This is a genomic window from Terriglobus sp. TAA 43 (assembly GCF_000800015.1).
Lineage (GTDB): Bacteria > Acidobacteriota > Terriglobia > Terriglobales > Acidobacteriaceae > Terriglobus.
In genome coordinates this window covers 2,824,116-2,881,786 of record NZ_JUGR01000001.1, presented here as the reverse complement: position 1 = coordinate 2,881,786, position 57,671 = coordinate 2,824,116, and the positions used below count along the sequence as shown (strand labels likewise).

General features: G+C 58.6%; 56 protein-coding genes (1 of these 56 only partly in view). 37 read left to right on the top strand and 19 right to left on the bottom strand.

Going from position 1 to position 57,671, the window contains the following annotated elements:
• Positions 1–171, top strand: partial view of a hypothetical protein gene (locus M504_RS12310; protein WP_047491767.1) — the 3' portion only. 177 nt of this gene lie to the left of the window's left edge; 171 of the gene's 348 nt are visible here — the last part of the coding sequence; the start codon falls outside the window, past its left edge; the stop codon is at positions 169–171.
• A gap of 17 nt (positions 172–188) precedes the next feature.
• Here the strand turns inward: M504_RS12310 and M504_RS12305 are convergent, their stop codons facing one another.
• Positions 189–866 (bottom strand): flavin reductase family protein, encoded by a 678-nt coding sequence (locus M504_RS12305; protein ID WP_198137587.1) that lies wholly within the window; start codon positions 864–866, stop codon positions 189–191.
• A 74-nt stretch (positions 867–940) separates the two neighbouring features.
• Here M504_RS12305 and M504_RS12300 point away from each other — a divergent pair, with 74 nt between their 5' ends.
• From M504_RS12300 to M504_RS12290, 3 genes are all read left to right on the top strand, one after another.
• A complete protein-coding gene (locus M504_RS12300) occupies positions 941–1,738 on the top strand; it encodes a TIGR03435 family protein (protein ID WP_198137586.1) in 798 nt (265 codons plus the stop codon).
• Positions 1,739–1,781: 43 nt separating this feature from the next.
• Entirely contained in the window at positions 1,782–3,026 is a 1,245-nt protein-coding gene (gene alr, locus M504_RS12295) for an alanine racemase (RefSeq protein WP_047491764.1), read from the top strand.
• Positions 3,027–3,104: 78 nt separating this feature from the next.
• On the top strand, positions 3,105–4,835 hold the full coding sequence (locus M504_RS12290; protein ID WP_084214423.1) for a coagulation factor 5/8 type domain-containing protein: 1,731 nt from the start codon (positions 3,105–3,107) through the stop codon (positions 4,833–4,835).
• A gap of 6 nt (positions 4,836–4,841) precedes the next feature.
• On the opposite strand, the gene glmM is transcribed toward M504_RS12290, so the two are convergent.
• The 3 genes from glmM to M504_RS12275 all read right to left on the bottom strand — a co-directional run bounded on the left by glmM (position 4,842) and on the right by M504_RS12275 (position 8,581).
• Positions 4,842–6,191 (bottom strand): phosphoglucosamine mutase, encoded by a 1,350-nt coding sequence (glmM, locus tag M504_RS12285; protein ID WP_047491761.1) that lies wholly within the window; start codon positions 6,189–6,191, stop codon positions 4,842–4,844.
• 61 nt (positions 6,192–6,252) lie between these two features.
• Positions 6,253–7,818 (bottom strand): exodeoxyribonuclease VII large subunit, encoded by a 1,566-nt coding sequence (gene xseA, locus M504_RS12280; protein ID WP_047491758.1) that lies wholly within the window; start codon positions 7,816–7,818, stop codon positions 6,253–6,255.
• Between the two features lie 25 nt (positions 7,819–7,843).
• Complete coding sequence (locus M504_RS12275; protein WP_156993722.1) at positions 7,844–8,581, bottom strand: lipopolysaccharide assembly protein LapB; 738 nt, start codon at positions 8,579–8,581, stop codon at positions 7,844–7,846.
• 155 nt (positions 8,582–8,736) lie between these two features.
• Here M504_RS12275 and M504_RS12270 point away from each other — a divergent pair, with 155 nt between their 5' ends.
• Positions 8,737–9,498: a TIGR03435 family protein gene (locus M504_RS12270; RefSeq protein WP_052200670.1), complete on the top strand. Its 762-nt coding sequence runs from the start codon at positions 8,737–8,739 to the stop codon at positions 9,496–9,498.
• Positions 9,499–9,502: 4 nt separating this feature from the next.
• Here the strand turns inward: M504_RS12270 and M504_RS12265 are convergent, their stop codons facing one another.
• Together M504_RS12265 and M504_RS12260 are read right to left on the bottom strand one after the other, a co-directional pair.
• Positions 9,503–10,333, bottom strand: a complete 831-nt coding sequence (locus M504_RS12265) for a hypothetical protein (RefSeq protein WP_047491752.1) — start codon at positions 10,331–10,333, stop codon at positions 9,503–9,505.
• On the bottom strand, positions 10,326–11,681 hold the full coding sequence (locus M504_RS12260; RefSeq protein WP_047491749.1) for a multicopper oxidase family protein: 1,356 nt from the start codon (positions 11,679–11,681) through the stop codon (positions 10,326–10,328). Before M504_RS12260 ends, M504_RS12265 begins: the two co-directional genes overlap by 8 nt.
• Before the next feature lie 236 nt (positions 11,682–11,917).
• Between M504_RS12260 and M504_RS12250 the strand changes: the two genes are divergently transcribed.
• The 5 genes from M504_RS12250 (at position 11,918) to M504_RS12230 (ending at position 16,179) form a co-directional block, all read left to right on the top strand.
• Positions 11,918–12,352, top strand: a complete 435-nt coding sequence (locus M504_RS12250; RefSeq protein ID WP_047491744.1) for a hypothetical protein — start codon at positions 11,918–11,920, stop codon at positions 12,350–12,352.
• A gap of 133 nt (positions 12,353–12,485) precedes the next feature.
• The gene (locus M504_RS12245; RefSeq protein WP_047491740.1) at positions 12,486–13,625 is read left to right on the top strand and encodes a lactonase family protein; all 1,140 of its coding nucleotides are present in this window, start codon (positions 12,486–12,488) and stop codon (positions 13,623–13,625) included.
• Between the two features lie 24 nt (positions 13,626–13,649).
• Complete coding sequence (locus M504_RS12240; RefSeq protein WP_047491737.1) at positions 13,650–13,916, top strand: hypothetical protein; 267 nt, start codon at positions 13,650–13,652, stop codon at positions 13,914–13,916.
• 27 nt (positions 13,917–13,943) lie between these two features.
• Positions 13,944–15,101, top strand: coding sequence for a lactonase family protein (locus M504_RS12235; RefSeq protein ID WP_156993720.1), 1,158 nt, complete (start codon positions 13,944–13,946; stop codon positions 15,099–15,101).
• Between the two features lie 31 nt (positions 15,102–15,132).
• Entirely contained in the window at positions 15,133–16,179 is a 1,047-nt protein-coding gene (locus M504_RS12230; RefSeq protein WP_047491731.1) for a lactonase family protein, read from the top strand.
• A gap of 99 nt (positions 16,180–16,278) precedes the next feature.
• Here the strand turns inward: M504_RS12230 and M504_RS12225 are convergent, their stop codons facing one another.
• Entirely contained in the window at positions 16,279–16,818 is a 540-nt protein-coding gene (locus M504_RS12225; protein ID WP_047491728.1) for an adenine phosphoribosyltransferase, read from the bottom strand.
• Between the two features lie 74 nt (positions 16,819–16,892).
• Between M504_RS12225 and M504_RS12220 the strand changes: the two genes are divergently transcribed.
• On the top strand, positions 16,893–17,102 hold the full coding sequence (locus M504_RS12220) for a DUF2188 domain-containing protein (protein WP_047491725.1): 210 nt from the start codon (positions 16,893–16,895) through the stop codon (positions 17,100–17,102).
• A 51-nt stretch (positions 17,103–17,153) separates the two neighbouring features.
• On the opposite strand, the gene M504_RS12215 is transcribed toward M504_RS12220, so the two are convergent.
• The 3 genes from M504_RS12215 to M504_RS12205 are packed head-to-tail and all read right to left on the bottom strand — an operon-like array spanning position 17,154 to position 18,885.
• Positions 17,154–17,459: an acylphosphatase gene (locus M504_RS12215; RefSeq protein WP_047491723.1), complete on the bottom strand. Its 306-nt coding sequence runs from the start codon at positions 17,457–17,459 to the stop codon at positions 17,154–17,156.
• Between the two features lie 2 nt (positions 17,460–17,461).
• Positions 17,462–18,442, bottom strand: a complete 981-nt coding sequence (locus tag M504_RS12210; protein ID WP_232296267.1) for an alpha/beta fold hydrolase — start codon at positions 18,440–18,442, stop codon at positions 17,462–17,464.
• Positions 18,412–18,885, bottom strand: a complete 474-nt coding sequence (locus tag M504_RS12205; RefSeq protein WP_047491720.1) for a DUF4440 domain-containing protein — start codon at positions 18,883–18,885, stop codon at positions 18,412–18,414. Before M504_RS12205 ends, M504_RS12210 begins: the two co-directional genes overlap by 31 nt.
• A 65-nt stretch (positions 18,886–18,950) precedes the next feature.
• Between M504_RS12205 and M504_RS12200 the strand changes: the two genes are divergently transcribed.
• The 5 genes from M504_RS12200 to trpE all read left to right on the top strand — a co-directional run bounded on the left by M504_RS12200 (position 18,951) and on the right by trpE (position 25,653).
• Complete coding sequence (locus tag M504_RS12200) at positions 18,951–21,137, top strand: molybdopterin-dependent oxidoreductase (RefSeq protein WP_047494701.1); 2,187 nt, start codon at positions 18,951–18,953, stop codon at positions 21,135–21,137.
• Positions 21,130–22,104 (top strand): threonine dehydratase, encoded by a 975-nt coding sequence (locus M504_RS12195; protein ID WP_198137585.1) that lies wholly within the window; start codon positions 21,130–21,132, stop codon positions 22,102–22,104. Before M504_RS12200 ends, M504_RS12195 begins: the two co-directional genes overlap by 8 nt.
• Positions 22,105–22,110: 6 nt before the next feature.
• Positions 22,111–23,070, top strand: a complete 960-nt coding sequence (locus M504_RS12190; RefSeq protein WP_047491716.1) for a VWA domain-containing protein — start codon at positions 22,111–22,113, stop codon at positions 23,068–23,070.
• Between the two features lie 86 nt (positions 23,071–23,156).
• Positions 23,157–24,095: a VWA domain-containing protein gene (locus M504_RS12185; RefSeq protein ID WP_047491713.1), complete on the top strand. Its 939-nt coding sequence runs from the start codon at positions 23,157–23,159 to the stop codon at positions 24,093–24,095.
• 40 nt (positions 24,096–24,135) lie between these two features.
• Complete coding sequence (gene trpE / locus M504_RS12180) at positions 24,136–25,653, top strand: anthranilate synthase component I (RefSeq protein WP_047491711.1); 1,518 nt, start codon at positions 24,136–24,138, stop codon at positions 25,651–25,653.
• On the opposite strand, the gene M504_RS12175 is transcribed toward trpE, so the two are convergent.
• Both M504_RS12175 and M504_RS21330 read right to left on the bottom strand, forming a co-directional pair.
• Positions 25,650–27,572 (bottom strand): glycosyltransferase family 39 protein, encoded by a 1,923-nt coding sequence (locus M504_RS12175; protein ID WP_047491708.1) that lies wholly within the window; start codon positions 27,570–27,572, stop codon positions 25,650–25,652. The genes trpE and M504_RS12175 overlap by 4 nt on opposite strands.
• A gap of 26 nt (positions 27,573–27,598) precedes the next feature.
• A complete protein-coding gene (locus M504_RS21330) occupies positions 27,599–28,960 on the bottom strand; it encodes an RDD family protein (protein WP_052200668.1) in 1,362 nt (453 codons plus the stop codon).
• Between the two features lie 31 nt (positions 28,961–28,991).
• Here M504_RS21330 and M504_RS12165 point away from each other — a divergent pair, with 31 nt between their 5' ends.
• The 8 genes from M504_RS12165 to M504_RS12130 all read left to right on the top strand — a co-directional run bounded on the left by M504_RS12165 (position 28,992) and on the right by M504_RS12130 (position 37,332).
• Positions 28,992–31,670 carry an LPS-assembly protein LptD gene (locus M504_RS12165; RefSeq protein ID WP_232296266.1) on the top strand — a complete coding sequence of 893 codons (2,679 nt, stop codon included), beginning with the start codon at positions 28,992–28,994 and terminating at the stop codon, positions 31,668–31,670.
• A 21-nt stretch (positions 31,671–31,691) separates the two neighbouring features.
• Positions 31,692–32,486, top strand: a complete 795-nt coding sequence (locus tag M504_RS12160) for an SDR family NAD(P)-dependent oxidoreductase (RefSeq protein ID WP_047491706.1) — start codon at positions 31,692–31,694, stop codon at positions 32,484–32,486.
• Between the two features lie 18 nt (positions 32,487–32,504).
• A complete protein-coding gene (locus M504_RS22335) occupies positions 32,505–33,374 on the top strand; it encodes a hypothetical protein (RefSeq protein WP_047491702.1) in 870 nt (289 codons plus the stop codon).
• Positions 33,355–33,981, top strand: a complete 627-nt coding sequence (locus M504_RS21325; protein WP_198137584.1) for a DUF4232 domain-containing protein — start codon at positions 33,355–33,357, stop codon at positions 33,979–33,981. Before M504_RS22335 ends, M504_RS21325 begins: the two co-directional genes overlap by 20 nt.
• A gap of 22 nt (positions 33,982–34,003) precedes the next feature.
• On the top strand, positions 34,004–34,789 hold the full coding sequence (locus M504_RS12145) for a class I SAM-dependent methyltransferase (RefSeq protein WP_047491698.1): 786 nt from the start codon (positions 34,004–34,006) through the stop codon (positions 34,787–34,789).
• Between the two features lie 85 nt (positions 34,790–34,874).
• On the top strand, positions 34,875–35,411 hold the full coding sequence (gene fabZ, locus M504_RS12140; protein WP_047491696.1) for a 3-hydroxyacyl-ACP dehydratase FabZ: 537 nt from the start codon (positions 34,875–34,877) through the stop codon (positions 35,409–35,411).
• A 4-nt stretch (positions 35,412–35,415) separates the two neighbouring features.
• Entirely contained in the window at positions 35,416–36,201 is a 786-nt protein-coding gene (gene lpxA / locus M504_RS12135; RefSeq protein ID WP_047491693.1) for an acyl-ACP--UDP-N-acetylglucosamine O-acyltransferase, read from the top strand.
• A gap of 48 nt (positions 36,202–36,249) precedes the next feature.
• Positions 36,250–37,332: a hypothetical protein gene (locus M504_RS12130; protein WP_156993718.1), complete on the top strand. Its 1,083-nt coding sequence runs from the start codon at positions 36,250–36,252 to the stop codon at positions 37,330–37,332.
• 4 nt (positions 37,333–37,336) lie between these two features.
• On the opposite strand, the gene M504_RS12125 is transcribed toward M504_RS12130, so the two are convergent.
• Entirely contained in the window at positions 37,337–37,966 is a 630-nt protein-coding gene (locus M504_RS12125) for a hypothetical protein (RefSeq protein WP_047491687.1), read from the bottom strand.
• 80 nt (positions 37,967–38,046) lie between these two features.
• On the opposite strand from M504_RS12125, the gene M504_RS12120 reads away from it, so the two are divergent.
• The 3 genes from M504_RS12120 to M504_RS12110 all read left to right on the top strand — a co-directional run bounded on the left by M504_RS12120 (position 38,047) and on the right by M504_RS12110 (position 40,158).
• Positions 38,047–38,904 (top strand): LpxI family protein, encoded by an 858-nt coding sequence (locus M504_RS12120; RefSeq protein ID WP_047491684.1) that lies wholly within the window; start codon positions 38,047–38,049, stop codon positions 38,902–38,904.
• A 109-nt stretch (positions 38,905–39,013) separates the two neighbouring features.
• Positions 39,014–39,574, top strand: a complete 561-nt coding sequence (locus tag M504_RS12115; RefSeq protein ID WP_047494687.1) for a peroxiredoxin — start codon at positions 39,014–39,016, stop codon at positions 39,572–39,574.
• Between the two features lie 110 nt (positions 39,575–39,684).
• Entirely contained in the window at positions 39,685–40,158 is a 474-nt protein-coding gene (locus M504_RS12110; RefSeq protein WP_047491681.1) for a GNAT family N-acetyltransferase, read from the top strand.
• Between the two features lie 159 nt (positions 40,159–40,317).
• On the opposite strand, the gene M504_RS22330 is transcribed toward M504_RS12110, so the two are convergent.
• Positions 40,318–41,331 (bottom strand): hypothetical protein, encoded by a 1,014-nt coding sequence (locus tag M504_RS22330; protein WP_198137583.1) that lies wholly within the window; start codon positions 41,329–41,331, stop codon positions 40,318–40,320.
• Positions 41,332–41,610: 279 nt separating this feature from the next.
• Here M504_RS22330 and hisS point away from each other — a divergent pair, with 279 nt between their 5' ends.
• Positions 41,611–42,948 carry a histidine--tRNA ligase gene (hisS, locus tag M504_RS12100; protein ID WP_047494681.1) on the top strand — a complete coding sequence of 446 codons (1,338 nt, stop codon included), beginning with the start codon at positions 41,611–41,613 and terminating at the stop codon, positions 42,946–42,948.
• Between the two features lie 62 nt (positions 42,949–43,010).
• Here the strand turns inward: hisS and M504_RS21320 are convergent, their stop codons facing one another.
• The 4 genes from M504_RS21320 to M504_RS12080 form a co-directional block, all read right to left on the bottom strand.
• Positions 43,011–43,883 (bottom strand): TIGR03435 family protein, encoded by an 873-nt coding sequence (locus tag M504_RS21320; RefSeq protein WP_052200666.1) that lies wholly within the window; start codon positions 43,881–43,883, stop codon positions 43,011–43,013.
• A 23-nt stretch (positions 43,884–43,906) separates the two neighbouring features.
• Positions 43,907–44,743: a TIGR03435 family protein gene (locus tag M504_RS12090; RefSeq protein ID WP_198137582.1), complete on the bottom strand. Its 837-nt coding sequence runs from the start codon at positions 44,741–44,743 to the stop codon at positions 43,907–43,909.
• Between the two features lie 72 nt (positions 44,744–44,815).
• Positions 44,816–45,376, bottom strand: a complete 561-nt coding sequence (gene efp / locus M504_RS12085; RefSeq protein ID WP_047491677.1) for an elongation factor P — start codon at positions 45,374–45,376, stop codon at positions 44,816–44,818.
• 133 nt (positions 45,377–45,509) lie between these two features.
• Entirely contained in the window at positions 45,510–46,688 is a 1,179-nt protein-coding gene (locus M504_RS12080) for a M20 family metallopeptidase (RefSeq protein WP_047491673.1), read from the bottom strand.
• Between the two features lie 182 nt (positions 46,689–46,870).
• Here M504_RS12080 and lpxC point away from each other — a divergent pair, with 182 nt between their 5' ends.
• The 6 genes from lpxC (at position 46,871) to M504_RS12050 (ending at position 51,936) form a co-directional block, all read left to right on the top strand.
• Positions 46,871–47,773, top strand: coding sequence for a UDP-3-O-acyl-N-acetylglucosamine deacetylase (lpxC, locus tag M504_RS12075; protein WP_369792900.1), 903 nt, complete (start codon positions 46,871–46,873; stop codon positions 47,771–47,773).
• A 6-nt stretch (positions 47,774–47,779) separates the two neighbouring features.
• Positions 47,780–48,256 carry a 2-amino-4-hydroxy-6-hydroxymethyldihydropteridine diphosphokinase gene (gene folK, locus M504_RS12070; protein WP_047491661.1) on the top strand — a complete coding sequence of 159 codons (477 nt, stop codon included), beginning with the start codon at positions 47,780–47,782 and terminating at the stop codon, positions 48,254–48,256.
• Positions 48,257–48,274: 18 nt separating this feature from the next.
• Positions 48,275–48,589: a helix-turn-helix transcriptional regulator gene (locus M504_RS12065; protein WP_052200665.1), complete on the top strand. Its 315-nt coding sequence runs from the start codon at positions 48,275–48,277 to the stop codon at positions 48,587–48,589.
• 129 nt (positions 48,590–48,718) lie between these two features.
• Positions 48,719–49,468 (top strand): SDR family NAD(P)-dependent oxidoreductase, encoded by a 750-nt coding sequence (locus M504_RS12060; RefSeq protein ID WP_047491658.1) that lies wholly within the window; start codon positions 48,719–48,721, stop codon positions 49,466–49,468.
• A 108-nt stretch (positions 49,469–49,576) separates the two neighbouring features.
• Positions 49,577–50,704, top strand: coding sequence for a tRNA guanosine(34) transglycosylase Tgt (gene tgt / locus M504_RS12055; protein ID WP_047494673.1), 1,128 nt, complete (start codon positions 49,577–49,579; stop codon positions 50,702–50,704).
• 200 nt (positions 50,705–50,904) lie between these two features.
• The gene (locus M504_RS12050) at positions 50,905–51,936 is read left to right on the top strand and encodes a LacI family DNA-binding transcriptional regulator (RefSeq protein WP_047491656.1); all 1,032 of its coding nucleotides are present in this window, start codon (positions 50,905–50,907) and stop codon (positions 51,934–51,936) included.
• Positions 51,937–51,988: 52 nt separating this feature from the next.
• Here the strand turns inward: M504_RS12050 and M504_RS12045 are convergent, their stop codons facing one another.
• Entirely contained in the window at positions 51,989–52,717 is a 729-nt protein-coding gene (locus M504_RS12045; protein WP_047491653.1) for an SDR family oxidoreductase, read from the bottom strand.
• Positions 52,718–52,960: 243 nt separating this feature from the next.
• Here M504_RS12045 and M504_RS12040 point away from each other — a divergent pair, with 243 nt between their 5' ends.
• The 3 genes from M504_RS12040 to M504_RS12030 are packed head-to-tail and all read left to right on the top strand — an operon-like array spanning position 52,961 to position 57,608.
• Positions 52,961–55,300, top strand: coding sequence for a PQQ-binding-like beta-propeller repeat protein (locus M504_RS12040; RefSeq protein ID WP_052200664.1), 2,340 nt, complete (start codon positions 52,961–52,963; stop codon positions 55,298–55,300).
• A gap of 5 nt (positions 55,301–55,305) precedes the next feature.
• Positions 55,306–56,349 carry a sugar phosphate isomerase/epimerase gene (locus tag M504_RS12035; protein ID WP_047491649.1) on the top strand — a complete coding sequence of 348 codons (1,044 nt, stop codon included), beginning with the start codon at positions 55,306–55,308 and terminating at the stop codon, positions 56,347–56,349.
• Positions 56,346–57,608 carry an MFS transporter gene (locus M504_RS12030; RefSeq protein ID WP_047491646.1) on the top strand — a complete coding sequence of 421 codons (1,263 nt, stop codon included), beginning with the start codon at positions 56,346–56,348 and terminating at the stop codon, positions 57,606–57,608. Before M504_RS12035 ends, M504_RS12030 begins: the two co-directional genes overlap by 4 nt.
• Positions 57,609–57,671: the final 63 nt, after the last annotated feature.

The window sequence follows — 57,671 nt, the reverse complement described above, 5'->3', positions numbered from 1 at the left end:
TCCGACTTCGTGGGTTCCGTAGATGGCAGCAACGTCACCTGGCAGGCCAAGGGCGATCAGGCATCACTGAAATTCAACGGCAAGCTGAACAGCGACGGCACCATCGCCGGCACTGTCAATGTCATTGAGTACAGCGTCGACGGTGAATTCAAAGCGACCCCTGTGAAGTAAGCAGGCGCTGGCCGAAGCTACTTCTGTGGAAAGTCCTTCCAGGCGATCCGGTGGATCGTGAAGGTGTCGCGGGTGCGCATGTAGTCCCCTGCCCCGCCCATTCGACCGATGAGGTCCAGCTTGGCGTTATCGATGTAGAGCCGTTCCTCGTTCGCAAACACGTCGCGGCGAATGTGCAAGCGTTCGCCGCGCGCGATCAGCACCGTGGACGATCCACCGGTTTCAATCCATTGAAACGTCCGGCACTCAATCGACACCGGCGATGCCGCAATGCGCGGTGGCAGTACAACTTCGCTCGGCGCAATCTCAAGCCCTGCAATCACCAGCTCGTCCAGCCCACGCGGCGCATCCGTTGCGGTAATGTTCATTGCATCTGCCAGTTCTTCCGAAACAAGATTGATGACCAGTTCGCCAGAAGCGCGGATGTTTGCCAGCGTATCCTTCCCTTCGCGGTCAGGCGCAGCCGAAAAGCCCACGCAGAATAACGGCGGATCGGAACTGATCACATTGAAGAAGGAAAACGGCGCTGCATTCGCGCGGCCTTCAGCGTCCAGCGTGGTGATCCACGCAATGGGGCGCGGCGTAACCGTGGAAGCCAGCAGCTTATAGGTGTCAGAAAGCGGAAGCGTGGTCATATCAAAACTGCGGCTGTCGGGCATATCGATTGGATGCAGTCCGCAACGACGCCGAATCATATCCGTTATCAGGCAAAAACATCCCCACGGAACATCAGCGGAGATCACACGTATAACCGGTTATGGAAAATCCTTTGTCTCGTATCTGGCGATGGAACACGCCTGCCACGCTCGCATCCTTGCTGATGCTCTGCAGCATTCCTTCCACAGCATTCGGACAGAAGGCGATGCCCGCGAATGCCGATCCTGACTGGGAAGTGGCATCGGTGAAAGCCACCGATCCTACGGAGACACGCGGCCAGCACATCAACATGGATGGCAGGCGCGTGCTGCTGCTGGGCACCACTGTGCAGCAACTTCTGCTGATTGGCTATGGCATGCAGAAAGTGCAGATTGCCAATATGCCGGCGTGGGCCGAGACGCAGCGCTGGGATGTTGCTGGAGTCCCGGACATGGAAGGCTCACCCAGCCTGACGCAGGTGCAGACCTTGATGCGAAAGATCCTGGCGGAACGCTTTGGATTGCAACTGCACCACGAACAGCGGGAGATACCGGTGTTCGCGTTGACCGTGGCCAAGGGCGGCTCGAAGATGATCGAGAACACGAGCAAACCCGACGGCCCGATGGATCAGAGAAACAGCCAGGCGGCCGGGCTTCGCGTGGAAAATCTCACGAACACGGCCATGTCCGAGCTTGTGCTGATCCTGCAGTTCCACGTGAACCGACCCATCGTTGACCAGACAGGGCTGAAGGGACGCTACGACCTGAAGCTGGAATGGGCGCCAGACGATGCTCCGCCCAGTGACGCTGCAGACGCTCCGCCAGGACTGTTCACGGCAATCCAGTCACAAGTCGGGCTGAAGTTGCAACCTGTGAAAGCACCCGCGGATACGCTGGTGATCGACGCGATATCTAAGCCAAAGCCAGACTGATCTGTACTGTGCAATCGCAGAACGATAGCATCAGAACAGCCGTATGCGATCTGTACTTCCAAGCCACACGCGCCCCATCTGGGCGGAGATTTCCGTTTCACGCCTTGTCGCCAACTACTGCGCCCTGCAGGCCGCTGCGGGGCCGCAGGTGGAGATGCTGGCCGTCATCAAGGCAAATGCCTATGGCCACGGCGCTACGGAATGCGCACCGATTCTCGCTGCTGCCGGAGCGAAGTGGCTTGGTGTTACATCCGTGGAAGAAGGCGTTGCAGTGCGGCAATCATTGGGCATTCTGCCGCAGGGCATGCCGCAACCACGGCTGCTGGTGATGTGCAGCGTTTGGTTTGGTGAAGAAGCCTCCGTGCTCGATTACGCTCTCACGCCGGTTGTATGGGAGACGTACCATCTCGATCTGCTGGAAGCAGAGGCAAAGCGACGTAGACTTCCTGCGCGATCGCTTGCTGTGCACGTAGAGATTGATACCGGTATGTCGCGACAGGGAGTGGCTCCCGGCGCTTTGCTGCAACAATTGCTGTCGCGCTTCACCGCAGATTCACCGCTGCTGTTGGAAGGTGTGATGACGCATCTTGCGTCGACTGAAATCGCCGACGATCCGCAGGACCGTCACCAGATGCGCGACTTCAGGCTTGCGTTGGAACAAGTAGCCGCAGCAGGGCTCGCGCCTGCCTATGTCCATGCGGGCAACACATCCGCTACGGATAGTGGTTACATGCCCGCCGCGATTCCAGCGCTGGCAGGCATGCTGGGCGCACAGGCGATGACGCGCGCGGGCCTTGCACTGTACGGTTACACACTTCCGCTGGAACTATGCATGGAGGGCGGCTTCCCAGAAGCGCATGTCGGCTGTTCACTACAGCCCGTGATGACATGGAAGACGCGCGTGGTGAGCCTGCGCGACATTACCGTGGGAACTACCATTGGCTACAACTCGACGTTCATCGCCAGGAGGCCGATGCGGGTGGCTCTGTTGCCAGTGGGCTACGCAGATGGATTCCGCCGCGGGCTTTCTTCATCGACCGAAGATGCAGGTGGATTCGTACTACTGCATGGCAGGCGCGCTGCAATTCTGGGCCGCGTGTCCATGGACCTGACGGTTGTGGACGTGACACATCTTCCACAGACCAAGATTGGTGATGAAGTTGTTCTGGTTGGCAGCATGGGGTCGGAGTTTGTAGGAGCTAACGAGCAGGCCCGCATCGCAGGCACCAGCGTGTACGAAATTCTGTGCGGCATTAGCGATCGCGTGCCACGCGTCGTGGTGGAATAACGCACGCGCAATTTACACTCAGGCGATCTTGCGCGTGAACAATTGCGCGCTGCCATTTCGTTGGGAGAGTTTCACGCAATGCTTCTGCGCATCCTCGCAACAACTACAGTTTTTCTGTTCACTGGCTCATCGTTTGCGCAGCATACAGCGAAGGCACCTGACCTGGGCCCGAACGTGTTCGTCTACTCTCCCAAAGACAGCGCAGAAACCATGCAGGCAAAGATCGACACAGTCTATGCCGAACAGCAGCACAGCGAGTTCGGCAGCGGCCGTTATGCGTTCATCTTTCTCCCGGGCCAGTATCACCTGGCTGTTCCCGTGGGCTTTTACACACAAGTCATTGGTGCAGGTGCATCGCCCAATGATGTGCGCATCGATGGCAATGTCCACTCCGATGCTGCGTTGAAGAACAACAACGCTACCACCACATTCTGGCGCGGCGTCGAAGGATTTTCAGTCACGCCGACAAACGGAATCATGCAGTGGGCTGTATCGCAGGCGATCTTCTTTCGCCGCATGCACGTGCATGGCGACGTGGTGCTGCACCAGCAACATGGATGGGCCAGCGGCGGATGGATGAGCGATACCGTTGTGGATGGAACCGTGGATTCCGGGTCGCAACAACAATGGCTTTCGCGCAGCACCGAATGGCAACGCTGGACTGGATCGAACTGGAACATGGTCTTCGTTGGCACAAACAACATGCCTGGGGGTGAGTGGCCGAAACCGCCCTACACGAAGGTTGCGAAGACGCCGATCGTGCGTGAAAAGCCATTTCTCTTTGTCGATGCGAAGGGCGTATGGGCTGTGCGCGTACCTGCCTTGCAACACGATTCCGTGGGCGCAACATGGCACAACGGAAACACTCCAGGCCGAACCATCCCGCTGTCGCACTTCTACATTGCACATCCTGAACACGACACCGCAGACACGATAAACACCGCGCTGGCACAGGGCAAACACCTGCTACTGACACCCGGCACATACGACCTCAATAAGCCACTGCGCGTAACTCACGCGAACACTGTCGTACTCGGTCTTGGATTCGCAACGTTGCACCCAACAGCAGGAACAGAAGCGATGATCGTTGCGGATGAAGGCGGCATCACCGTCTCCGGACTGCTGTTCGATGCGGGAGAAAAGAAGTCACCTTCGCTGCTCGAAGTGGGAACACAGCACAGCGTTCGCTCTCATGCGGCGAACCCGATCTCACTGCATGATGTGTTCTTTCGCGTTGGCGGAGCGACCGTTGGGAAAACCAGCGCGAACCTTGTCATCCACAGTAACGACACGATTGTGGATCACACATGGATCTGGCGCGCCGATCATGGAAAGCCCGGTACAGTGGGCTGGAACATCAACGAAAGCGACAACGGCCTTATCGTCAACGGTAATCGCGTGACGATCTACGGACTATTCGTAGAACACCATCAGCGGTACCAGGTGCTGTGGAATGGTGAAGCAGGACGCACCTACTTCTATCAATCCGAAATTCCCTATGACCCGCCGACACAATCTGCATGGACAGACACAAACGGCGCGAAGGGTTGGGCCTCATACAAAGTGGCGGACAACGTGAAACAGCACGAGGCGTGGGGCCTGGGCATTTACAGCGTCTTCCGCCACCCGGACGTGGAACTGGATCGCGCGATTGAAGTACCGAACACACCGCAGGTGCGTTTTCACCACATGATCACGGTCGCTCTCGACAACCTTGGGGCCATCCGCAACGTGATCAACGACACGGGCGGAAGCACGGAGACAAAGCCGCGCAAGACACCGCAGGTGACTGAGTATCCTGCGCCCTAGAGCGCTTTAAACGCCAAGCTCTGCGCGAATCGCATCCGCGATTGCCGAAGCGTGGAGCTTCATGGAAGATTCGTCTTCAGCTTCAATCATCACGCGTGCCAGCGCTTCGGTTCCGCTGTAACGAATCACCACGCGTCCCGTATCGGCGAGCGCGTTTTCTGCTTCACGAATCTTTTCCGCAACGGAAGGAATGCCTTCCAGCGGCTTCTTTTCGCGCACCTTCACGTTGACGATGACCTGCGGGAACGTCTTCAGGTCCTCCGCCAGCTTAGCTAACGAACTTCCACTGCGATGCACGATATCCAGCAGCAACAGCGCTGTCAGCAATCCGTCACCCGTTGTGGATTTGCCCGTGAAGAGAATGTGGCCGCTCTGTTCGCCACCCAGCGACGCACCAGTGCCCTTCATCTGTTCCAGAACATACTTGTCGCCCACGGGTGCGCGCAGCATACGGATGCCGCTGCGCTTCAATGCGGCTTCCAGTCCCATGTTGCTCATCGTTGTGGCAACCACCGTGTTGTCATGCAGCAATCCGCGCGCCTGCAGATCACGCGCAGCAAGCAGCATGACCGCATCGCCATTAATCACGCGACCATTCTCATCCGCAAACATGGCGCGGTCCGCGTCACCGTCAAAAGTGATGCCGATGTCTGCCTTGTCCTCAAGTACGTACTTCGCTACAACTTCAGGCTTGGTTGCGCCACACTCAACATTGATGTTGCGGCCATCGGGGCTGGCGTTGCGGATGCGAACTTCGCCTCCAAGTCCCGCAAACAACTGCGGCGCAACTGCGGATGCGGCGCCATTGGCGCAATCGACCACGAGGCGCTTGCCATCCAGCGATAGTCCCGGTACTGCGGCGAGCAACGAACGCACATACTCCGCACGATCCGCTTCTTCGACGGCCGGGGCCGAGGTGTGAATCGACGAGTGGTTCGAGTTCGCTTCCAACTGGCGGAAGATCTCTTCCTCAATGGCAAGCTCGGTTGCATCCGGCAGCTTGTAGCCGTCCGGGCCGAAGACCTTGATGCCGTTGTCCTGCCAGGGATTGTGCGAAGCAGAAATGACAATGCCCGCTGCGAAGCCGTGTGCACGGGTAAGAAACGCAATCGCAGGCGTGGTGATAACGCCCGCCGATTCAACCACCGCGCCGCCATTGCGGAGACCTTCGGTGATGGCAGCGGCGATCCATTCACTGGACTCGCGTGTGTCCATGCCAAGGATGACCTTCGGCTGCGTGCCGGGGGCGGCAATATGATGCGCCAGTGCGACGCCAACGGCGTGGACGGTGCGAGGGTCGAGGGGGGCTTGTCCTGCAACGGCGCGGATGCCGTCTGTTCCGAAGAGCTTTCTCATTCGTGTCTGATTCCTGCCGTATCCATTCTAGGCGTGGAATTTGAGAAAGTTGATCAAGATATTAAGGATTGCGCGGGTTACCGCTAACAATGGCTCGGACGGAACCGCGCGCCACGCGTGCCGTAATGGTTTCTCCCGCTGCTGCGGTGGATGCGTCTCGCAGGAGCGAGCCGTCTTCGCGATACACCAGAGCGTAGCCGCGTTCCAGAATAGCCGTGGGCGAAAGCGCCTCCAGACGCGCTCCTGCCCGCTCCAACCGCTGTCGAGAATGGACCATGATCCCCGCCGCAGTGCGCTCCAACCGCTGCTGTAGATGCTGCTGTTGCGCCGTCGCCAGCAAGACCCGGCGATGGACATCCTGCCGCTGTAATCGCTCCAAAACCCGGCGAAGCTGTGTGGCACGCATCTGCAAAAGCCGTTGCGAAAGCGCCTCCAGACGGAATCGAGCGCTGTCCACACGCTGATGGCGTCGGTTGATCCCATCGCGCAGACGCGCAAATGCCCCTTCCGCGGATGTGCGCAGAAAACGCTGCCGCGCATGCATCTGCTGGAAACGAACTGCCCGGAACAGCCGCGCTTCCAACGACTGCACACGCTCTTCAATGCGATGTTGCGCGGCGGTAACAATCTCCGCTGCGGCAGAGGGTGTTGGAGCACGCAAATCCGCAACGAAGTCGGCAATGGTGAAGTCCGTCTCGTGACCAATCGCAGAGACAACGGGAATGTCGCTGCTCGCGATGGCCCGCGCCAGGGCCTCGTCGTTAAATCCACTCAAATCTTCCGCGGAACCGCCACCGCGCGCGATGAGGATGACGTCGACACGATGCGCTTCCGGCGCGTCATTGAAGTAACGCAGGCCACGCATCACATCCGGACCACACGTTGGCCCCTGCACCGTTGCGGGAAACACCAAGAGATTTAGCCGCGCATGGCGTCGCCGCACCACCGTGGCAATGTCGCGCAGCACAGCGCCCTGCGTGCTGGTAATCACGCCAACTGTCCGAGGAAACGGTGGCAGCGGACGTTTGCGATCCTCGTCAAACAGCCCCTCGGCGCGCAGTTTTGCTTTCAACTGCTCAAAGGCAAGCTGCAACGCGCCCGCGCCGCGCGGCTCCAGCGAGTTGGCAATCAACTGCAACTGCCCGCGGCTTTCAAAGACGCTGACACGCCCACGGGCCAACACGCTAAGGCCGTCTGTGGGTTTGAATTTCAATAGCGCAGCTTCGCGGCGGAAGAGCACCACTGGCAACTGCGCATCGCCGTCCTTCAGCGTGAAATACAGATGACCCGAGGGCGCGGGGCGGCAGTTGGAGATTTCGCCCTCCACCCACACATCCGCATACTCGCGCTCCACGCGGAAACGCAACGCCGAAACCAGCTCCGCAACGGACCATAGCCTGCGCTCAGAAGGCTTCGATTCTGTTGCTTCGGGGAGTGTCTCCGGTTCGTCGCTTTGGGCGGCTACTTCATCTTCAGGCTCGGCAAACAGCAGTCCAAACTGCCCCAAGCGATCCGCCACCGGGGGCTTTGCCGTAGACGGCGATGGCGGCTCCTTTGGCCTTCCGGCGCTGGAGCGTCGACGAATCAACTCTGCCAGTGTTGCCGATGGTTTTTCGGGAGCCGCCATGCGGTGTTCCTTTTTGCGGTGTAACTTAGCGGGCGGCGGGGCCGTTCAGCTTTTCGCCGGCCACTTCAGCAGCAGCGCTCTTGGGGTCCTTGTCCTTGATCTCTGCGTAAATCTTCTTCGCGTCGGCGGACTTGCCATCGGAGTCATACATCTCCGCAAGCTGCAGCTTGGCGAGACCGGTAGGAACCAGGTTCGATGGCTTGCCGATGATGCGGTTGTACTCCGCCACAGCGTCGCTGGTGCGGCCCGTCTGGTGGTACAGACCAGCCAATGCCAGACCCGCCAGGTTTGAGATATCGCGGTTCCAGCTACCGGCGGACTTCTTCAGCAGCTCCTCGGCGGTGCTGTTCTGGCCCGTCTGCAGAGCGGTCAATCCTTCCAGATACAGTGCATTGCGGCCTGCGTCGGTCATGCCGTAGGTGTCGGCAATGGCCTTGAACTCGGCGTTCGCAGCCTTCGCGCGCTCATCGGTGGAGCCGAAGCTGCGCGTGCTGGCGGGAACCGGGTTCTCCGCAGAACGGATGGGCGCGGCGTAGGTCTGCATGGCAGCGGAAAGTTGATCCGCAGCAACAGCCGAGCGATGGTTGTACATCAGGACGCATGCGACCACAACAACGACGACAACCACCACAGCGATGGCCAAGTTCAGTGCGAGCTTGCGGTTATTGGCAAGGCTGTCCAGAATGCCTGCCTTCTTGGTCACGAACGATGCTTCAGCGTGAACGGGCAGCGGCGAAGTACGGGTACGGTTGGGTGTGTCCAAGAGTCGGAATCCTTTTGCGTGCGCCAGCGGCCTTCTGCGAGGCCCGAACGCGAATCGGTCGGCGCAATCTGCGCCAAGCGTAAGTTTAGCAGTGAGAGATGGCGCTGGCGGGGTGCCCAACGGTATGCTGCCCTGAAAGTGGTGCAGGAGGCGCGATGCGGGGTCCGAAGTTCTTGTTATTGGCCATGCTGACCATGCCGCTCATGGCCCAGGTATCCGCAGTCACTAACGGATTTGAAGTGTCCACCGTGAAGCCAACGCCAGCAGTGAATGACGGACGCACGCACATTAACTATCCGGCAGGAGGAAGTTTCAGCGCCTCCAATGTCACCCTGCGAGGGCTACTTGCATGGGCCTACGACATGCCGGAGAAACGCATACTGAATACGCCGGACTGGATGAGCCGTGAACGTTTTGACCTGCAAGCGAAGACGGACGCTGCAACGGACGCAAAGATGCGCGAAATGAATGGCGATGATGCGCATATCGAGAAGCGCCGACTGGTGCAGATGCTCATCGCAGACCGGTTTGCCCTGAAGCTGCATCGGGAGACGCAGACGCTAAGTGCGCTGGATCTGGTGGTCGACGGTCCGCCTCGCCTCCAGAAAAGCACCTCCAATGGCAAGCGATGGGACGCCGGGAAAACGTACTTCCGTGGAACCGGTCTCACCACGGACATCATCGCTGAGCAACTCGGTCAGGTTGCCGGCAGGGTCGTGGTGAACCGCACCGGCCTGACCGACAGTTATGACATAAAGCTGGAATGGTCGCCGGACGACGGCAGCGCCCCTGCAGACAGTAACGCACCCAGTTTCTTCAGGGCGATCCAGGAACAGCTTGGGCTGAAACTCATTCCGGCAAAGGAGCCGCTGGAGGTACTGGTTCTCGACTCCGTCGAACAGCCCTCGCAGAATTAGCCGCTTATTCCACCTCAGACGGCTTCTTCCAGGAAAACCGGCGCCCAAGAATGAACTTCACAATCAGGTGATCGGTTGCCGCTGTGGCACCGAGTCCTGCGCCGAAATTGATCTCCCATTTCGGCGACACGTTCAGATCCGTGACCAGAAAAATCTGCTGCTGCTGGTTATGGAGATTGTCAAACCGTCCCAGCCTACCGTAATCCGCATAGTATTCCGGCCCAATGCTGACTGCGCGATTTACGTCATAGCTGACCTTCACACCGGGCGCAAAACCCAAGCCCTGACCGACATCTGGTCCGTGCCACGTACGTTCCAGCGCTGGATTCAATGCAAAGTACCAACGCCCAACCGACTTATCGAGAATCGGCCGGATCTCCCATGTCCATGTATCCGGGGAGTAGACCGCGCGTTGATAGCCGACTTCGGTCGACAGGCTGACGCCGATGGGCCAATGCCAGCTATCCGGTACACGGACGCGTGGGCGGATATGATCGCCCACCCACTGGAGGCCATGCCCATCCTGTTCGCTGGTGAAGATGTAAAAGCCTACCTCTGACCAGCCATTCAACCCCTGCGTAATCTCGATGGTTTCGTGCTGTTGATGATTCGTGGGGTAAACGCCCTGCAGCGTGTAACGCTGGCCCTTCGCAGTGAAGTTCGAGTGCAGTTCCAGCATCGTGTTGCCCGGTAGCACTGTGTCCGAGCCATACACCTGGATCTCGTAATTTCCCTGCGCCACGACACTGCGTGAGGCACACAGTCCTGCCGTGGCTATCGCCGTCAGCAACCAGCCGCGCGCCTTCGTCCACCGCTGTGCCGTTTTCTCAGGCATAGCGGAACACCATCATGAAGCCCAGATCCATGTGGTTTTGCTGGTGACAATGCAACAGAGAAAGGCCTGGATTGGACGCGGTAAACTCCACCGCCGTCTCAGCTCCCGACGGTACCAGCACGGTGTCTTTCATGACACCGCGGGTCCGCTTACCACCAGCCAGTTCCTTCAGCTCAAATGTGTGGCGATGCAGATGCATCGGGTGGTCGTCCATGCTCTTGTTCTGAAAACGCAGACGGTAGCGACGGCCCTGCACCAGCACAGGCATGTCGGTATCCGGATACGACTTGCCGTTGATCATCCATCGTTCCTGCGACCCATGCCCTTTGAAACGGCTCTCCAGTACAAGCGGAATCTCCTCTACTTCCGAAGTGATCGCCGCATCTGCGTCGGCGGTGCCGAACTGCGCATAATCCCATGCCAGCGACGCAGGCTGGAGCCACGCAGGCTTCTTCGTGCTTCCGGCATACTCAATGACCGTGCCCATGCCAGCCGCCTGAATGTGTTTGCGGACCTCACCCAGCACCCACACGCCCGGATGATCCATCTCAACCCACGCGGACACGCGCTCTGCAGGCGCAAGGCGAAGCATCGTAGCCGTAGAAGGCGTAGCGACTGGATTGCCATCCAGTGCAATGACATGAAACGTATGTCCAGCCAGCGCTACCCAGTGCACCTCAGTGGGCGAAGAGTTCAGGATGTGGAACAGAACACGCTGCCCCTGCTTCACGCGAATGGGTTCACCATAGCCGAGCATGCGGCCGTTCACTGTGCTGATGTCATACGTGGGATTCATCGAACCGTCGTCGCCGCCGGTCAGATATCCGTTCCAGTCGTGCAGCGCCAGAAAATGTTCGGCGTCATAGTTACCCGGTTCATTTGCCGACTCCACGTACAGAAATCCGTGCTGGCCGCTGTATTGAGCCTTCCGTAGATCATTCCCGGCAAAGGTATGCGTGTGATACCAGCGGAACCCTGCCGGTTGCGGCGTCATCTGGAACTGCACAATGGCACCCGGCGCCACCATGGGCGTTCCCTCTTCCATCGCGCCATCAGTCGCAGGGGGAAGATGCAGGCCGTGCCAATGCACAATCTCCTCCGACTTCGTGCGATTCACTACGCGAATCGTGCTGGCTCGTCCTTCGCGCAGCCGCAGCAACGGGCCAGGAACCTGGCCGTTGTACCCCACGGTGCGCACAACATGCTTCGGCGAAGCCTCCACCGTACAGGCATCAATGGTGACGGTGTAATCCGGTGTTGCCTGTGCACGAGAATCGAGCGCCCCCAGACAGGCAGTCGCACCGGTAGCCATCATGAATTCGCGACGATTCCATGTGCGGGAGTGCATTAAGGGCTCCTTCAGAAGAGGACAGCGATGAGGGAGCTGTTCTGGTATCTCTACGCTAACCCGCACCCCATCGGACACTTCCAGTCCGAGAAGCCCTGTTTTGGCCAATTTCTCTGTTTTAGGCCTCAAGATGAACAAGATGTCATGTATCTGGGCAATCCGGGCTGCGACGCTTGCCCATCGCCGGAGGAATCCTTAGTCTGGAACCAGCACCCGCTACGAGAGGACCCCTGCTGATGTACGAGGATTTCACCGTCGAAGATAAGTGGACCGGAGAAAAGCTGCACTGCGTCTGGAAGGGCACGGTTGTCGCCATTGCCACGCGCCACGCGGACGCCACGGACATTCGCTTTGACGTCAGCGGACGCCCGGTTTGGATTGCCATGCCCAACGTGGCCTGGGTACAGATGAAGCGCGCCACTGGCTTCGTCATCACCGACTACGCTGCCGCACAGGCCGCAGGCAAGTATCTGAAGACCATCATCCAGAATGGCTACGACAACGGCCGCGAGATGTACACCATGACCATCGATGAAGTGCTGGCCAACGTGAAGTCCGTCGTCGATGAAGCTGGATCGACCGGCAACCTGCCTACGCTGCCGGTGATTGATGACAACGTGAAGCCGGAAGAATATGCCGGGCATCTGCCTGCCGACGGCGGCGCTCTGTAAATCGCATTTAAGTTCAGTGAATACGGGAGGAGCGCTTCGGCGCTCCTCCACTGTTTGCTATGAACAACATCTGCAACCACGTAGCGAGTTGCATGAGGGCGTATGCTGGTGGCGCGTCCCCGGAGCCCTCGCGATGAATCGTCGTCACTTTGCCTTTGGCCTGCCTGCTACTGCTTTTGCCCTACGCTCCTTTGCCATCCAACCAGCGCTATCGCTCCACCGCAAAGCAGCGTTCATCGGCACCACCGGCAAAGAGGCGCAAGGCATCTTCCAGACCTCGTTCGATGCGAAGACCGGGACATTCGCCCCGCCGGAGATGGCAGCAAAGCTTCCCGGCAACGACTCCATGACGTTGAATCCGCACCAGCGCAATCGTCTTTACACGACCGCCACAGTGGACGGTATTGCAGCGGTTCAGGGTTTCGAGATTACCGGCAATGCAGAACAGCCGTTGCGCTCCATCAATCAGCAGACGGCCAAGGGCAACATCCCAAACTTTATTTCCATTGACCCCAGCGGACGCGTGGCCATGGTGGCCGACTGGGGTAGCGGCGACGTGAGCACCTACCGTATTGATCACAACGGCGAGCTATCGCCATACGTTGAACACATCGAATACGGCACGGATCACCACGGCCCACAGCCCGCGCAACCGCACAGCCGATGCCACTCCATTCTGACCGCGCCCGGTGGCCGCTTTGTGCTCGTGAACGACTTCGGCTGCGACCGCATTTACGTTTACGCATTCGACGCGGAGACGGCAAAGCTGACACCGCATGACCCACCGTTCTACACAGCAGCGCCAGGCTCTGCACCACGGCATCTTGTATTTCATCCCAACGGTAAGTGGATCTACTGCAACAACGAACTCACGAATACCGTCGATCTGTTGGAGTGGGACGCGAAGCGTGGCACGCTGAAACTGCGCGAAAGCGTGAGCACCCTTCCAGTGGACGCGCCGCCAAAGTGCCGCACGGCAGACATGGCGCTGTCAGCTGACAACCGTTTTCTCTATTGCAGCGTGCGCACGCTGGAGAGCTTCGTCACCTACGCGGTGCAGCCGGACGGAACGCTGCGGCGCATCCAGTTCCTGCCATCGCAAGGCGTGGAGAACCGCTGCATCACGCTGGACGCCACAGGACACTGGCTGATTGCAGCCAACCAGCGCAGCAATGATGTGTCTGTCTTGCCGCGCGATCCCAAGACAGGCCTGTTGAGCGCGCAGGTGAGCAGCATCAAACTGCCGGGTGCCTGCTTCGTCCTTTGGGCTTAGCGCGAATGCGCTACCATCGCACCCATGTTCGTTCGTCGCATTGCGCTGGAAGTCGTCCGTGAGGACGGCACCGCCTCTCCTGTTCCACTTAGGGGATTGGACAGCTTCGCAATGCGCAATTTCACCAACGACGCGATATTTGACGACACGCTGCCCCTCGCCGACGGCCTGATGGAAGCGGGACTGCGTGTACCACTGGACCTGCTGCACGACCGCATGGAGGACTGGCTGCGCCGCAAGGGCTATCTTGGTAGGGACGAAAAACTGCGTGTGAGCGAAGTGTCTGAATAAGGCTTCGCTGAAAAAGGAGTGAAGCGGGTGCAGACACGGCGTGAGTTTCTGGCGGGATCGGCGGCAGTAGGAGCCTCAATGATGGTGCGTGGTGCCGCAGCACAGGCAAAGGGGCAGCGGCTTTTCATTGGAACAGCCAACACCGCGCGTGACGGTTCCGGTATTGGCCCCGGCATCTTCGCTGCACAGTTTGTTGACGGCAAACTGACACAGCCGGAGTTGATCGCAAAGATCGACAGCCCCGGATTCCTCGCCACTGCAAAAGGCATGCTCTTCGCGCAAGCCACCGCACCGAACGCAACAGGCAAGCGCGTCTCCGTGGCGGTGAGCTATCGCATTGGCAACGGCCATTCCATCTCCGAACTCGGCCGCGCGTTTTCGCAGGATGGCGGCGGATGTCACATCGGCGTATCGAAGGATGCGCGTGCGGTCTTCATCTCCAACTACGGCCCCGGCAACGTTTCGTCGTTCCAGGTGGATGCGAACGGCAAGCTGAGCGAGGTCAGCTTCATCCAGTTCCCTGCCAGCGAGCACGGCCCTGACAAGGATCGCCAGACGAGCGCACACGCTCATTCCGGACTCACATCGCCGGATGGCAACTTTGTTTTCGTGAACGATCTGGGCTGCGATCGCATTCACGTCTTCCGCCTCGATCACGCAACCGCAAAACTAGAGCCGCATAAGCCAGATCACTGGGAAGGCACGGCAGGCGCAGGCCCCCGCCATCTTGTGTTCCACCCCAACGGCAAGTGGGTGTACAACATCAACGAAATGGGATCGAGCGTAGACCAGCTTCTATGGAACCCCACTCATGGCGTGCTGACCACCAAGGGCACATGGAGCACGATCCCCAACGGTGCACCCGGCAAGGACCAGTCGCGTTCGTGCGAGATGTGTTTCTCGAAGGACTTCCGCTTCCTGTACGCATCAAACCGCATCCATGAGAGCTTCGCTGTCTTTGCGATTGATTCCACAACGGGCGCACTGAATCTCATCCAGGAGCGGATGAATCCCGGCCACGAGTCGCGCCATATGGCCATTGACGCCAGTGGCAAGTGGTTCCTAAGCGCCAATCAGTTCTCCGGCGACATTTCGGTCTTCCCCATCGACACCGCGACAGGAAAACTGGGCGAGCGCGCCTCGCAGGTGCAGATTGCCGGGCCAAGCTGTCTGATGTTTGCCTGAAAACAACGCATCATAAGAAGCAGGAGAAGCAATGAGTCAGGAACGTGTTTTCATTGGCACCAGCAGCGGTGGCCGCGGCATCTATACAGCCTCCTTCGATTCGGAGCGCGGTCTGCTGACCGAGCCGGGACTGGTTTCCGATGTGCCCAAGCCAAGCTGGCTGCGCTTTGCCGGAAACGGCAGCCTGTTGACCACATCGCAGCCATCGGGTGACGGTGTACCCGGGGAGATGATCGCCTTTGCCGTGGGCGCTGATGGAAAGCTAACGCAGCAGAGCCGCGCCGCCACCGGCGGACAAAACGCCGTGGCTTTTGACGAGCGTGACGGCGTGGTTGTCGCCGCGAACTATCTCAGCGGATCAGCAGCATCCTTCCAGTTCTCGCTCGGCGGATTGCTGACACCGGAAACGCTGGCGACGTTTGACGCCGCGGAACACGGTCCCGATCCAAAGCGCCAGGACCACAGCTACGCGCACGATGCGACGTTCTCGCCCTGCGGCAATTACGTCTTCATCAACGACCTTGGTTGTGACCGCATCCGCATTCTGAAAGTGGATCGTCCCAGCGGCAAGCTCAGCGAATACGGCGCATGGCTGGCCACGCCGTGCGAAGGCCCGCGTCACGTTGCCATTCACCCGAACGGCGTGTGGGTTTACAACATCAACGAAATGGGCTGCACCATTGACCAGCTTGCGTGGGATGCAGCCGCAGGGACGCTGACGACGCTGTCCACTGTGCGCACGCTGCCGCCGGGTGTTTCCAAGGTGGATGTGCGCGCCAGCGAAATCATCTTCGGCAAGGATCTGCGCTTCCTCTATGCCTCCAACCGCGTGCATGAAGACTTTGTGGTGTACGCAATTCACCCGGAAACAGGTGGACTGCTGGAAGTGCAGCGGCTCGCCAACCCCGGTAAGGAATCGCGCCACATTGCGATTGATCCCACGGGCCGCTGGTTCCTGAGCGCCAATCAGGTCACGGACGAAGTGCTTGTGTTCCCCATCGATGAAGCAACAGGATTCCTGCAGCCGACGGTCTCTGGCACGGCGGTCAAATCGCCAAGCTGCATTGTGTTTGGCTGAGAAAACGAATCCTGAACGCAACGAAAAATCCCGAACCACTCCGTTGAGAGTGCTTCGGGATTTTTACGTGAACAAGTGCGAGTTGATCTTCGCTGAACGCTACTCGTTGTAGTGCAGCAGGGAGTAGACATCGATGTCCGGGAACTTCTGGCGGCCCTTCAGGAAGTCCAGTTCCACGGCAAATGCCACGCCGGCAATCTCGCCACCAAGCTGCTTCACAAGCTGCACCGTGGCCTGCATGGTGCCACCGGTTGCCAGCAGGTCGTCCACAATGACCACGCGCTGTCCGGGCTGGATGGCATCCAGATGGATTTCCAGCGAATCCGAACCGTATTCCAGGTCATAGGTCACGCGAGCGGTGGGTGCGGGCAGCTTCTTTGGCTTGCGCACAGGCACAAAGCCAGCATTCAGGCGATACGCCATCGCCGGTCCAAAAATGAAGCCACGGGCCTCAATACCCAGAACCAGGTCGATCTGCTTGTCGATGTAATACGCCGCAAAGGCGTCAATCATCTGCGCAAAGCCAGCTTTGTCCTTCAGTAGCGTGGTGATGTCGTAAAAGAGGATGCCGGGTTTGGGAAAGTCAGGGACCGTGCGGATGAGGTCCTTCAGAGGTTCGCAGTTGATGAGGTGGGACATGCAGTTATTGTAACGAGGGCGGCGGGGATACACATGGAGGTATCCACGCATCTCAGCGAAAAAGGAGTGTGGCCATGTCGACGGAAAAACACTATTTCGTGGAGAAGAATGAGGACGGCCAGTTCGCGGTGCGTGCAAAGGGATCAGAACGCGCCAGTGCCCTTTTCGCCACGCAGGAAGAAGCAATTGCGAAAGTGAAGGAACTGAATCCTTCTGATCATCCGGACGTGGAGCGCGTTCGCCACACAGCAGGCGGCGGTCCGGATAAATGGCGCAAGGCGTAGTCAGTGACCACGCCTTGATTTGTGAGATCTAAAAATTGTCTTGTGGAAGGCCTAAACAGCACCTTCAATGCGGAACTCCCTGAGTGCCGCCGCTTCGCTGTCTTCCAGATTATGGATGCGGATACGATCCACACGCGATCCGCGACTTCCGCGCTTCAGCGCCGTCTCCAGTTCCGCAATTTGCTCCGGTGAACCTGCAGCGACCGCCTCAACATGGCCATGCGGGGAGTTGCGCACCCACCCCCTCAGGCCAATTTCCGCTGCCTCGCGCTGCACAAACCAGCGAAAGCCAACGCCCTGCACGCGGCCCTCTACCTGGTAATGCCGCACGATCAGACCTTCTTCCTGTTCACTCATTCTTACTGCTCCAACAGATGTTGCAGAATTGCATTGGCTACCGCGCCCGACTGCTCACGCTGCGGGAAATGCCCGACGCCCTCCAGCAATATGCGGCGATAGCCATTGGTGAAGTGTCTTCCCGCACCGTCGGTGGTTTCGGGCAGCACGCAGTAATCTTCCATGCCGTGGATCAACAGCGTCGGTACATCGAGCGTCACCGTTGCATCGTATCGCGCCTGCAGCACGGCGTATTGTGGATCGGGCTCAGCATGTCCCCAGCGCACACGGTAGTAGTGCAATACCACGTCGACAAAATCCTTGTTCGTCCAGCATTGCGCAGCGGCGGCCAGCTCCTGTTCTGAGAACCAATCCTCCGGCCCCCATGTCTGCCACTGGCGTTTGCAGAAGGCCAGCGGATCGGCGCGAAACGCAGCCTCGCCCGGCTTGGTGCACAGAAACCACTGGTACCAGTACGCCTCGGATTGCGACAACTTCGGAGCTTTCAGCGAACCCGGTTGAAACGCAACGGACAACGTCACCATGCGATTCAGCCGCCTCGGATGCAGCGCCGCGAGCGTATAGCCAACGCGCGCGCCCCAATCATGACCAACGAAATCGAAAGTCTTCCACTTCAGCGCATCCGCCAGATCAAGGACATCCTGTGCTAATGCGACAGCCTGCCCCGTACGGCGCGGCTTGCGGCCAAGCAATGGCGAACGAAACTCTGTTGGGCCATAGCCGCGCAGATACGGCGTAACGGTCCGATACCCTGCGCCATGGAGTGCAGGTAGCAGCTTGTCAAAGGTTCGCGGCGAATCCGGCCAGCCATGCACCAGCATCAGCGGCCTGCCATTCTTCGGACCACCCTCTTCGTACACAAGCTTCAGGGTGGAGGTCTTCACTTCGTGAACGCGCATATCTTTAGGATGCACCCGTCGCGCTGTTCGCGGCACATCACTCATGCGGAAAATCAGGTGGTGTGATCCAAAATGATCTTCCATCCCTGCGCAGTTTTCTCCAACACCAGAGAGAACGTGCCAGACGCATTACCGCCTTTGTTCTTCACGCGTTCCAGCGAATACCTGCCGGTGGCCATGGCAAAACGATCATCCAGGATGTGTGGTTCAAGGTCGCTGAAAGTCAGATTGCCCATGCTCGCGCGGTCAGGGTAATTCTTCTTGTACGTGGCCTCCACATCTTCAAATCCGTGTGCCACGCCATTGCTGATCACGATCAGTGCGGGTGTCTTCTCGTAGCTGCTGAGGAATGCGTTCATGTCGCCTGCGTTCCATGCACGCTCCTGCGACAGCAACACCTTCACCACATCCAGTTCCGCCTGTGGCAGCACCTTCATCTGTTCGCCTTCGGTGCGCTGCGCCACGGCACACAGCGGCGCGGTCACCACTGCGATTGCAAAAACCACACTGCGGAAGATGCGACGCATTGCCGGAAAGCCTCCTGCGGATTTGGCCATTCTCTTTTACTGCACGAAACTTCTACAATCATCACATGGGCAGCGGGAACCAACTCGCGTCGGCAACACGCACAGTCCATGCGACCTGCTCGCTGGACTGCCCGGACAGTTGCGGCATCATCGCCACGATCGATAATGCAACGGAACGCGTGGTCCGCATCACTGGCGATCCAGAACATCCTGTCACGCGTGGGTTTCTCTGCGGAAAGGTGGCGCGGTATCTTGACCGTGTCTATGCGCCCGACCGCCTTCTGCATCCGATGAAACGCAAAGCGGACGTACCGAAAGGTCCGCTGAGGCATGGCGAAGAGTTTGCAGCATTCGAGCGCATCTCGTGGGACGAGGCGCTGGATACCATTGCACAACGCCTGCAAGCCATCAGCAACGAGCACGGGCCTGAATCGGTGCTGCCCTACAGCTATGCGGGTACCATTGGCCAGCTCGGCTTCGGGTCCATGGATCGCCGCTTCTTTCATCGGCTTGGGGCGTCGCAGCTTGATCGCACCATCTGCGCCAGTGCAGGATCAGCCGCGCTGAATGCGGTATACGGCGTGCGCATTGGGCCGGAACCGCAGAGCTTCGTATACGCAAAACTCATCCTTGCGTGGGGCGCGAACCTGCACGGCAACAGCATCCACCTGTGGCCGTTTGTGGAAGAGGCACGGCGCAATGGCGCTCGTCTTGTTGTGATCGATCCGTATCAGACGAAGACAGCAAAGCTGGCAGATGAACACATCGCACTCACGCCGGGAACAGATACCGCGCTGGCCATGAGCATGATGCATGTGATTCTGCGCGATGGCCTGGAAGACCGCGACTACATTGCCGCATGCACGCACGGTTTTGAGGCGTTGCGTGAACGTGTGATGACTGCGGAATACGCACCGGAAAACGTAGCGAAAATCTGCGGTATCAACGCGGAAACCATCGTCACGCTGGCGCGCCGCTACGCCACGACAAAGCCTGCTGTCATCCGCATGAACTACGGCATCCAGCGCACGGACAACGGTGGCACAGCCGCGCGCGCCGTGGGAATGCTGCCCTTACTGACAGGTGCATGGAGGCATCATGGCGGGGGCGTGATGTTGTCTTCATCGAATGCCTTTGGCTTCAACTCCGCGAAGCTGCAAATGCCGGAACTGATGCATGCGAGTCCCCTGCATCGCGAAGCTCGCATGGTGAACATGAGCCAGCTTGGCCATGCACTGACGGAACTGGATGCGCCACGCGTGCATGCGCTGTTTGTTTACAACTCCAACCCCGGAGCCGTTGCGCCCAATCAGAACGCAGTGCTGCGGGGCATGCGTCGCGATGATCTCTTCACCGTGGTCCATGACTGCTTCCTGACCGACACGACAGACTACGCGGACATCGTTCTGCCATCGCCTTCGTTCCTGGAGCAGGATGACGTACAAGGCGCCTACGGCCATTACGTGGCACAGCTCTCTTTGCGGGCCATGCAGCCACAGGGCGAAGCACGCAGCAATGCGTGGCTGTTTGGCCAACTCGCACAGCGTATGGGATTCGACGAGTCGTGCTTCCACGACACGGAACACGATCTCATCCGGCAGGCGCTGGACACGCAACATCCTTGGCACGAAGGCATCACCATGGAGGCGTTGCAGGCGCACGGAAACATGATGCAATTGAAGCTGCCGCGCAATGAACGCGGCGAGTTTATGCCTTTTACCGACGCATCGTGGTTCAGAACGCCCAGCGGCAGAGGTGAGTTCTACTCCGAATCTTTACGCGAACAGGGGCTTGATCCATTGCCAGCGTACGTCGCAGCACCGGAGCGTAGAGATAGCACGCAACCGCTACGCATGTTGGCACGCAAAGCAGACAATTGGATGAATTCTACCTTTGCGAACATGCCAAAACATCGCGGCATGGAAGGCTCGCGCATCGGTTTGAACATTGTGGAGATGCATCCGGACGATGCCGCAGCACGCGACCTACACGAAGGCGATGAAGTGGAAGTAACAAATGAGCGCGGCTCCATTCATCTGCAGGTTGCTTTCACGGGACGCGTGGTCAAAGGAACAGTTGCCACATCGCTGGGCTGGAACAAGCTGTCGCATGACGGTCACGGAGTCAACGTACTCACCAGCGAACGTGTAACCGATATTGGCGGCGGAGCTACGTTTTACGCCGTTAACGTGCAGGTTTCGCGCGCGGTAAAAGAACCTTCCGCAGAGGAGATGATCGCAACACATGCCTGAGCAAGCACTGATGCCCGATCTTGCCACCATTCGCGAAGCTTCGCGTCATGTATACGACGTGCTCACGCCCACGCCGCAGATTCGCTGGCCGCAGCTTGAGGCCGCCGCGGGTACAGAGCTTTGGGTGAAGCATGAAAATCATTCGCCCGTTGGCGCATTCAAAGTACGCGGTGGGTTGGTGTACATGGAATCGCTACGACGCCGCGAGCCTGCAGTCACCACCGTCATCTCCGCCACGCGAGGCAATCATGGCCAATCCATTGCCATTGCCGCGCGCAAACATGGACTGCGCGCTGTCATAGTGGTTCCGCATGGCAACAGTGTGGAGAAGAATGCAGCCATGCGTTCCCAGGGCGCTGAATTGATCGAACATGGCGATGACTATCAGGCCGCAATGGACCATGCTGTCGCGCTTGCTGCCGAGCACGACTGGCACATGGTTTCCGGTGTGCACCGCGTCCTGATCACCGGCGTTGCAACGCTGCATCTCGAACTGCTGGAGGCGCAACCGCAGATCGCCACACTGTATGTTCCTGTGGGCATGGGTTCCAGCATTTGCGGTGCAATTGCCGTGCGCGATGGACTTGGTTTGGCCACAGAGATCGTCGGCGTCACTTCAACAGAAGCACGCGCAACCGTGCTGAGCGTGGCTGCTGGACAGGTCGTAGAAGCTCCCGTAACCGCAAAGATTGCCGATGGCGTAACCTGCCGCAAACCCAATGCAGAAGCTGTGGAAGCAATGCGCAAAGGCGTGGCGCGCTTTATAGAAGTTCCGGAAGCGAAAGTGGCAGAAGCCATGCGACTCTACTTCGCTGCAACGCATAACGTCGCAGAAGGAGCAGGCGCGCTAGGACTGGCGGCACTGCTGATGGATTCCGCTCGCAAGCCCGGCCCCGCCGCTGTCATCCTGAGCGGCGGCAACGTGGACACGTCTCTTTACTCGCAGGTTCTTAGTCACGCGGTGTAATCGCCCATGCGTTATCTCGCATTCTTCCCGATGCTGTTGCTTACACTTCCTGCACTTGCGCAGGAAGCGTCGGTGGAGACACTGCATGTGACATCGAGCCTGGTGGAAGTCTCCGCTGTAGTCACAGATAAAACCGGCGAACCGCGCACTGGCCTCACCAAGGACGACTTCGTTCTGAAGCAGGACGGCAAAGAACAACCCATCCGTTACTTCTCGCAGGCTTATGAGCTGCCGCTGACCTTTATCCTGATGATCGACACCAGTGGTAGCCAGCGCAGCTTCATTGACGATGAACGGCGCGCTTGCGATGTCTTCTTTGAGACCGCACTGGGTCGGCCTCAGGACCGGGCCGCTCTCGTAGAAGTGAATGCAAAGATCACGGCACGCAGCGAACTGACGAATAGCCCGGCAAAACTTCATCTATCGCTGGCGGCCCTGCATTTTGATGAAAAAGAGAGTACCGCGACCCGCATTAACGATGCCATCTGGACCCTGTCCAAAGACGTGCTGTCAAAGGTACGCGGCCGCAAGGCAATCATCCTCATCAGCGATGGCGGCGCTTTGGGAAACACAGTCTCCCGTGCAGATGCCATCGCTGAAGCGCAACGGGACAACGTGCCGGTTTATGCTGTCGACTACAGTGCGTGGAGCGGAACCGACATGATGCCCCAAGGGGGTATCGGCGGACTTTCCGGCGTGACTCTTGCTGGAAGCGCTGCAGATCCAGGTCTCACGAACCTCAAGGAGTGGTCCGTCGCGACAGGTGGCCATGTCTACGAGGTGACTCGTAGAACTACCTTGAAACACATCTTCGAAAACATTGCGCAAGAACTGCGCACGCAGTACGAAATCGGTTACACATTACCTGCGAACACCAAATCCAAACAGTTCCACAAACTGGAGTTGGAGACGAAGGACAAATCGTTGCGCGTGCAGGCTCGCAGCGGTTTCTTCACGAATCCCTGAACAATAGCGGGCGCTGGCACGTACCATTGCATAGGCGCCATGTCGCGCCCGACCTGAACAGGCTCTGAATCGCAGTGGAATCATCCATGCGCTTTCTCACACTCATCCCGGTGTTGCTCGTTGCACTGCCTGCATTGGCACAGGAAGCGCCAGTCGAGACATTGCATGTCACATCACGCTTGGTGGAAGTGTCTGCGGTTGTTACAGATAAGACGGGCGAACCACGCACCGGCCTTACCAAAGACGACTTCACGCTGAAACAGGACGGCAAAGAGCAAGCGATTCAGTACTTCTCGCAAGGTAATGAACTACCGCTGACCTTCGTCGTGATGATCGACACAAGCGGCAGTCAACGCACTTTCATTGATGACGAACAACGCGCCTGCGATGTCTTCTTTGAAACCGTGCTTGGACGACCACAGGATCGTGCTGCGTTGATCGAGGTGAACGCGAATGTCCTTGCTCACAGCGATCTGACTAACGACCCCGGCAAGCTGCATCTAGCGCTGTATGGGCTGCACTACGACCAGAGGGCGGCTACCGCCACTCGCCTGAATGATGCCATCTACGGCCTTAGCAAAGATTTGCTCGCGAAGATTCGTGGACGCAAAGCCATCATTCTTATCAGCGATGGCGGTGACAATGGCAGTGTCACGAAACGCGCCGATGCCATTGCCGAAGCACAGCGCGACAACGTGCCTATCTACGCTGTCTCCTATAGCGCGTGGAACGACCTTCCGCAGCGTGGCTTTGCCAACTCCCCTGTCCGCCCCGGCGGCGATCCCGGCATGGAAAACCTGGTGGCTTGGTCTTCTGCGACCGGTGGTCATGTGTACCGAGTTAGCGCTGGCACAACGCTCAAACATATCTTTGGGGACATCGCGCAGGAACTGCGCACACAATACGAAATCGGCTACGCCTTACCCTCCGACACGACGCCAAAACAGTTCCACAAGCTGGAACTGAAGACAAAGGACAAATCGCTGCGGGTGCAGTCGCGCAACGGCTTCTTCACGAATCCCTGAACGGCGATGCGGACAGTCCAGTACCATTAGTTCAGCCGCCATGCCACGCACCATTTCCGCCACGCCCGATCTGAAGAGCTTCCTCGCGCTCGTGAAGAAGAAGCACACGCTCATTCCCGTCTACCGCACGGTCACCGCTGATCTGGAGACGCCGGTAAGCGCCTTCCTGCGCATTGCCGCAGAAGAACCGGAAGCGTTCCTGCTGGAGTCAGTCGAAGGCGGCGAACGCATTGGCCGCTACACCTTCATCGGCATCCGTCCGTATCGCAAGCTGGAATCGCGTGGCCGCGCCATCACGGCGATCGACGGCAAGAAGACTCGGCAGTATGAAGGCGACATCTTCCACGAGCTGAAGTCTGCGCTGAGCGAGCACAAACCCGCAAAGCTACCCGGCCTGCCACCGTTCACCGCAGGCGCCGTTGGGTTCTTTGCGTATGACGTGGTGCGACAGATTGAACGTCTTCCAGAGACCGCGAAGGACGAACTCGGCGTCCCCGATGCATGCCTTATGTTCTTCGACGAAGTGCTTGCCTTCGATCATGTGAAGAAGGAAATCTTCCTGATCATCACGGCCGATCTGAAGCGCGAACCGGATGCGGAGAAGGCATATGCGAAGGCGGTTCGCCGTCTGGATCGCCTGGAGAAGCAGCTTGCTGGACCGCTGCCTGTTGCGAGAAAGCACAAGCCGCTGGGTCCGCTGCAACTGACGCCTCGCACCGCCAAGCGCGACTACATGAAGGCAGTGGCAAAGGTGAAGGATTACGTGGCCGCGGGCGACATCTTCCAGTGCGTGCTGTCGCAGCGCTTCGACTGCAAGCCCGGCGTGGATCCGTTTGAGATCTATCGTTCGCTCCGCATCGTGAATCCGTCGCCGTATATGTATTTCCTGCGCTTCCCTATGAAGAAGCCCGGCGCAAAGACAGAGACCCCTGCGCACATTGTGGGTTCATCACCTGAGCTGCTTGTACGCGTCCACAGTGGGCAGATTGAATATCATCCCATTGCAGGAACACGCCCCCGTGGCGATGACGAGGCGAGCGATCGGCGACTGGAAGAAGATCTCCTGAAGGACACGAAAGAAACCGCCGAACACGTCATGCTGGTCGACCTGGGGCGCAATGACCTGGGCCGCGTCAGTGAATTCGGTTCAGTCGAAGTGAAGAAGCTGATGTTCATTGAGCGCTACTCGCACGTGATGCACCTGGTGAGCGCGCTTGAGGGCAAGCTGCGTCCCGATCTTGCGCCGATTGATGCGTTCAGATCCTGCTTCCCGGCAGGTACGCTCAGCGGCGCGCCGAAGATTCGCGCCATGGAGATCATTGAGGAGTTGGAGCCCACGCGCCGGGGCGTCTACGGCGGCAGCATCTTCTATGCGGACTTCAGCGGCAACCTGGATAGCTGCATCGCCATCCGCACCCTCTTCATGCACGGCAAGGACGGCTACATTCAGTCCGGTGGCGGCGTAGTGGCAGACTCCGTTCCGCAGACCGAGTACGAAGAGACGGTGAACAAATCGAAGGCTGTGGTGCGGGCAATTGAACGCGCGCGTTCGCGTTAGTAGACCGTGTCACGGTTGCTGATGATCTGTTTTCCGCCGCCCTCTGCCACGATGTAAGTCCGGCCGGGCAAGGCGGGAAGCTTGCCCGGCTCTGTCCACACAAAGATCCGTTGCACGCCCGTCCAGCGCAGGCGCATGGATGCGTCGGTCTCGAAGATTTCTGGCGCGTCCGTGAAGAACGAGCCGTACCAGAGACTCGATGACCGCCCATTCCAGATGTGGATGTTATCGCGATGCAGATAAAAACCAAGCGTCGATCCTGATTCGTACTCGCCGTTGATCACAATCAGATCATCAGGCCGGAGATCCGGCTGAATTGTCCGCACCAACCGTTCGCTACTGAGTACGGGGGCGAAGGTCTGCAATCCCTTATGAGCGGCCACAAGAAACATGGCTGTGGCAATGCCAAGAACGATATTGGCGTGATGCGGACGATAGTTTTTTCGCAGCCACCATGCGATCAGCGTGCCACCGAAGAGCGCAACCGCTGTGAGTGTCAACGGATCGCGAAACGCGCCCATTGCATTTGCATTCAGGTCGAAAACGTGCCCGAAAGACAATCCATAAAACCCGGGATGCCGCTGCAGCATGGTGGCCAGTTCGAACGTTGGCGGAGGCTCGTTCGCATGCGCCAGAAAGAACACACACGCGAACGACGCAAGAGTTCCGAAGGCCAATAAAACAGTCGCGATGCGCTGCCCGCTCTGTCCCAGCGTCGCCGGAATGACTCCATCCTCAACCTCGGTCGCTTCACGATCCAGCCAGCCGCCAATCAACATCGCAAAGAATGGCAGCGAGGGCAGAACGTAATACTCCTGCCGTGTAGAGAAGGAGAAAAACACCAGCGGCAACAGGCCCGCGATGGTCAACAGCAGCAATGTTTTCTGTTCGCTATCTAACGACAGCGCAACGCCGCGCGAACGAAATGCACGCCATGGTGCAGCGCCAACTGCCTTGAATAGAAACGCGCTCCACGGCATCATCCACACCAGCAATAGCCCCCAGAACAGCAGCAGCGGCACGGTGGCGTAGTCGCGCGGCACGCGAAGGTTCAGGTAACGCAGCAGATACTCGTTCATGAAGTAGAACCACGTCCAACCGTGCACGTTGCCATACGAAGGCTCGCCCACCAGCCAGCCCTTCCAAAACAACGGAAAGATGTGGCCGGGATGCGTTAATCCTGCGGGATGTCCTTCAGTGGGATTCGCACGTCCGGCAGCGATATGCCACGGTGCACCTATCAGCAGAAACGTCACCAGCGCCGAGATGGGATGCAGCTTCCACAGACGCCGCAGAGTCCCAGCGAAACCGCGCGTGATCAACAGGTACAGGACGATGGTGCCAATGGGAAAGACGAGGCCGATCAATCCCTTGGTGAGGAGGTTCAGCGCGCACGCCGCACCAAACCCGATGGCAGGCAGACGCCACGGCTGCTCGCCCTGCTGCTCCGTGATCCAGAAGCAGTGCAGCGATGCCGTCAACCAAAGACACACGATGACGTCGGGTATCAGGATGCGCGTGAAGATAAAGATGCCGAAGCACAGCAGCAATAACATCGCTGCATAGAAACCTGCGCGCGCGCTACGAAAGGCACGACGTGCGAAGCTCTCAGTTACCAGAAACAGTGCCAACGCGAAAAGAGCCAGCGGCAGTCGTGCTGCAACTGCCCCAACGCCGAACAACTCCATGCTGGCTGCCATCGACCAGTACAGAAGGGGCGCTTTCTCCAGGTAGCGGATACCGTTGGCGTACAGCGTGACGGGGTCGCGGCGCACAATCATCTCGCGCGCCACTTCCGCATGCACAGAGTCCGCATCGTTCAGCAGTGGCGGCACAATCAGCGCAAACGAAGCATAGAGAAACAGCCACAGCGCGATGAGGATTTTGCGATTACGGCTCGGGGTAAGCTCATACGCCATGGCCCCTTCAGCCTATCGCGAACGCGTTAGTATCCACGCGGATACATGCGCGAGATGCGGTCGTGCCATCCGAGATTCTCTTCATCCATGCACGCCCACAGCAGTCCCAGCCCCAGTGGCATACCTGCCAGCAGCAGAGCAAAGATGCGATGCAGCATTGCCTTGCGCGTGGGATTTTCGTCGCTGAAGGTGCAGAAGCCAATGCGCGCATAGCGCATACCCGGCGTGGTGCCGCTCAGTGAGAAGAACAGTGCCTGGTAGCCAATGGCAAAGGCAAACAATGTGACCACCGAAGCCAACACCGCAGACAGTCCCGTGGGCAGAACCGGCGAAGCGTAAGCCGCCACCGTTACCGCCATCAGGAATCCAGTGACAACGCAGCAGGCATCCACCAGGAACGCCATCATGCGCTGGCTGCCCGGTGCCACATAAAGCGGCATAGCGAATGAGATCTGTGCATCGGGCGACTCTGCCATGCGCACCGACGCATCCACATCCAGACGGATGGTGTGCCACTCCGGCAGAATACTTTCGATCACAGGCTCCGTTGAGACGGCACTGGCTTCCACCTCAAAGATGCGAAGCTGCGCACGCTCTGGCGCGGCATCTGCTTCTTCACGCAGAGGACCTTCCGCCAGACGCGGACGAGCCTTGCGTGCGGCCACAAGCTGGCGAGGAAATTCAATCAGGTTCGTCGGCAGGGCTACAGCAGAATCCAACGGTCCGGTAGCCAGCCCCAGGCGCTCAGCCAGGGTTGCTGGTCGTTCCTGAATCTCATTGACCGCAGCGGTGAACACCTGCGCAAAATCCGGACGAGCAGGAGGCGCTGCAACCACAGACTGCGCCACAACGGGCGCTGCAGCAGGTTCTGCGATCTGCGGTGCCGGAACGCTCACGGGCTCGTCGACCGCCACAATCCGGGATTCCGTAACAGCTTCAGAAACTCCCAGCGGCGATTCCGTCTCCACCGGCGCAGCAAAGGTGATGACCTCGGCAGGGCCATGCGCTTCCGGCTGGGGCGCTACCGGTTCGTTCCACTGCTCAATCTCTTCCAGAAGCTGCTGCTGCGCGGCGGCAATGGCCTCAGCATTGCGGCGAGCCACCTCGGCGGCTGCCTCGGCCTGCCGGATGGCGGCCTCTGCTTCCTGCTTTAGAAAGTCACTATAGGAAACGGATCGGGCGTAACGGGCGGCCACAGAGTCCGCAACGCGATGACGTGGTGCGGGGACCTCAATCGGCAGCGAGGTCTGCATCTCCGAGGGACGTCCGCGGCGCTGGCGGTGCTCGGCCAGGCGGTTGGCAATCTCACGCTTGAGGGCGCGTGCTTCCTCTTCAGAAACGGTGCCAGCGGGTAGCGGCTGCAGGGGGAGAGGGCTCGCGGTGCTCAAGGCGTCTCACTTTCGTAGAATAGAAACTTCAGTGAGCAGCAACGCCATTTTCCGGAAGAACGTAACGCAGACATCCAGCACGCGCTCCGGGGTGTTGCCGCCTGGCTTCGCATCCGTGCGCGAAGCCTGTATTTGCTGGTGTATCACTTTGGCAGCAGCGTTTGGAGTGTCTGCGACGGCACAGCAGGTAACTGCCAAGGAACCCCCTGCGGATACATCCTCTGCCGCAACGCCGCAATCGCGCGATCTGCCGCAGGATCCGGGCACGGAACGGTTTCCCACAGCCGTCCCTGTGCCGGAGCCTTCAGCAAAAAAGATCACCATCGATAGCGACCGCCAGAGCCGAAATGGCAACATGCTGCTGCTGGATGGCAACGTGGTGGTCACCTACGGCGACTATCGACTGGAAGCTGACCACATCCGTTATGACCAGACCACCGGTGACGCGGAAGCTGAAGGCCACGTGCACATCACGGCGGACAGTGGCCGTGAAAGCATGCAGGCCAGCCGCGCGCTGCTGAACATCCATACGGAAAACGGTCGCATGTACAACGTGTCCGGCTCCATTGGCGTAAAACTGACGACCAGCGTGAAGCCGGCGACCGGTGTATTGCAGACTGGCGGCGTAGTGCAGACAATCCGCAGCACTACCTACACCACAGATAATCCTTTCCTGTTCACCGGCCGTGAAGTCATCCGTACCGGGCCGCAGCAGATGGAGATCATCGACGGTACGGTGACAAGCTGCCAGTTGCCACGTCCGGACTGGCAGCTTGCCGCCGGACACTTCCTGATACGCGATGGAAAAGCCCGCGCGAAGAACACCCTCTTCCGGCTGTACAACATCCCGGTGTTTTTCCTGCCGTACGCCACGCACCCCACCGATAGCGAAGAACGCCAGAGCGGCTTCATGATTCCCATCTTCGGCAACTCGAGCACCAAGGGCATCGTGATCGGCGAACAGTTCTACATGACGCTAGGCCGCTCGGCCGACCTGACGGTGGGTGCGGAATACTTCTCACGTCGCGGATGGGAACAGGCCGCCAACTTCCGTATGCAGGGTCGCAATAACGATTTCCTGCGCGCGCGTTACTCCGGCCTGCTGGATCGCGGTTTTTATCAGGCAACCACCACCACGACCAATGGCAAGACGACCACGACGAACACCTATGTGAATCAGGGTGGTGAAGATGTGGCGTTCTCTGGTCGCAAGGACTTCAGGCTGCATACACGCGTCGCCGCCGATGCCGAATACCTGAGCAGCTACATCTATCGCGAAGCCTTCACTGACAACTTCAATCAGGCTGTGTCGTCCGACATCAAGTCGTATCTGTATGGCACGACCGCCCGCAACGGCTATGTGGCCGCCTTCGAAACAGATCGTTATCAGGGTCTCAAGATTGTCAGCACGGGCGAGCAGATCCGTATCTTTCACGCACCTGTGTTCGATCTGGATTCGCTGGAACGTCGCATTGGCACCACGCCCTTCCTGTGGAGCTCCACCATGCAGTATGCAGGGCTGAAGCGCACCCAGGGCACCCCCTCAGCGCAGACAGGCTTCGCATCAGACCTGGTGAGTCGTTACGACGTTCATCCGCAGCTTGCCATGCCCTTTGGTTTCGCGGGGTTCCGTTTCCGCCCCTCAGTCGGTCTGCACGATACCTATTACTCACACTCGCGCTCCGCGACAGCGCTGCCCGGTCCAGTTCCCACGGAACGCACGCCCGGCCTGAATCGCTTTGTGACGGAAGCGGGCATGGAGATGCGTTTCCCCGTGCTGGAACGCACCTTCGATACGGGCGCCTTCCGCAAGCTGCTAGGACGTGAAGCGCGGCACACCATCGAACCTGAAATGAACTACCGCTACGCAAGCGGCGTTACAGACTTTGCTCGCACACTACGCTTCGACGACACAGACGTTGTCGCAAACCGCAACGAGTTGGAGTACGGATTCACGCAACGCCTGTTCCTACGCCCCACCAAGGAACGCGCCTGCGGTGCGAACGAAGACCCCGCAGAAACGAACTCGTCCTGTGGCGGCACACGCGAAACCATTCGCTGGAAGCTGGTGCAGCGCCACTACTTCGACGACACGTTCGGCGGACTCCTCACACCGACGAACCCCGATGGCGTGGTGGTATTGAATCGCCGAAATGTTCTGGACAGCACGCTGGATCTAAGCGGCATCGCGTTCCTCACAGACTTTCGCAGCGCCTCGCCCCTCGTGAGCGAGATGAAGCTCAGCGCCACGGACCACATCGACGTGGAATGGGACATGGCCTATGACCTGCACGCGGGACGCATGCGTCAGAGCAACGTGTTCCTGGACTTTCATCAGGGCAACTTCTTTGGCGGACTAAGCCACGCTCGCCTCTACGCTCCGGGACGCTTCACCACCGACACCGGCGGCGGCAGCACCGCTACGTCCCTGATCAGCGACTTCAGCCAGCTCCGTGTTCTGCTGGGCTACGGAACTCCTGCAAAGCCCGGCCTTAGCATTGCCGCCAATGCCGGTATCGATCTGAAGCTGTCGCAGGTACAGTACGCGGCATCACAGGTTTCCTACAACTGGAATTGCTGCGGCATCTCTGGCGAATACCGCAAATACGAACTGGGCAGCATTCGTAACGAAAATGCCTATCGCTTCAACTTCACATTGGCCAACATAGGCACCGCAGGCAATCTGCGCCGGGCAGAGCGGCTGTTCTAACGCATCGTGTAGCGTGAACACATGCAACATGCAGGTGTCTCACTCTCTCTGGAAGGTCGCGTCGCTCTCATCACCGGCGGCTCACGCGGTATTGGCGCGGCTGCTGTCCGCCTGTTTCGCAAGGCAGGCGCAATGGTTGCGTTTTCCTATCGCGCGGCAGAAGCGCAGGCTCTGGCTCTGCAGGAAGAGTGTGGTGGACCGGAATGGTGCCTCGCCATTCGTCAGGAACTTGCCACCGCTGCGGATGGCGACGCTCTCGTAAAGGCCGCCGTGCAGCACTTCGGCTCATTGAACATTCTTGTCGCCAATCACGGCATCTGGCCGCCACACGATGCACCCATCGGCAGCATGTCCAATGCGCAGTGGAGTGGCACCATCGGCGTCAATCTGGACAGCGTTTTCGGTCTCATTCGCGCATCGGTGGCCCAGATGCAATCTCAGCAGCCCATCGACAACGTTCGCGGCCATGTCATCCTTGTCAGTTCCACCGCCGGACAGCGCGGCGAGGCCTTCCATGCTGACTACGCCGCCACCAAGGGCGCGCTCATCAGCATGACCAAGGGACTGTCAACAGAACTAGCGCCACAAAGTATCCGCGTAAACTGTGTCGCGCCGGGGTGGGTGCATACCGAGATGACCGAAAGTACTCTCACCGATCCAATCGCGTCTAAGAAGGTGTTCAGCGCCATTCCGCTGGGCCGCGTAGCCACGCCCGAAGAGATCGCAGGCCCCATCCTGTTCCTGTGCACACCGCTTGCAGGATTTGTGGCCGGTGAGATCTTCAACGTGAACGGCGGGGCCGTGCTGGTTGGATAAGAGGCTATGGAGAGATTGATGAAAAAGCGCGTTCGCAACGGAATCACAACAATCGCTGCGTGCTGCTTTCTGATGCCGTTCGTTGCTCATACGCAGGAACGGGTGCTGACGCTCCCTCCCCAGCAAGAGAACAAGCGCGAAGAACAGATCATTGTCACGCAGCCCAAGCCCGGCGAAGAGATTGATCAGGCCAAGGCACGCGCGGCGCTAAACACCATGTACACAGCACTGGGCGGACAGAAGTGGCTGAATCGCGGCGACTATATTCTGCGCGGCCGCACTTCGTCGTTCTATAAAAATGAGCCCACCGGCGTAGGCGAATACATGCAGTTCCACCATGTGCTGCCCAAAAATCAATGGGAAGACCGCATTGAACTGACGAAGAAGCGCGATGTCGTGCAGATATGGACCACCACCGAAGGCGTGGAAGTGACCTATCGCGGTCGCAAATCGCTTCCCAAAGAGGATCAGCAAGCGTACTTCCGGCGCATCCATTACTCCATCGATTCCATTGCGAACACATGGCTCACCGATCCGAAGACGCTGCTCATCTACGGCGGCCACAAGGTCGTCGCGCGCCGCGAAGTGGAAGAAGTCACGCTGATCGACAAAGACAATGACTCCGTCACGGTCGATATCGAGCTAAGCAATCACTACCCCTTGCGCCGTAGATTCCAGTTCCGCAACGAAAAATATCAGGACTTCGACGAAGACGTGGAAGAGTACAGCGACTGGCACGACGTCGATGGCATTCCCACACCGTACGTCACCACCCGCTACTTCAACGGCGACATGGTGGCGCAGCGCTTCGTGGAAGAGATTCACTACAAACCGGTCGATCCGGCACTCTTCGCGCCCAACGCGCCTATTGGCAAGCACAAGGACTAACGGGCGCATCCAACCGCAGATGAAGAAAGCATCAAGTCTCGGGATCGCCGCCTTCCTGCTTCTGTCGTGTGGCTGTTCGTCGCCATATCGCGGCAGGGGGCTGGTCACTCCCGCGCAGCCGCAACAAGACTCGAAGCCGTCCGCCTGCACGGCGCTCGACATCGCTCTGAGCTTTGACTCCGCCGACGGCGAATTCAACGGCATGTCCCACTCGGGCGCCTATCTCGTTTTGACCAACATAGGGCTACGAACCTGCACAGTGCCGCGCCGTCCGCAGATCACCTGGTTGGACATCACCAACGCGCCCCTCAACGCCCAGGCCGACACGCCAAAGGGGATGCACCCCGGCCCGGTACTGACGCCTGTAGTGCTTGCTCCGGGCAAGTCCGCGCGCTCGGCACTGCGTTGGGTCTCCGGCGAAGTCTATGACCACAACACCTGCGTGAATGTGGCAAAAGGCACCGCGAAACTCGACCAAGGCGAGGTCACAGCTCCGCTGCAGGCAAGGATATGCGGCGACGCTACCGTTGGTCCGCGCTTCGAGCAGCAATTGCTGCAGCCGCAGGGACAGACAGCAGCACCTGCCGGATCGGGCAACGCCAAGTAGTGCCCCACTGTTGAGGAGGACCATGAGCACGGACACCGCGGGATTCTACGATGATTTGGCAGAACACTATCATCTGATCTTTGAGGATTGGGGCCGCTCGATTCAACGACAGGCAGCTACGCTGGGGCCGTTGCTCGAAAACAAGCTGGCTGGAGGCCCTCTCAAGATACTCGACTGTGCCTGTGGGATCGGAACACAAGCGCTCGGGATGGCCCAACGCGGTCATTCGGTTATTGCCACGGATCTAAGCAAGGCAGCAGTGAGGCGAGCCGCCAGTGAAGCGCGCAAATTGGGCCTGGAGATCACATTCCATGTGGCCGACATGCGAAATCTTTCCGCTCTGCCCACGTCAGACTTTGACGCGGTACTGGTCGGGGATAACTCTCTGCCTCACCTGTTGTCCGATCAGGATTTGAGCCAGGCGCTGGAGAATATTTCCGCTCGATTAAAGCCCGGAGGTGCCCTGCTCGCCACGATTCGCGACTACGACAGCCTGCTAGCCACCCGTCCATCCTTTCAAGGGCCCACTTTTTATTCAGAAAATGAGACGCGTCGCATTGTTCATCAGGTGTGGGACTGGGACGGTAACGAATACGAAGTTCATCTATACCTGACCTGGAAATCGGCCTCACTCTGGGCAAGCAAACATTATGCGTCTCGATATCGCGCCTTAACGCGCGCCGAACTCACCCAGGCTCTTGAATCAACCGGCTTCGCCGAAATCGAATGGCTGATGCCAGAAACAACAACGTTCTATCAGCCGATCGTGCTCGCACACAAAGATCACTCGACCGTCGAATCGACTTGATATGGGCGGGCCTTCTCATGGAAGCCCGTTCACCGCGACGTAACGAAGCCATGAGATAGATGAGCGAACTATACTCAAAACTGTCATGAGTGAGATCGTTACCCCCGTCATGGATGTGCAGCAGATTATGAAGCTGCTGCCGCACCGCTATCCGTTCTTGCTGATCGACCGCGTCCTTGAGGTCGAGCCGAAGCAGCGCATTCTGTGCCTGAAGAACATCTCGGTCAACGAACCGCAGTTCACCGGCCACTTCCCGGATTATCCGCTGATGCCGGGCGTGCTCATCATTGAGGCCATCGCGCAGGCAGGCGGCGCGTTGCTGCTGAACGAAATCCCCGACCGCGAGAACAAGCTGATGGTCTTCACCGGCATTGACGGCGCGAAGTTCCGCAAGCCCGTCGTTCCCGGCGATCAGTTGAAGATTGAGGTCACCGTGCTGAACTGGCGTTCGCGCGCCGTGAAGATGCAGGGCGTAGCAACGGTTGACGGCAAGGTGGCCTGCGAAGCCACGGTGACGTGCCAGCTTGTGCCGCGTCCGTCACAAACTGCTGCCCCGGCAAAGACTGCTGGCGAATCAAACCCGCAGCAGGACGGCCCGACACTTCCTGAGGCTGCAGTCTAGTTCCATGGCAATTCATCCCACCAGCTTCGTTGCGCCGGGTGCAGTCATTCCCGAAAGCTGCACCGTGGGTCCCTTCTGCACCGTCGGCCCCAACGTTGTGCTGGGCGAACGCTGCGAACTGATCAGCCACGTTGTGCTGGACGGCCACCTGACTATGGGCGACGACAACCGTGTCTTCCCGTTCTCATCGGTCGGCTGCAGCCCGCAGGACCTGAAGTACAAGAACGAGCCGACGAAGCTGACCATCGGCAACGGCAACACCATTCGCGAGTGCGTGACCATTAGCCGCGGTACCGTTGGCGGTGGCGGCGAAACAATGATCGGCGATGGCTGCCTGATCATGGCTTACGTCCACATTGGCCACGACTCGAAGATCGGCAACTGCTGCATCCTTCCCAACGGCTCCACGCTCGCCGGACACGTCACGGTCGAGGACTACGCTGTCCTCAGCGCCAACGCGCCCGTGCATCAGTTCTGCACCATCGGCGCCTATGCATACATCGGCGGCGGCACCACCATCACGCAGGATGTGTTGCCCTACAGCCTGACCAGCGTGCGCCGCGAAAACAAGGCCTTCGGCATCAACAAGGTTGGTTTGGAGCGCCGCGGCTTTACCGCCGAAGAAATCAAGCAGCTTCGCCAGGCTTATCGACTGCTGCAGGCAAGCGGGCTGAACACCACGCAGGCACTCGAAGCGATCCGCGAAAAGATAGCCAGCGGCGAGTTCGGCGAACGCGTCGCGTACCTTGCAGAGTTCATCGCCAAGAGCGAACGCGGCGTCATCAAGTAAGCAGCTGACTGCTTCACTCCGGCAGCCGTCGTCGGCTATAGTGGCGGCGTGCGCGCGTTCTCCCTGTCTCTTGTATTACTTCTCTGTGCGGTTCTGTGCCCGGCGCAACGCTGGGTACCCGCTGACCTTCACTTCACTCCGACCGCTGTGGCCAGCAGCAACGGATACATCTGGGTGTGCGGTACGAATGGCAGCATTGCCACAACTCAGGATGGCCAACTTTGGAACCTTCGGTATTCGCAGTCGGGCGGGCCAACTCTACGCGGTATCAACTTTCGCGATGAGAAATTTGGCTACGCGTATGGTGACGGCGGCACGGTGTTTTTGACTGAAGACGGCGGAGCCACGTGGTATCAGAAATCTGTTGGCAAAGACACAATCCTTGAGGCGGCTTTTGGAGATGCAAAGCATGGGATCGTTCGCTTCGCCGATCGCCTCGTCATTACACAAGACGGCGGGATGTCGTATCAGGATGTAATCCAAAGGCCATATCTGCCACTGGTAAAGTCCTATCCCTTTGGACAGAATCTTGTAGCCTCCGATGCCATGCACCTGGGGTTAGTCATTCGCGAGGGAGCTTACTCAGACGGCGGATTTCTGACCTCTTCGGATGGAGGCAAGAGTTGGGTCTTCTACGACCGTCCGTCCACCGGCATCGGCACTTTCATGGCTAAGGACGGCCTCTTATGGTTGATTGGCATGGAAGTGGTTGGCAAAGATCAGCCGGGTGGAGGGCATAGCGTCCCCCTCATGGCTTCATCCAAAGACGGCGCAGCATGGAAGCGCACCGAGAAAGACATCTCGATCTGCCATTGGCACGTATGCACAACCTGCAATTTGTCCGGCTGCCTTCTCGCCATGGATCAACTAATCGACAACTTTGGAGATGGATCGGTTTATCAGTTTCCGTCGGGCGATCAAACGCTGACCGTGAATTTTGCCGCGCTTCACGATCAGAACGGTGCCGTTATCTGTTCCGTCTCACGGAAGTTGCTATGCGCTCCAATGCATAAGATAGCGCCGACGGACAAGATGGGGTTGCCAGCTCCACGTGTTCCCACGTTCGACATTCCGACTGGCGAGAAAAAGAAGGAACGATTTAGTTTTCCTTCGCCGTTGTCGACCTCTTAGGCGACTACTGCGCCACGGTCACAGACTTTGATTCAATCCGAATACTCGTTCCCTCGCCCACCATGTCCGGCACAAACCGAATTGGCACGTTCAGGGTGCGATTGCAGGTGCGCACGGTCCAGATCTCGTTCCATGCCGCGCGCGCAACGGCGGGGACAGGGCCGTCGAGTTTTGTATCCAGCACATCCACCGGGCAGGTCTGGCCTTTGGGAACGAACTCCGCCGTTGCTTTGATCAGCGGCATCTGCGCATCGGATTCCAACTGCGGCGTGGCGATGCTCTCCCCCGGCAGCAGCGGCGCAACTGCAGCGTGTCCACCGCGAATGGTTACCAGCACGCGATAGCGCCGGTGTTCGCCGCATGCAGTGCCCGGAACGCTCTCCACCCACGTTGCATTGCTCAGGTTGCCGTCATCACCCGTGACCGGCTTGCCATAAAGTTTGTGCGATGCGGCGTTCCAGTCGGGCGTGACCGTGGGGCAATGCGTGCTGAGGCGCGATTCATATCCCTGAAAGTTCTTCAGTACAGCTTCGCGAAAACCCGCGGAGATTTCCACGGTGTGCACAGCAGCATCCTGCGCGACAGCGGGTACGGAGAGGGACAAAACGGCAAGGGCGGCAAACAGGCTTCGCATCACGTTTAAGGGTAACGCGAACGCTTCGAAGGCATTGCGCCATTGGACGAATCCCCGCCAACGTGTGACGATGACGCTTGATGGACAGGCTTGGATTAATCGCTGGTAACGGACGCTTCCCTTTTCTTCTGCTTGAGGCCGCAAGGGCACGCGGGCTGCATGTGGTGGTCGCGGCCATTAAGGAAGAAACCGATCCGGAGATGGACACGCGCGCCACAAACGACAGCGGCATGGAAGTCCACTGGATGAGCCTGGGCGAACTATCGAAACTGATCGACACCTTCCAGAAGGCCGGCGTACACAACGCCGTGATGGCCGGGCAGGTGCGCCACAAGCAGATCTTCTCTGCCATCCGTCCGGATTGGCGGCTGGCCAAACTGCTGATGAGTCTGAGCACACGCAACACTGACATGCTGCTGGGCGCAGTAGCCAAAGTGCTGAGCGATGAAGGTATTGAACTGATCAGCTCCACCGCTTACCTGGAACCCATGCTGGCCAAGCAGGGTGTGCTGACACAGCGCGCGCCAAACGAAGTCGAACACAACGACATTGCCTACGGTCTCACCGTGGCGCGCGGTATCGCGGGGTTCGATCTTGGGCAGACGGTCGTCATCGCCGCAGGTGCGTGCGTCGCGGTGGAAGCGATGGAAGGTACAGATGCCTGCATTGCCCGCGCCGGTGCGCTGATGGGTTCACTGGACGATAACGCATCCACGCTGGCACGTTCACTGACCGTGGTGAAGGTTGCCAAACCCAAGCAGGATCTTCGTTTTGACGTCCCTGTGGTGGGCGTTCCCACCATCCGCGCCATGCAGGCTGCAGGAGCCACATGCCTGGCAATCGAAGCAGGCCGAACTCTCCTCTTCGACGAAGAGAACATGCTCCGCGAGGCGAATGCGGCAGGCATCGCTGTAGTTGGAGAGCAGCGCAATGCCTGAGTCGCGTCAGAATGGCGTGGCCCTCGATGAAAAAATTACAAATTCGCCATTACCCGCCGCCATGCGCGTGAGTCATACTGTCACCGGAAGATTCCCAAGGGAGATGTTTATGCAGCGTGCAGGATTGTGGTCCATGGTGTTGGTAGCCGCGTTGGCGGTGGTAGGAACGGCGCGTATGGCGATGGCCGCAGCCGCCGCTGGTCTGTTGGAAACGGGCACGGCTGCCCCGAACTTCACTCTTCCCTCGCAGGAAGACAAACAGGTAAGCCTGTCGCAGTACAAGGGCAAGTGGGTGGTTCTGTACTTCTATCCGAAGGATCAGACGCAGGGCTGCACCATTGAAGCGCACAACTTTCAGCGCGATCAGGCCATGTATGACAAGGCCAACGCCGCAGTTCTGGGCGTGAGCCTGGACACCGCCGACAGCCACAAGGCGTTCTGCACCAAGGAGAACCTGACCTTCAAGCTGCTGGCTGACCCCGAACACAAGGTTGTGGATGAGTACGGCGTGCCCGTCGTGGCTGCTGGCCCCAACCACTTCGCCAAGCGCGTCACCTTCCTCATCTCGCCCAAGGGCAAGATCGTAAAGGTATGGCCCGACGTGAAGGTGCAGAATCACAGCGAAGAGGTTCTGGCCGCCATCACCGAAGCGAAGACCGCAAAGATGTAATCACTCTTTAAGCAACACACGGTATGAGCGGGCCTTCATCGGCCCGCTCTTCGTTTCTTACGAGTCGCATCGGTTCTGCAATCCCACTATTTCCCTGGAGAGAAGGGCCCATGGTCATTCGACCTGTCGAGGACGACGATATCCCCGCGATGGTCAAAATCCGTGCCGTCGAATGGGGGGACGAGGCCTATTGGCTGAACAGAATCACCGCGTACAGGGACGGGAAGGTCTCGCCACAATATGGTTTGCCGGAACGCGCGCTCTTCGTCGCTATCGAAGATGAGAGCATTGTGGGCTTCGTCGCAGGAAACAAAACGACAAGGCATGCCTGCCAAGGCGAACTGGAATGGCTCAACGTTGCAGCTCAGAAACGAGGCCTGGGAATTGCCGACCAACTGATTGCTCGTATGGGTGCGTGGTTTGTTCAGCAGGGCGCCGGTCGCGTCTGTGTGAACGCCGCCGTGGATAATGTCGCAGCGCGGCGTGTCTACGGCCGATGCGGGGCCGAGCCGATGAACGATCACTGGATGATATGGGCCGATGCACGACGGATGGTTCCACCGCCATCAGTACAAACAGACTGACACCGTAGCCAAAAATCTTTCCGATCAGGAACAAGCAGTCCGCCGGACTTATCTGCAGACGCAAAAAGGCCCGGAGCCTCACGAAGAGGAGCCGGGCCTTTTTGCTTGCCTTAACTACGTGCAGCCGGTTACCCGTCTGCGGTTAGGAGAAGGGCCGAACTACTTAGCGGCCTTCTTGGTTGCGGTCTTCTTGGCGGCCTTCTTAACAGCCTTCTTAACGGCCTTCTTTGCAACAGTCTTCTTCGCTGCTGCCTTCTTTGCCGGAGCCTTCTTCGCAACAGTCTTCTTCGCTGCGGCCTTCTTCGCCGGAGCCTTCTTCACGGCAGTCTTCTTTGCCGCGGCCTTCTTTGCAGGTGCCTTCTTGGTTGCCAAGGATTTTCCTCGCTGGTTGGATTTCGCCGCCTTCTTAATGGCGACGTTGCCGCCACGCTTCGTCACAGACGATTTCGTGGCAGACTTCTTAGCTCCCGCTACTTTCTTGGCCACGGTTTTCTTCGCTGCCGCCTTTTTCGCGGTGGCTTTCTTTGCCGTGGTCTTCTTTGCGGGTGCTGACTTTTTCACCGCCACCTTTTTCGCTGCTTTCTTCGCGGCCTTCTTTGCTACCTTCTTGGCTGCTTTCTTTGCTGCGGGTGGGGGAGATTTCTTTGCGGCCTTCTTGGCTACGGTCTTCGTCGCTGCTTTCTTAGCAGCCTTCTTCGCTGCAGGTGCTGCGGCTTTCTTCGCGACTGCCTTCTTGGCCGGAGCCTTTTTCGCAACAGCTTTCTTTGCAGGAGCCTTCTTCACGGCAGCCGCTGCGGAGGTCAGCGCTACTCCAACCGAAACTTCGGCTGCGCTCTCTTCCGGCTCTACCGATTCGCTGTCTGCGGGTGTGTAAGGATCGGCCTGCGACGAAGGTGATGCCTTCAGCGTGGCCTGTTCCGCGTGATGCTCGCTGTGAAGCAGACGGTCTGCGCCTTCGCTGTCGGTGTCATCGTCGGTATCTGGCTCATCGTCGATGTCATCTTCCTCATCGTCCAACGTGCGGTCGTCATCGTCCGAGGTGGTGGTCACTTCGTCTTCTTCGTCTTCGTCGTCGTCGAAGTCTTCGTCGTCTTCTTCGTCTTCGTCGTCGAGCTCTGGCTCATAGTCGTCGTGCGCCGCTGCGTAATACTTCAGATCTTCATCAGACATCATGGTCTACAAAACCTCCGCTACCGATGATGGGTAGGATGCAACATCTTCTTTGCGCGTGTTGCAGGTGGCCAATGAAAACACATCGGATGCGAACACAGCAATATGGTGCACCGTGTTTAGTGCAATAGCAAGAGGAAGTTTTCAGGCATGAGCAGATTTTGATACTGCTAGTTTCTTCTCTCTGTCTTCTTCATCGACACAAACACACGCACAGCTTAAGAAAACAGTTCATGTCGGCTGCAAAAATCGCGCAGTGTAAGCTCCGATAAACTAATGACTATGGCTTCTATCGTGAAAGCAATCCGCGGCACACGCGATCTGCTTCCCCCTGAAACTGCATTGTGGAACCGCGTGGAAAGCACCGTTCGCGCCGTCTTTGCCCGCTACAACTTTGGTGAAATACGCACGCCCGTATTGGAAGCAACGGAACTGTTTGCACGCGGCGTGGGTGAAGAAACCGACATCGTCAGCAAAGAGATGTACACGTGGGAAGACCGCGCACGTGCTGCCAGCGAGAAGGCGCAGTCGTTAACGCTACGCCCGGAAAACACCGCAGGCGTGGTCCGCGCCTACATTGAACACAAGCTCGGCGACACCGGTCAGCTGCAAAAGCTTTATTACATTGGCCCCATGTTCCGTCGCGAGCGTCCGCAAAAGGGACGCTATCGTCAGTTCTTTCAGATCGGTGCCGAAGTCATTGGCCCCGCAACGTCTGGCAGCGAATCTGCGTTGCGCGATGCGGAAGTGCTGGAGATGCTGGCCACGCTGCTGGATGAACTCGGCATTCCGCGCGCCTCGGCAGCGAATGAATACAAGGGATGGAAGTTGCACCTGAACTCCGTCGGCTCTGCGACAGATCGTCCGCGCTACATCGCAGCGCTGCGTGAAGCTCTGGCTCCGGTGAAGGACAAGATGTGCCCGGACAATCAACGCCGCGCGGAGACGAATCCGTTGCGCGTGCTGGACAGCAAGGACGAGGCCGACCAGGAGATCATCAACGCGCTGCCGAAGATTGCCGACTACCTCGACGAAGCTTCCACGGAACACTTTGTACAGGTAAAGGCTGCGTTGGATGCCTGCGGCGTTCCCTATGAGGTCAATCCACGCCTCGTGCGCGGACTGGATTACTACACGCGCACCACGTTTGAGTTCACCGTCGATCTGGGTCTCGGCACGCAGAACGCGCTGCTGGGCGGAGGTCGTTATGACGGCCTGAGCGAAATGCTTGGCGGCCCCAAGGCTCCCGGCATCGGCTTTGCGATTGGTGAAGACCGCTTGATCCTGACGCTGCAGGCACTGGAAGAGTCGCGTGCAGTGGCTGAAGGCGAACCAGCAGCAGCAAAGATCGACGCGTACATTGCACCTCTCTCCACTGCGCAGAATCCTGCCGCACTGGCACTGGCACGTTCGCTACGCGCTGCCGGATTGGAAGCGGAAGTGGGCGACGGCAACTTCCGTCTGAAGAAGAGCTTCGAGAATGCAGACCGCATTGCCCGCACCATCATCATCCTGGGTGAAGACGAAGTAGCCGCAAAGACCGCAACCGTGAAGCACTTTGCTGGCGGCGAACAAAACAAGGTAGCCTTCGCCGATCTTGTTACCGCATTGAAGAAGTAAGAGCAACAAGCAGCGAACGGAAAGGGCACGGACGCTTCCGTGCCCTTTCCGTTTCTTTGTCGCTAGTTGTCTGAAGGCGGGTCGATGTGATCGACGACGAGGATCGGGATTGTCATCTTCGCGGGCTGCAGCTTCAACCCAAGCTGCTCCTGCAGCGCCGTGAAGAGGTCTGGATCGTTGCTGTCCGTGTTGCTGGTCGCTCCAAGATTGGACGATGAGAAGTGCAGGTCCATGTCATACGAGCCAGTCAGTCCTGTCTTGTCCACGATCTTTCTGTCTGCCGGCATCTCCAAAATGGACGCGAAGAACACAATCGGTACCGCCTTGCCATTGATCTTGCCCGAGGAGAATGAGAGCGTCCCATGATTCGGATCAGACTCGGTCGTCTTCACCTTTGCGCCGCCCTTGGCTTCGGTCAGCATGTACACGTTGCGTTCGCCAGTGGTCCAATGCATCTTCAAGTGGAAGCGTTCGATGAGCAGTTGCTGCTCCATCAGCATCTGTCCGGTGTAGGTGCGCGTCTTGAATGCAGTGATCGTATCTGCCGTCGACAGGTCAGAAAGCTTCTTGTATGCAGGCACGTCCTCAGGAGCAACGCGCGCCTCAACGTCATATCGCGCGGACTTGGCCCAACCTGGCAGACCTTCCACCTCATCGTCACGCATGGGCATGATGCCGAAGTTATAGGCCTGCGAAATCAACGACGCCAACGGCGCGCCCTTCTCCGAGAGGCCGTTCGCCTGATCGCTTGCCGAAGCATTGTTCTCATGCGCCGGGTCCATCTGGTGAATGGACACGGCCATCCACTGCAAGGGTGCGCCACCCGGCGGCGACGTCTGTTGCGTTTGGGCAGCCAGCGTGATGCTGATGCAACCAAGTGTCATCGTAGTGAACACAGCATTACCAACTATTCGATACAGAGGGGGAATCATCATGCTCAAGCACTCCTGAACACTGCTCAGTTTGGTGTGGGTGGCTCGACATGGTCAATTACCAATACCGGAACCTGCGCTTTACTGCTCTGCAATTTCAGGCCAAGCTGCTCCTGCACTGCGGTGAAGAAGTCAGGCTCACCGCTTGTGCTGCTTGCGGCAGTCATACTCTCTGAGGCGAAGTGTAGATCGAAGTCATACTGGCCTTTCAAGCCGGTCTTGTCGATCACGGTTCGCTGCACATGGGAAGCAAGCACACTTGCGATGAATGACACAGGGATTCCTTCGGCTGCGAGCTTTCCGGGGTCAAAACTCACGCTGCCATGTTTTGGATCCGCCGCAGGCGACATCCGTACGCCACTCTTCGCGACTGTCAGCACATACACGCTTCGTTCTCGCTGCTCCCAATGCGCCTTAAGATGGAACCGGTCTGCCAGCAAAGCTTGCTCCATCAACATCTCGCCAGTCGTTTGACGAGCAGCATAGGCGGCAACAACTTCCTGTATCGACAGATTTGAGAGCTTTTGGAACGCCTTTTGATCGTCTGGATCCACTCGCGCAAGAACATCGTAACGAGTTGAGGTTGCCCATGCAGGCAAGCCTTCAATTTCGTCGTCACGAAATGTAGCCACGTTGAAGTTATAAGCCTGCGAGATAAGCATCTTCAGACCGACGCCTTGGAAGGAGATACCGTTCGGCTGATCACCCCAATGGATGTTCGTAACCGAAGGATCAGCCGGGTGGATCGAAACAGCGGCCCAGGGAAGAGGATTGCCGCCGGGAGGTGTCTGCTGCTGGGCAATGCCTGACGTTGCGACAAGAAAACAGGCTGCAAGTGAAGACACACGAGACAATGACCACACAGGAACTGACCTCCAGAAAGCGAAAAGGCTGCGCGATGTGCGCAGCCCTCTCGTATCTCTCTTCTGCCGTGCTTACGCGCGGCTCATGTATGCGCCTTCAGCCGTATCGATGCGGATCTTCTCGCCTTCGTTGATGAACGGCGGCACCTGAACAATCAGGCCAGTCTCCGTCTTGGCAGGCTTGGTCACGGACGAAGCAGTTGCGGACTTAATGCCCGGCTCCGTCTCCACAACGGTCATCTCAACCACGTTGGGCAGTTCCACACCCACCGGCTTGCCGTCGATGAAGCTGATGTCCACCTTAATGTTCGGCAGCATGTAGTCCACGGCATCGCCCAGGATGTCGCGGCCCAGCGAGGTCTGTTCGAAGTCCGCCATGTTCATGAAGACGTACTCTTCGCCGTCCTGATAGAGAAACTCCATCGCAACATCGTCGACAATGACGCGATCAATCGCGTCGCCAGAGCGGAAGCGGTGCTCAAACATGGCGCCGGATTCCAGGTTGCGCAGCTTTGCCTGGATGAAGGCGCGGAGGTTGCCGGGGGTGCGGTGCTCAACCGAGAAAACCGAGTGCAGCTTCTCGTTGTGCTTGATGACCATGCCGGGGCGCATCTGGGTGGCAGGAATCGCCATGGTGAAAACTCCTAATGTCTTACCTTGAACTGTTGGGAATATGCGTGCGGAAGGCTTTCAAAGTCCCGTCGTTCATTGTATCCCGGCAAGCCATTGGGTCTGAAGGCCGGGCACCTAGCGGCACCGGGGCTACCTATTCACTGGAAGCGATCATGGCCGCCAACAACACCGTGCGCGGCAGCAAATGATCCAGCAACAGGGACTCATGCGCCGCATGTGCGCCTTCTCCCACGGCCCCCATTCCATCCAGCGTTGGCACGCCAATGCCCGCTGTGAAATTGCCGTCCGATCCACCGCCTGTGGCTGCTTCCTTCAACTCCATACCCAATGACGCGGCCAGCGAACGAGCCTGCTCGAACAAACGCACCGTTCCCTCGCCACGCTCCATCGGCGGACGATTGATGCCTCCACTCACCTGCAACGAGCAGGCAGGATCATCGACGGTAAGCCCGTGAAAAAACCGATCAACACGTTCCGCATCCGCTGCCCGCGCAATGCGAACATCCACCTCAGCCCAGGCATGCGCGGCAATCACGTTTGACCGCGTTCCGCCGCCAATCACGCCAGGATTCACTGTCAGCCCCGTCTCCAGGTCCGTGAACTGCTCCACCTTCAACAGCAGGCGGGCCAGCTCCAGCACCGCCGAACGTCCGCGCGTGAAATCCACCCCGGAATGCGAGGCCAAGCCGGTCACATCCAGCCGATATTGCCCGACGCCCTTTCGCGCCGTTTTGTAGGCGGCATCGTCCGCGGTACCCGGCAATCCCTGCGCCGGTTCCAGCACGAAAACCGCCTCACAATCATGCGCAATCCGCTCCGTATGAGGCCGCGAAACCTCTGATCCGGTCTCCTCATCCGGGTTCAGCAGCAGCACAACAGGTCGCGAAAGGCCTCCGTTTTGCTGGACCGCCTCCATCGCAGCCAGCGCCATAATGACTCCGGCCTTCATATCCAGAACGCCCGGTCCCCACAGTCGCATCCGTCCCTGCGCGTCGGCTTCCTGACGCCACGGCATGCCCGCAAGCGTTACCCTCGGCCAGACTGTGTCCAGATGCCCCAATAACATCAATGGCTTACAGCCAGCGGCATGCTCCCCAAACCAAAGCTCAACGACATCTCCATAGCCGGTCTGCGGATGGCGCACCACACGCCCGCCAAGCTCCTCCGCCCAGGCAATCGCCATATCCATCGCGCGGTTCACCGCCGCTGCGTCTTCCGTGGGCGACTCGCACTCGACCAGCTCGCGCAAACGGGCAAGCCATCGGTCGCTGGTTTCAGTCAGGACGCTTTGCAGGTGCGGATCGGAAGACATGGCCCGATTCTACGTCTGGTCCTGGCATGTAATCGAAAACTGTGTCCAATCAGACACACTTGCGTTTTCCCAAATAGGTGTACGCTGTCCTTCGCCGGGTTTTGCAGCGCGCCCCACGCTGCATTCTCCAAGTTGGATCAGGAGCGTTGGATTTGGGTCAATCGCCACACAGGGAATGCACGTTGCAGGAGCCAGTCAGCTTCAGCGGCGTAGGTTTGCATTCTGGCGCACCCGTCACCATGCGACTTGTACCCGCCGCCCCTGGTTCCGGCATCGTCTTCCGCCGCACCGATCTCGACAACTTTGAAATTCCCGCCAACGGCCGCAATGTGGCCAAGGTGTCCTACGCAACATCGCTGATGCGGCAAGGCGTCCTGATCTCGACCACCGAGCATCTGCTGAGCGCTTTTATCGGCTGCGGTGTTGATAACGTCATCGTGGAAATCGACAACCTGGAAGTACCTATCCTGGATGGCTCATCCCTGCCCTATGTCGAGGCGTTCGAGCGTGTGGGCATCCAACAGCAGCGCCGCCGCCGTGAATATCTCCGCATCCTGAAGCCGGTCGAAGTCACTGAAAAGAGCCAGGATGGCCTGAAGTTCATCGGCGTGTATCCCGGCAAGGGCTACCAGATCGATTACTCCATCGACTTCCCTGCACCCATCGGCTCATCGCGTTTTCTCGGCGATCTGCAAACCGGCGCCTACGCAGACCTGATCGCACCCGCCCGCACCTTCGGCTTCCGCGAGGACGAACCCATGTTGCGCAACATGGGCCTGATCCGCGGCGCGGACGACACCTGTGCCATCATCATTGGCGATAAAAAAGTGCAAAACGGCCCCCTGCGTTTCCCCGACGAGTTTGTTCGCCACAAAGTACTGGATCTGATTGGCGATCTTGCCCTTGCAGGACGACGCATTCAGGGTCGTGTGGTGGCTGAGCGCGCAGGCCATGCCATGCACACTGCGCTGGTCAGCAAGCTACTGAAAGATCGCTCTGCATGGGAGCTGGCTCCGGAATTTGACGAAGAGCCCGCCATGGAATCGTCCCTGAACGCCGCGTTCGCCACGCCGGTCCACGCCTGATTCGCCGTGCCTCTCGCCGCCATCGCATTGGGATCGAACCTGGGTGACCGCAAGGCCACTCTCGCGGACGCCGTTCATTCGCTGGCCTCTGTTGGCCGCGTAATCGCTGTCTCGCCGTGGATTGAGACAGAACCTGCGGGATACACCGATCAGCCCGAGTTCGTGAACGGCGCAACACTCATCGAAACAGAACTGCCACCTGAGCTCGTGCTGCAAAAGCTGCTACAAATCGAACGCGAACATGGCCGCGACCGCTCACATGGCATCGAAAAAGGCCCACGCACACTGGACCTGGATTTACTGCTGTATGCCGACACCGTTATGGAGACGCCAGAGCTGACACTGCCTCACCCAGAGATGCATCGCCGACGCTTTGTGCTGGAACCACTTGCGGCGATTGCGCCGGAAATGAGGCACCCCGTGCTGCACCGCACAGTCGGTCAGCTTCTGCAGGAACTGGACACGCCCGCGTATACTGCGTGAATTGCAGGCGGTTCCCCCATGGCAAAGAAAGACAAGACAGAACGGGAAGAAACACAGCACAACACCGAAGAACGCAGCATGATCGCCATTACGCGCGCGCTTGCTGACCCCACACGTCTCTCCGTCTTTCGCCGCATTGCAAACAAGGAAAATTCCACTTGCATGGATCTGCGCGGATGCCTGGAGATGAATCCGGCAACGCTATCGCATCACATGCGCCAACTGGAATCCGCTGGGTTGATTGAGACACATCGCGATGGCAAGTTCGTCCGCGCAGAAGTGCGGCGCAAGGTCTGGAAAAACTACCTTTCCTATCTGAAAGAACTCGCCTGATCTGGAACGCCTGTTTATTACATTTTCACAGGCATCAAAATGTTTCCTGAATCCTTTCCCTGTCCAGCGCAATCATTTCGATAGTCATTGAAATGTCGAAGCGAGACGCTTCGGGAGGATCTAAGGATCATGGGTAAGCTCAGCGGAAAAGTTGCATTGGTAACCGGCGCATCCAAGGGAATTGGCGCGGCTATCGCAGAAGATTTGGCAGCAAATGGTGCCTCGGTCGTCGTGAACTACGCTTCGTCGAAGGCTGGCGCGGACGCCGTGGTGGAACGCATCACCAAGGCTGGCGGCAAGGCAATCGCAGTAGGTGCGAACGTTGCCAAGCCGGAAGAGATCGGCAAGCTGATCGATGAAACGGTAAAGGCGTACGGCAAGATCGATGTGCTGGTGAACAACGCCGGTATCTTTGATCCCGCTCCCCTGGAAGCCATCACCGTAGAACACTATCGCAGCCATTTTGATCTGAACGTGCTCGGCCTTCTGCTCACCACGCAGGCCGCCGTGCCGCACTTTCCGGCCGAAGGCGGATCGATCGTCAACATCAGCTCGGTTGTGGCCACGCTGGCACCTGCCGCGCTGTCTGTCTACAGCGCAACCAAGGGCGCAGTAGACACCATCACGCTGTCGCTCTCGAAGGAACTGGGACCGAAGAATATCCGCGTGAACAGCGTCAGCCCGGGTATGGTCGTGACCGAAGGCGCCGTCAGCAAGGGCTTCATCGGCAGCCCGTTTGAAGCCAAGGCAGTGGAAGAGACGCCGCTTGGCCGTGTGGGCCAGCCGAATGATATCGCCTCAGCCACCACCTTCTTCGCCACAGACGATGCACGCTGGGTAACCGGCCAGATCGTTAAGGTCTCCGGCGGCGCACGCTAAAAACAACAGGTTTCTCTGCGCTTAACCCTCCGAGCTAACGCAGAGATTGAGGTGGGCGGCACTGCTATCTGCGCGGTGCCGCCCATCGTTTTTTACAATCAAATGCAGATGTCTCTTCGTTTTGAAATCCATCGCACGGAAAACTCCATGCGCCGCGCCACGCTGCACCTTCCCCACGGCAGCGTGGAAACCCCTGTCTTCATGCCTGTGGGCACAGCAGCGTCAGTAAAAGCAGTGCCACAGGACACTCTGGAAACCCTGGGCGACGATGGCCGCGGTGCCGAAATCATTCTGGCAAACACCTATCACCTGTATCTGCGCCCAGGCCACGAGCTGATTCGCAACGCGGGCGGTGTGCACAAGTTCATGAGCTGGAATCGCCCCATGCTGACAGACAGCGGCGGATTCCAGGTCTTTTCGCTCGCCGCGTTACGCAAGATCACCTCCGAAGGTGTGGAGTTCCGCTCGCACCTGGATGGTTCCAAACATTTCTTCTCACCGGAACACTCCATTGATGTGCAGATTGCGCTGGGCGCGGACATCATCATGGCCTTCGATGAGTGCACAGAACACCCCGCCACATACGAACGCACCCGCGACAGCATGGCGCTAACGCATGCATGGGCGCAACGCTCGCTGGATCACTTTCATTCGCATTGCCAGAACGTTCCATGGTTCAACGAACTGGGCCAGCGGCAAAACCTCTACGGAATTGTGCAGGGTGGCATGTACAAAGACCTGCGCACGGAAAGCGCGAATCGCCTGCTGGAGATGCGCGCGCCCAACGGCGAAGGTTTCGATGGCTACGCTATTGGCGGTCTTGCTGTAGGCGAACCGCGTGAAATCACCCGCGAGATCATTGCTCATACGCTGGAACTGCTACCCAAGGACAAGCCGCGTTATGTGATGGGCGTGGGCTATCCCGACGAGATTGTGGAATACGCTCAGATGGGCGTGGACCAGATGGATTGCGTGCTGCCCACACGCGCCGCGCGCCATGCCCTGCTGTTCACAAGCGAAGGGCGCTTGAACATTCGTGGGAAGAAATTCAGTGAAGATCACGGCCCCGCAGACCCTGAGTGCCATTGCCCGGTTTGCCGTCGTTATTCGCGAGCCTATCTCCGCCACCTGTTCCACACGGGCGAACCGTTGGCTGCAACGCTGGGCTCCGTGCACAACCTGTCGTTTTATTTAGACACGATGAGAAAACTTCGCGGGGAACGGATTGCCAGGTAGAACGCAGCGGCGATTTCCCCGTCTGACAAAGTTACAAAGTGGACACATTCTTAAGTTATGCTTTTTCGGAAACCTTTCCGAAAAAGCGTTCTTCGGGTATTGTTTGTCCGTGGCGCCTACGGAAAATTTGCGCCGACTCAAAAACTAAAGACAGGAAGCCGCCGGTTTGCGAAGGTAATTTCATCCGGCACACGTGATTGATGGTGAAGAACGGAAATCCGGGAACAGGCGGCGTGACACTGCAGGCGGTGGCAGAGGCCGCAGGCGTCACCATTGCAACCGCATCGCGCTCCCTGAACGATGCCTACGGCGTGCACCCGGAAACCAAGGCGCGCGTGCAGCGCATTGCGGAACAACTGCACTACAAGCCCAACCGCTTTGCGCGCGGACTGGTAACGGGTCGGTCAGACATGGTGGGCCTCATCGTCAGCGATATCCGTAATTCCTACTTCGCGGAAGTGGCGCGTGGTGTGGAAGATGCCGCGCTGGAATCCGGCCGCGATGTAATGCTGTGCAACAGCGACCTGAACGCAGAGCGCCAGATGAAGTCTGTGAACTCGCTGCTGGATAAGCGTGCGGAGGCCATCATCATGAACTCCGTCGCAACGCTTTCGCGCGAAGATCAGCAGAAGATTGCCGCAGCGGGCGTGCCGATTGTGTTGCTGAATCGTCCTGGGCGCGACACCACGTTCTCGACCGTGAACGCGGATAACGACAAGGGCGGACGACTAGCTGCAGAATGCCTTCTGCGCAACGGCCATCGCAAGGTAATCAACCTCACCGGCCCTAAGAAACATGCCAACCTGTCACGCCGCTCCACCGCATTTGTGAAGGCTATGGAAGCGCAGCGTGGCGCGCGTGTGAACACCATCCACACCCTCAACACCATGCAGGGTGGCTACGAAGCGGCGATTGAAATCTTCCGCAATCTCAACGGCGAAACCGCCATTGCCACCGGCAACGATGCCATGGCATTTGGCGTAATGCGTGCCGCGATCGAAGCAGGCGTACGTATCCCACGCGATATCTCACTCATCGGCTTTGACGATGTGGAGCTGTCCGCCATGACCTTCCCGCCGCTCACCACAGTTCGCCAGCCGAAGTATGAAGTCGGCCGCGCAGCGGTTGAGATTGTGCAGCAGCTACTCAGCAGTGGCTCGAAGGCCCCCATCCATCGCGTAGTGGATGTAGAGCTGGTGGAACGTTCATCGGTTGCAAAACTCACCAAGTAAAAGCTAAAAGCCCCGGATAATCCAGGGCTTTTCATCTACTTACTCAGATCGACTACGCCTGCGATGGAACCATCAACAATTCCGTGATGGTGACATGAGCAGGCGTCTTCATCACGTGGACAATCGTCTCCGCCACATCCCTCGGCTGCAATGCTTTTTCCAGTGTGTCCGCAGACAGCTTTTCTGGCCGCTTCTCCACCAGCTCTGTATTCGTCAGCCCCGGCATGATGCAGCACGTGCGAATGCCGTTCATGCGCTCCTCAAGCCGGATAGCATGAGCCAGCCCCAGAACACCGCGCTTCGACGCCTGATACGCCGCTCCAGAAAGATCGGCAATGGCTCCGGCGGTCGACGAGACGAACACGATATGGCCAGCACCCGCGTTACGCATGCCCGGCAGCACGACGTGCGCCAAGTGGAATGCGCCGGTCAGGTTGACGTCTAAAACTTCATTCCACACCGCAGGCGGCATCACTTTCATGGCACGCTCCGGCGTATTGGTGCCGCTTGCATACACCGCAATCGCAATGCTCCCGACGGTCTTCTCAACGTCCTCAACCATCGCCTGCATCTCTTCCAACTGCGTGACATCGGCTTTGCGCGTGTGCAGTGTGACCCCATCTGAAGCAAGCTGCTGCTTCATGGCAATCAGCCTGTCTTCACGCCGTGCCACGGCCACCACCACTGCGCCCTCGCGTGCGGCAAGTTCCGCGGTGGCCCGCCCAATACCGCTGGAAGCTCCCACCACCAGCACCACTTTTCCCTGAAGCGACTCCGCCATTCCAGCTCCTTATTCCCGTCTGCATTCTGTATTTTCGGAAGCGCTTACAAAGCTATCACCGCTGCGCCGCGAAGCGCGAGGGTATCCGATGTCGCAATACGGAGGTTGACAGCCGCGAGATGCTTGGCTGAAGATTCCTCGGAAGCGTTTCCGACGCAACGAACCAGCGCGAAACCTCTACAGGAGAATACGGACGCGGGCCGGCCCTTTCAGGGGCGGTTCGAGGCTGGATGACCGCAGAACATGAATCGAACACAAACCAGCTTCGTCCATTCCGCAACCCGCACTCTGGCTGCTGTTCTGCTGTGCGCCGCGGCCGTAGCGCTGCCCGCACAAACGCCCTCCGCCACATCCGGCAAAGCCAAGTACAACAATTTCTGTGTTGGCTGCCATGGGACAGACGGCAGCGGAACAGAGCACGCGCCAAAGCTGGCCGACAATCCCGACCTTCGCGGCAAAGACATTGCCCGCATTCACAGCATCATTGCGGCGGGATTTCCCGCCCAGGGCATGCCTCCTTTCGGCAGCATGCCATCCGCAGACATTGATGACCTTGCCGCGTACGTCCGTTCGCTGAACGTAACCGCAGCGGAAAGCGCCGCCGTCGGCAACGCAGATGCGGGCAAGCAGTTTTTCTGGAACGACGGCAAGTGCAGCACGTGCCACATGGTGCGCGGTGTGGGTTCCGCAACAGGACCCGACCTTTCCGACGTTGGATCGCATATGAGCGTACCGTCGATCCGCGCTGCGCTCACCGCGCCGGATTTGCACATCACGCCCGGTTACGAACTGGCCACCGCAATTATCGGCGGCAAGACGCTGCACGGTTATTTGCGCAATCGCACCAACTACGACATTCATCTGCAGGACAAAGATGGCGGCACGATCCATCTGCTGCCGCTCTCGCAGGTAACAAAACTAACTGTCGACGACCATGCCGCGATGAAGCCGCTCACACTGCCCGAAAAGCAGATGGACGATCTCACAGCATACCTCGGCAGCCTGACCGGCGTGGATGGCCCCATGCCGGAGAAGAACGCGGTCATCACACCCGGTGCCAGCATCATTGAGTTCAACGAAATCCTGCATCCGCGCAAGGGCGAATGGCCTTCGTACAACGGCAAGCTCAACGCCAATCGCTACAGCGATCTCACGAGCATCGATCGCAGCAACGTCAGCCAGCTCATGCTGAAGTGGATTGCACCCATGCCGCAGCTAGGCCTTGAAGCCACGCCCATCGTCGTGGGCGACATCATGTACTTCTCCGGCCAAAACCGCGTGAGTGCGCTGGATGCAAAAACGGGTCGCACCATCTGGACATGGTTCCGCCCGCCCACATCGGGCCTTGTGGGCGATGCATCCGTGGGCACGAATCGCGGTGCTGCCGTGTTCCGCGACAAGGTGTACATCACCACAGACAACGCGCATCTTATCGCCCTGAACCGCGTCACCGGCAAGCCTGTGTGGGAACAGACCATGCCGGAAGAGAAGATGAAGTACGGTTCCACCGTAGCGCCCATGATTCTGAACGACACCGTCATCGGCGGCGTCTCCGGCGGTGACTGGGGCATTCGCGGCTTCATCATCTGCTACGACGCAGAGACGGGCAAGAAACTGTGGCGACACTGGACTCTGCCAGGCCCCGGCGAACCCGGACTGGAATCATGGGGACCGGAGTGGCCCAAGCTGGGCGGCGGATCCACCTGGCTGCACGGCTCCTACGATCCCGAAACCGACACGCTGTTCTGGCCCACCGGCAATCCGTGGCCTGACTCCGACGACCGCACGCGCCCCGGCGACAACCTGTACACCAACAGCATCCTCGCGATGAATCCGCACGACGGCAAAGTGAAGTGGTACTTCCAGTTCACGCCTCATGATCTTGCGGATCGTGATGCCGTGGAACCACCCGTCCTCGTCAACACAACATTCCAGGGTCAGCCACGCAAACTGTTGCTGCACGCGGATCGCAACGGATTCTTCTACGTCTTCGATCGCACCAACGGCAAACTGTTGGAAGCGAAGCCATTCCTGAAGCGCATCAACTGGGCAACCGGCATCGACGCGAATGGCCGCCCCATCCTCAACAAGTCGCTGCCCTCCACCATGCCAACCAAGCAGCGCAATTGCCCGGACAACGGCGCCAACTGGACATCCACCGCATTCAGCCCCACCACGCATTGGTATTACATGATGACGATTGAGGCTTGTGGCGATCCCAAGGCTGCGCCCGGCACGCCTGCAGCACAGGGGTTGCAGCAGCGCTTCGTACGCGCGATCGACATTGAAACTGCCGAAACCAAATGGGAGATTGCACAGCCCGGCGCGCTTGTTCTGAAGACATGGTCCGGCGTGATCGCTACCGCAGGAGGACTTGTCTTCTACGCCGATCCCAACGGCGCATTCTGTGCCGCCGATGAGAAGACCGGAAAGATTCTTTGGCATTACGACACCAACGTGGGCATGAAAGGCCCGCCGATGACCTACGCCGTTGACGGCAAGCAATACGTCTCCGTCACGGCAGGGTCAACGCTGCTGACCTTTGCACTGCCCTCAACCACAACATCGACCGCAAAGAGGTAACGCACATGCAGAACGAAACAGAATGGGGAATGTCACGCCGATCGCTTCTGCTGGGCGCGGCCATGGCGGGCGCAGCACAGGCTTTTGGATCAACAACGATGCGTGCGGAATCCACACGCAACATCACACCTGCGCCACCGGCCGGCCCGTTGAAGGTATCCATCTTCTCCAAGCATCTGCAGTTCATGCCCATTGGAGAAGCTGCGATTGCCGCCAAGGATATGGGCTTTGACGCTATCGACATGACGGTGCGCGCGGAAGGCCACGTGCTACCGGAGAACGTCACCACTGATCTGCCGAAAGCCGTTGCCGCCGTACGCAAAGCCGGATTGGAAGTCTCCATGGTCAGCACGGAGATCACGCCCGCCACCATGCCGATGGCGAAGAAGATTCTGGAAGCCGCTGCTGGTGAAGGTATTCATCACTATCGCTGGGGCGGCCTGAAGTATGAAACGAACAAGCCCATCGTGGCGCAGCTGGATGCAATGCGCCCCGGCGTACGAGCACTTGCAGACCTTAGCCAGAAGAACGGCGTTGCTGCGATGTATCACACACACTCCGGCCCGGAAGCCATTGGCGCAACCATCTGGGACCTATGGGAGATGTTCCGCGGAATCGATCCGAAATGGTTTGGCTTCAACTACGACATTGGCCACGCCACCGTGGAAGGCGGTTACGGCGGATGGATCTGCACCAGCAAGCTCTCCGCAGACTGGATGCGCGGCATCGCGCTGAAGGACTTCCTGTGGGCGCGCAATGAAAAGAGCAACACGCACGCCGATCCTTATGACAAGAGTCTCGGCGCTACCGGCGTGTTCGTACCGCACTGGTGCCCCATCAACGAAGGCATGGTGCACTTCGATCAGTTCCTCGGCATCGTGAAGACGCAGAACTTCAACGGTCCGCTGCAACTGCACTTTGAATATCCGCTGGGCGGCGCAGAAAACGGCAAGACCACACTCACGCTTCCTCGCGAACAAGTGCTTGCAACGATGAAGAAGGATTTGCAAGCCGTGCGCACGCACCTTGCAAAGCAGGGACTCGCATGAGCACCTCAGCTATAACGAATCCGTCTGCGGAAACAAACGCCACATTCACGCTCAGCCGCATGCGCTGGGCCATGCTGGCGATGACGTTTTTCGCTACGGTTATCAACTATCTCGATCGACAGACACTCTCTGTCATGGCGCCGGTCCTGCTCGATCAGTTCCACATCTCCGCAGGCACGTACAGCCAGATCATCTTTGCGTTCATGCTGGCGTACACCATCATGAACGGCATCTCCGGACCGCTGTTGGATCGTCTCGGCAGTCGCAAAGGTTATTCATTGACCATTGCTTTCTGGTCTGCCGCAGAGATTCTCACCAGCTTGACCACCGGTGCATTCTCGCTCGGCATCTATCGCTTTCTGCTGGGCATGGGCGAGGCGGGCAACTATCCCGCAGGCGTAAAAGTCATTGGCGAATGGTTCCCTGCACGTGAGCGCTCTCTTGCTTCAGGAATCTTCAATAGCGGCGCGGCCATTGGAGCCATGCTCGCGCCACCGCTGCTCGCGTGGTGTGCCATCAGCTTCGGGTGGAAAGCATCATTCGCCATCGTTGGCGTTCTTGGATTCATCTGGATGGTCGTGTGGCTGCTGATCTATCGCACACCACCTGTTAATCCTGCAGAACCGGTCGTTCCCGCGCCTTCCGTTCTTTCGCTCATTCAGGACCGCTTTGTGTGGCAGTTCACTCTGAGCAAGGTCTTCGCTGATCCGGTCTGGTACTTCTACACCTTCTGGTTCCCGCAATACCTGAAAATGGGCCACGGCTACACGCTGGCGCAGATTGGAAAGATCGGCTGGATTCCCTTTGCGACCGCGGGCCTCGGCAATCTCGCGGGAGGCTTCTTGACCGCGCTGATCATGAAGCGCGGCGTCAACGATCAGACAGCCCGCCGCATCAGCGTTCTGTTCTTCTCCGCATGCATGGTCTGCGCGTTTCCGGCGGCCATGGTCAGCAGTGCGGCATTGAGCATCGCTCTGATCTCCACGGCTACCTTCGGCTACAGCGGCGCGCTGGCGAACGTACTCGCCATTCCGCGTGATCTTTATCCGAAGAACGCTGTCGCTTCCATCTGGGGACTTGCCAGCATGGGTTCCGGCTTCGGCGGCATGGTCTTCAGCCTGTGCACTGGCTGGCTCGTCGATCATTACTCGTTCCGGCCAGTGTTCATGCTCTTCGGAACACTGCCCATCATCGCAGCAACGCTGGTATGGACACTGCCGCGCGTGGCACGCCGACGCGACATCGCTCCCGCCGTCTGAAACTCCGAATGATTACTTTCATGCAAAAGGGCGCCCTGTGGGCGCCCTTCTTTTTCCTGATTC

Bases quoted from the DNA above. Each gene is read 5' to 3' on its own strand.
- M504_RS12305 (WP_198137587.1), bottom strand. From the start codon at position 866: ATGATTCGGCGTCGTTGCGGACTGCATCCAATCGATATGCCCGACAGC.
- alr (WP_047491764.1), top strand. From the start codon at position 1,782: ATGCGATCTGTACTTCCAAGCCACACGCGCCCCATCTGGGCGGAGATT.
- M504_RS12290 (WP_084214423.1), top strand. From the start codon at position 3,105: ATGCTTCTGCGCATCCTCGCAACAACTACAGTTTTTCTGTTCACTGGC.
- glmM (WP_047491761.1), bottom strand. From the start codon at position 6,191: ATGAGAAAGCTCTTCGGAACAGACGGCATCCGCGCCGTTGCAGGACAA.
- xseA (WP_047491758.1), bottom strand. From the start codon at position 7,818: ATGGCGGCTCCCGAAAAACCATCGGCAACACTGGCAGAGTTGATTCGT.
- M504_RS12270 (WP_052200670.1), top strand. From the start codon at position 8,737: ATGCGGGGTCCGAAGTTCTTGTTATTGGCCATGCTGACCATGCCGCTC.
- M504_RS12265 (WP_047491752.1), bottom strand. From the start codon at position 10,333: ATGCCTGAGAAAACGGCACAGCGGTGGACGAAGGCGCGCGGCTGGTTG.
- M504_RS12260 (WP_047491749.1), bottom strand. From the start codon at position 11,681: ATGCACTCCCGCACATGGAATCGTCGCGAATTCATGATGGCTACCGGT.
- M504_RS12250 (WP_047491744.1), top strand. From the start codon at position 11,918: ATGTACGAGGATTTCACCGTCGAAGATAAGTGGACCGGAGAAAAGCTG.
- M504_RS12245 (WP_047491740.1), top strand. From the start codon at position 12,486: ATGAATCGTCGTCACTTTGCCTTTGGCCTGCCTGCTACTGCTTTTGCC.
- M504_RS12240 (WP_047491737.1), top strand. From the start codon at position 13,650: ATGTTCGTTCGTCGCATTGCGCTGGAAGTCGTCCGTGAGGACGGCACC.
- M504_RS12230 (WP_047491731.1), top strand. From the start codon at position 15,133: ATGAGTCAGGAACGTGTTTTCATTGGCACCAGCAGCGGTGGCCGCGGC.
- M504_RS12225 (WP_047491728.1), bottom strand. From the start codon at position 16,818: ATGTCCCACCTCATCAACTGCGAACCTCTGAAGGACCTCATCCGCACG.
- M504_RS12220 (WP_047491725.1), top strand. From the start codon at position 16,893: ATGTCGACGGAAAAACACTATTTCGTGGAGAAGAATGAGGACGGCCAG.
- M504_RS12215 (WP_047491723.1), bottom strand. From the start codon at position 17,459: ATGAGTGAACAGGAAGAAGGTCTGATCGTGCGGCATTACCAGGTAGAG.
- M504_RS12210 (WP_232296267.1), bottom strand. From the start codon at position 18,442: ATGGAAGATCATTTTGGATCACACCACCTGATTTTCCGCATGAGTGAT.
- M504_RS12205 (WP_047491720.1), bottom strand. From the start codon at position 18,885: ATGCGTCGCATCTTCCGCAGTGTGGTTTTTGCAATCGCAGTGGTGACC.
- M504_RS12200 (WP_047494701.1), top strand. From the start codon at position 18,951: ATGGGCAGCGGGAACCAACTCGCGTCGGCAACACGCACAGTCCATGCG.
- M504_RS12195 (WP_198137585.1), top strand. From the start codon at position 21,130: ATGCCTGAGCAAGCACTGATGCCCGATCTTGCCACCATTCGCGAAGCT.
- M504_RS12190 (WP_047491716.1), top strand. From the start codon at position 22,111: ATGCGTTATCTCGCATTCTTCCCGATGCTGTTGCTTACACTTCCTGCA.
- M504_RS12185 (WP_047491713.1), top strand. From the start codon at position 23,157: ATGCGCTTTCTCACACTCATCCCGGTGTTGCTCGTTGCACTGCCTGCA.
- trpE (WP_047491711.1), top strand. From the start codon at position 24,136: ATGCCACGCACCATTTCCGCCACGCCCGATCTGAAGAGCTTCCTCGCG.
- M504_RS12175 (WP_047491708.1), bottom strand. From the start codon at position 27,572: ATGGCGTATGAGCTTACCCCGAGCCGTAATCGCAAAATCCTCATCGCG.
- M504_RS12160 (WP_047491706.1), top strand. From the start codon at position 31,692: ATGCAACATGCAGGTGTCTCACTCTCTCTGGAAGGTCGCGTCGCTCTC.
- M504_RS22335 (WP_047491702.1), top strand. From the start codon at position 32,505: ATGAAAAAGCGCGTTCGCAACGGAATCACAACAATCGCTGCGTGCTGC.
- M504_RS12145 (WP_047491698.1), top strand. From the start codon at position 34,004: ATGAGCACGGACACCGCGGGATTCTACGATGATTTGGCAGAACACTAT.
- fabZ (WP_047491696.1), top strand. From the start codon at position 34,875: ATGAGTGAGATCGTTACCCCCGTCATGGATGTGCAGCAGATTATGAAG.
- lpxA (WP_047491693.1), top strand. From the start codon at position 35,416: ATGGCAATTCATCCCACCAGCTTCGTTGCGCCGGGTGCAGTCATTCCC.
- M504_RS12125 (WP_047491687.1), bottom strand. From the start codon at position 37,966: ATGCGAAGCCTGTTTGCCGCCCTTGCCGTTTTGTCCCTCTCCGTACCC.
- M504_RS12120 (WP_047491684.1), top strand. From the start codon at position 38,047: ATGGACAGGCTTGGATTAATCGCTGGTAACGGACGCTTCCCTTTTCTT.
- M504_RS12115 (WP_047494687.1), top strand. From the start codon at position 39,014: ATGCAGCGTGCAGGATTGTGGTCCATGGTGTTGGTAGCCGCGTTGGCG.
- M504_RS12110 (WP_047491681.1), top strand. From the start codon at position 39,685: ATGGTCATTCGACCTGTCGAGGACGACGATATCCCCGCGATGGTCAAA.
- M504_RS22330 (WP_198137583.1), bottom strand. From the start codon at position 41,331: ATGATGTCTGATGAAGATCTGAAGTATTACGCAGCGGCGCACGACGAC.
- hisS (WP_047494681.1), top strand. From the start codon at position 41,611: ATGGCTTCTATCGTGAAAGCAATCCGCGGCACACGCGATCTGCTTCCC.
- M504_RS21320 (WP_052200666.1), bottom strand. From the start codon at position 43,883: ATGATGATTCCCCCTCTGTATCGAATAGTTGGTAATGCTGTGTTCACT.
- efp (WP_047491677.1), bottom strand. From the start codon at position 45,376: ATGGCGATTCCTGCCACCCAGATGCGCCCCGGCATGGTCATCAAGCAC.
- M504_RS12080 (WP_047491673.1), bottom strand. From the start codon at position 46,688: ATGTCTTCCGATCCGCACCTGCAAAGCGTCCTGACTGAAACCAGCGAC.
- M504_RS12065 (WP_052200665.1), top strand. From the start codon at position 48,275: ATGGCAAAGAAAGACAAGACAGAACGGGAAGAAACACAGCACAACACC.
- M504_RS12060 (WP_047491658.1), top strand. From the start codon at position 48,719: ATGGGTAAGCTCAGCGGAAAAGTTGCATTGGTAACCGGCGCATCCAAG.
- tgt (WP_047494673.1), top strand. From the start codon at position 49,577: ATGTCTCTTCGTTTTGAAATCCATCGCACGGAAAACTCCATGCGCCGC.
- M504_RS12050 (WP_047491656.1), top strand. From the start codon at position 50,905: ATGGTGAAGAACGGAAATCCGGGAACAGGCGGCGTGACACTGCAGGCG.
- M504_RS12045 (WP_047491653.1), bottom strand. From the start codon at position 52,717: ATGGCGGAGTCGCTTCAGGGAAAAGTGGTGCTGGTGGTGGGAGCTTCC.
- M504_RS12040 (WP_052200664.1), top strand. From the start codon at position 52,961: ATGAATCGAACACAAACCAGCTTCGTCCATTCCGCAACCCGCACTCTG.
- M504_RS12035 (WP_047491649.1), top strand. From the start codon at position 55,306: ATGCAGAACGAAACAGAATGGGGAATGTCACGCCGATCGCTTCTGCTG.
- M504_RS12030 (WP_047491646.1), top strand. From the start codon at position 56,346: ATGAGCACCTCAGCTATAACGAATCCGTCTGCGGAAACAAACGCCACA.